The organism is Chengkuizengella sediminis (assembly GCF_010078385.1).
GTDB classification, from domain to species: domain Bacteria; phylum Bacillota; class Bacilli; order Paenibacillales; family KCTC-33759; genus Chengkuizengella; species Chengkuizengella sediminis.
The window spans coordinates 1-57,671 of sequence record NZ_SIJC01000011.1 but is presented as its reverse complement, the minus strand read 5'-3'; the positions used below and the strand labels follow the sequence as shown (position 1 = coordinate 57,671).

Genomic DNA, 57,671 nt, shown 5'->3' with positions numbered 1-57,671 from the left:
TAGATGAATGGTTCGAAGCACCTTTTGAAAATTTGAGTGTATGTAATCTAAAAAGTCATTACTTTAAAGAGATAAAATTTAATTATCATATCTTTGATAAAGAAGTCCCTTTTAGATTACTAATTACAATGCACGAGAATCTTACCTTTTCGATTACAATGATGTTTGACTATACAGAACATGTTGAGTATGAGAGAGATATAGTTAAACTTAAACGTAAAAATGAGGAGATTGAAAAATTATATACTAAATTTTATTCATCAGGATTATATTTATATGGAACCTATGGTGTCGAAATATTTCCTGTTTCTCTAATATCTATAAAATTTGAAGAAGAATCTATTTGTATGTATGGTGATGGTAATTACTTTAGTCATCAGATAATAAATAAGGATAGAATATTAGAATTACAAAAAATAGGTTCAATCAAATTTAATATTTTAGAGAATGGATATCTTGTTCTTAAAGATGATATGGATAATAGATATGAAATATATGAAGAGTGGGTAGGGAAAATTGTAAATGATTTAAGAAATTCTGTCTAGAATCACTATGTATTTTAAAGAACTACAAGTAAGGATATTATTGTACTTGTGGTTCTTTTTAATTAGATAAGAATAGGTGGTAATTATGTTTGAGATAAAATCATATATTCTCATTCCTGGGAAAAAAATAACTAGCTTAGATTTAGTTAAAAATAATCCTTTTCATTATTTTGATGAGATAACGAATATTGAGAAATACAATGTTGAAGACTTTGATTTTAACTATCTTGATGGTTCGATTAATTTGAAATATTATGATGAAATATTAATGGATTTTGTATTATGGGATTTAGTAGATCAAGTATGGGCTTATTTTCTTAATATTTTTCAAGATGTTGTAAGTACAGGGTATGGAAAATCATATTTTCCAGATATGCCTCTTCTTATTGAAATTAAAACAATATCTGATAAATTAATATTGTTTGAAATTGAGAAGCACACTAAATATGCTTTACCGACTTATGAGTTTATGAAAGAAATGTTGTCAGCAGGAGAGTATTTCTTTAAAATACTTTCTAAATATAATAAACTTGATTATAACCATGAATTTAATCAAATAAGTAATTTGAAAGGTGTTATAGAAAAATTAAAGTAGAGTAGGTCTTTCATGTTTAAAAAAATTAATTTCCATAGTGGAAACATTGTTTATGATGATTTTCAAATTGATCCAGAATTATCATTTGAAAAACAGATGTACAATTTTAAACAAGATATGTTTCAAGTAGATTTCTTAAATAAATATTTAATTGATATAGGATGGTATCCTGATTTCGATAAAAATGGAATGTTTAAAATTGTGATTATTAAAGAGTATAACTGGGAAAAGCCGTTTTATATTGAAAGGTGTAGAACTATTGACGAATTGAAGGAACATTTAGTTAAATGTATAAATATTATAAATAATCAATTAGATATATGAATAATTCATGATACTCCAATAACAAAAAAGAACTACAAATAATGTACTAATCATGGCTTGTAGTTCTTTTTCTATGACAAAGAAAAAAATAGTAATAATAGCCTATAGATTATGTCGAAAATAGTAGAAAAATCATATAAAACATCGTAAAAAAGTCCCGAAAAAAGTATTAAATTGTAAAAATATTTCTTGACGAATTAGTACATTTTGTAATAGAGTGGAAATCAAAGGAAGGAAGTGACTCATGCTAGGTCAACGTATAGCTGATCTTAGACAAATAAATCAAATGTCTCAAGAAGAATTAGGAAAAAAGGTAGGATTACCTCAAGCTTTAATCAGTCGAATAGAACTTGACAATAGAAAGGTATCAGCAACCGAATTAATTAAATTTGCAAAAGCCCTTAATGTATCCATTGAAGATATTTTAATAGATATTGATTGAACCTCTCATCACTGGAAGTGACGAGATTCTTGCGAACACCAGCGTAACCGCCAGTTATCTTAGCAAGCTCTGCGGGTAGTTCCTACCCTGAAAAAAAGATTCTGTACGTTGGACTCTTCTCTCTGACGTACTGCTTGGTTTTCGCTTTTCCGTCAGAGAGGGCGATTAGACGGTTGAAGATTTTACGTTGCAGACCTTTTCCTGCAACAACCTCATATCTTCAGTTTTCAAAGAGCAATCTGTATTATAGCGCTTTTTGTAAGTTATTCATAGAAGAAAGTCGGATGTTCAACGTGCCAAAAGACACGTCACACCCGAAGCCGATTCATCTCATGATTAAAATCACGAGTGTTCTCGGCTAATTCATAAAGAGGGGGAGGGTAGCTTGAGTGAGTTGTTTAATATTGTAATGGAAGCCGAAACTACCAAGAAGCAATTTAGCTCTCGGAAAAGAGAACTCGAAAAAGTGAGAAGATTTGCAAAAGACAAAGATGATGTTGAATTATTGGATAAAACTGAAATGGTTCTAAAAGGACTAAATCGATTCATCAATAATCTTTCTGCTCAAATTGAGCTGGTAAACTTATCACATAGATCTCAAATTATACCTGAAAAGTTTATAAAAGCAGCAAAATTAACAGAATTACAACAACGAGTGATACATAAAAGATCTAGAGAAAAGAAGAAATTTAGAGAAATTGAATTGGAAATTGCAATTGAGTTTAATCAAGGCGAACATCGTATGAATTCTAGAGATTGTCATACAAAAGCATTAAAAAAAATTATAAAGATTGCAAAAGGATATCAAGAAGCAATTAATCTTGGTCTTTTTGAAGAAGATGCACTTATATATGCTGAAATGACAAGAAAAACCAGAATCATTTGGTTAATGTATCTTAGAGGCAGAAAAATGTCAGAGATTGCTTTAGAATTAGGTAACAGTAAAGCATACATTAGTAAAGTATTAAAACCATATAAAAAAAGAGATAAATAGCAGCTTTGTATCAATTTTATCTTTTTCCCACATATAGATTGGTTTATTAAATTATTTTTTAGTAAAAGAATCTATGTGTAACAACTTATCATTAACACATAATTTAAAAGGCCCTTTGTTGATAATATGATCTACCCAATCATAAAATCAACAACTAGTTTACCCGAACTAGAAAATAAGCATAAATCATGGCACAACACAAAAAGAAGTTCCAATACTACAGTCTAATTCCCACCCAAAACTAGACTGTAGAATAATGGATTGCATGATCACCCAATCATGCGGTTCTCGACTATAAACTATAGATAATTAAATATTTAAAAGGAGGATATTGACATGTGGTATGTTTTACACGTGTGGAAAAACGAGGAAAGAACTGTAGCTGAACTCGTAACCCCATATGTTCAAAAAGTCATGAAATTGACTAAGATTGATTGGGTTTATACGGCTAAAGGTGCTAAGAGACAATCAGTCTCAATGATGCCAGGATATATTTTAATTAAAGAAGAGAATATGAGCGTAGATCTATGTTCTTCCATACGTAAACTACCATGTGTTTCTTCTATTCTTTCAGATTCTGAGCATACTCCTATAGGCATTACTGATGAGGTTATCCAAGCATTTGTAAATAAGCTAGAAAATAAAAAAACGCTTGCTTCATTATCAGATCTTATTATTGAAACAGAAGCTCAAAGAGAATCAGAAACTACTCATACTGGAGAACATACTATTCTAAAAAAAGTTGCTAGATAACTTTACAAAATGAATAATTTTGTATATTATATGTGTGTAACAAAAAATGCGACAAATAAATAGGTTCTATAAGTATGTCTATTTTTAAAAAATAAATATGAAACTTAAAACTCTCCCTAGAAATGGAGAGTTTTTTTATGCCCTTTTAACAACTCTTTATTAGTATTGGAATTTCCTTATTTATAAAGGGGGGGAATACATAATATGTCACCACTTCAACAGTTTTTTACAATTTATATGCCATTAACGGTTGGATTTATTGTAATTTTTTGGGCTTTTGCTAGAGGCACAATATTTTAAAAGAATAGGAGATGAAGAAAATAGTCGTGTCAAATAACCTTATACAGGAGGATAGTAACGTAGAACAACTGTCTAATTCACTTAAAGAAATTAGAGATGATTTTAAAAGAATGTCAATTATAACGAAGAAACTAGCTAAACGAAATAATGAATTATGCAAAAAATTAAAAAATTATAGTTCACCCAAACTATAGTCATTGTCCCATATTTACAAGAAGGTAAAAAGCTTCGTTTTAATTAGCGAGGCTTTTTTGTTTCTATATTGAAGGGAAACAAGACTATTTCCACCTGATATAAAAGGAGTTTTGGATAAAAAGATGTTATCTATATTTTCAACCCCAATTATAGATATATCACCCTTCACAATAAGAACTTCGTTACCATGCGAAGTTCTTTTTTTAATTATGAAAGGAGGGTTTGATATTAAAATCTTTAGTTACCCCAACTATAAGATAACTAGAAAAAAACGAAGGGAGGATCACTTGAGATCATAGATCGATAATCTACCCAATTATTAATTTATGATCAATACTAATTGCCAAAAAGACTATAAACTCAGCTTAATAAAAAGGAAAGACTGTCATTGTTCGGATGAAAGCTCATCTGTAGTTCTACCCAAACTATGGATACCATTTAAGAAACTTATTTAAAAACAAAACTATAGTCAACCCAACTATAGGAAATTGCTCGACATATTTAATTAAAGTTAAACATGAGGAGGCGCTTCATATGACCGGACCTACTCATTTGGTAGTTGCGACTACTACTGCTGTTTATGTAGGATATAGCTCAGCCACGGAACTATTAGTGGTTGGAATAGCATCACTAATTTGTGATATAGACAGAAAAAACAGTTTATTAGGTAGACTGATTCCTATACTACCTTCCTTTATCGAAGGTTTATTAGGAAAAAGGACTTTAACACACTCGATCCCGTTTTTATTATTACTAATGGTCATCATTCAATCAATAAATTCAAATTGGTTACCATTATTATTGATTGGGTTTATTACACATGTTATTCTCGATCTTTTTACGGGATCAGTTGCATTACTATATCCATATCCTAAAATGTTTTCTATTCGTTTATTAGTACCACCCGTCTTCATTGAGACAGCTGTTTTGATAGGATTAGGTGTGTTTTATGCTTTTAACTGGTTTGAAATATACTCACGCATTCAAATTTAGAAACGAGGTTATAAACATGAAAAAATTAATTATACTTGTTATATTATTTAGTTCAATATTCGGTGGAACGATTGCATTTGCAGAGGATGGAGACAAAGATGATAAAGCACCTGATAATCCTCCTGAGACCATACTAGATATGATAGACGGGAACAATTTACAAACGCTTGAAAATGAGGTCAATGCAGGAGCAGAAAATGCAATAAGAACCATTCGCAGAATAGGTCTAACTGTTTTTATAATCATATTTATTTTAGCAGCATATGGATTTATGACAGGAGGGAGGAACCCTCAAGCCTTACAAGAGAATAAAGGGAAAATATTGTGGATGTTTGCTGCATTAATTATAGCGTTTGGAGCTGAGCTGATCGTAGGTGCGTTCTTTTCTCTTACTGGATTTGATCCAAATGGAGGTTATGGATAATGTGGGGACAATATCACCCAATTCCTTATCAGAGTAAGTTGAAAGAAAAGTTTCTCGGTCCTTTAAGTTTTGGGGAAACGATTTGGATGGGAATAGGCGCAGTTTTATCATATCAGATGACTAAGTTTATCCCGCCGATAGGTTCAGATATCATATTTTCACGAATTCATTACTTCATTCCTCTAGCATTGACTTGGTATTTAGCATATGGAAAACATCCAACAGGATTTACCATCGGGAAATATCTTATTATGATGATTCTCATACGTTTACGTAATAGAAAATATTTATATCGTAGAGTCAATATCAAAACGGGGGGAGATCATTAATTTTATGTTATTTCAAATGATTGGATTGGTTGTCACAATTGTGTCAGCCATTTTTGTATTTATATATCTGAAAAAAACAGGAGACAAAAAAGAACTAACAACACAAGATGTAATAGGTAGAAGTGTAGAGATCAGTGAAGATGGGATTGCTAAGAGAGGAAATATGTATAGAGCAGTCATTGAGGTTAAACCCATTAATACAATTACTTCTTCGAATCAAGAAAAAGATTCCATTTGGATCAAAAACAGAGGATTTATTAATATGTTGGCCATCCCACATACCTTTATTGTTCAATCGCAATATTTAGATATGAAGGATTATACAAATTGGTACCAGGAACAATCTCGAAATAATGAATATTTAACACCAGAATTACAAGAGTCAGCAAACGACGTAGCAAAGTACTATCAGAAATTCGATGAGAAAAAGAAAAGTAGAGACTTTACTGGATACATTGTCATTCATTTCAATCCAGTTTCAGATAGCATAGATTCAGGAGTTGAAACAGGAAATGCTTTTTTTGATGGTATTTTTGAAAAGTTAAAAGTGAATACAAAAAAAATCAGTGAAGAAGAGAAAGAAGATTTAGCACATCAAGTCATTGATGAAGCAATAACTCATGTTATGGGGGTATGTCAAAGCCTTGGAATGCAATTCCGCAAACTTGATAAAGCAGGGATATACAATATGATCTACACAACGCTCCAAAGAGAGTTGTCATATCAAGTGCGATTAAATGATGCTTTACAATCGCAAAGTTTTACTGCACAAGTTGATTCTATTACATCTCGTCTTCTGGCCTATGAATATACTGAGAAAGGGGCTTAATTCATTGGGATTTGTGAGTAACAAAAACAAGAAACAAAACAAGCCAACACCACTAAAATTCTTTAAAAAACAACCCTCATTTAGCGATGCAAAACCTGAAGGAATTGATTTTGCAGCACCCTCAATGATTAAAGAGACGTTGCCTAAAGAAGTTAGTAATGACGGTGTAAAATTATCAGATTATGCAGTTGAAGTAGGGGGTACTGCAGTACCTGTTAGATATTTCAGATCGTTTTTTGCAGAAATTATGTCTGGAAATACGTGGGCAGGAATGCTTGACTCTTTAGTCTTAGGAGAGTTTGGCGAAGGAGATGTAGATATTGCAGTGCATGTTCGCCCTGCTAGTAACAATAAAGAACTCGATGAAATTGGTAGAAGGATTGCAGGACTCTTATCGGACCGAGCAGAAGAGAAAAATGTTTCAAAACTTGATGCCATGGAAGATGAAATAAAAGATTTAAAATTAAGGCAGCAGCGTATTCGAATGAATATAGAGAGATCATTCAGAGTATCCATTCAAGCCGTAGCTAGCGGTAATGATTGGAGTAATTTGAAAAAGTATTGTAATGCGCTAGTGAATCTTTTTGGTGGTAAATCAATTGTTTTAAGATCTGCCGATGGGTATCAACTTGATGCTCTAAAATCCATATTACCAACAAGCAAAGAAAACCTAGTTCATAAAGAACATTTCTTTAGTCTCGAAACATCTAATGTAGCTGATTTATTTCTTTTTGGACTAGGAGGAATTTCACATCGTACTGGAATTATTATTGGGAAAGATTTGATTGGACGACCTACCTGGTTGGATGGTTGGCATCCTTCACTTATGAATCAACATATGGTGATAATGGGACGCTCAGGAGCTGGAAAAACATATACTATTTTCACAATTATACATAGATCAGTTCATACAGGAATTCATCACTGTATTATTGACTGGAAAGGTGAGTATGGTGATTTCTTAATACTAATGGGATGTCCTTATATTGAGTTCAGCGAAACTTCAACAGATAGAATCAATCCGTATGATGTGGATATAACAGAAGAAAAAAATGGAGATCGGTTTGTGGATATTGAAGACGCTGTGAATAATGTACAAGCTATTGCATTTAAAATGATAACTACCTATGAACGGTCTGATTTAACAGGTGAGGTTAAGGTTTTTATCAATCAAGCCATAAGGGAGCAGTATAAAGAGTTGGGAATAACAAGAGATCCAACAAGTCTCTATAGTTCTGGTGAAATTAATAACCGAGATAAATTTTCAACTGGAAAATTAAAAAGGATGCCGGAACTGAATGGTTTATATAGCAAAATGAAGGAGAGTAATATTGGAGACGTCTTGAAAGCCAGTAAAATCTTAAAAATGTTTACTAAATTGGGGGGAGCACCTTCATATTCAATATTTGATGGACAATCTACAGTGAAATTAAAAAGGTCTCCTTTATTTGGATTTGCTATTAATAAGTTAGATCCAGAAATCATGCGTCCTCTTGGACTTGCCGTTATAACACGATGGACTACTGAAAAATGGGCAAAGAAATATCCAGATCTTAAAAAACGACTCGTAATAGAAGAATGTCAAAACATCTTTAATGATGAAGATATTGGAGAAGTTTGGGCTGAGAGTGCATATCGGGAACATCGATCCACAAACACATCGATTTGCGCTATATCCCAAGGTTTAGAAGTATACACTCGGTCAAAAGCAGGTATTGCTGCAGTTAAAAACTCACCTATTAAATTAATAGGAATTCAAGAACCCATTGACATAGAATCAGTACGAGGAAAGCTAGATTTAAGTGAAGGAGAAGCAGATTTTCTTATTAATGAAGCTGGAAAAGGAGATTTAATTGTTAAACTAGATCACGAATCGACTGCAGTTCATGTTGATACTACAGATTATGAACATATACTCTTTACATCAGATCCAAATGATCCTAAATACTGGGAGAGAAAAGAGTTAGTGAAAAACAAGTTAAAACAGGAAGAATTACAAGGAGTGAGGTGATGAAAAGTGAGAAAACTCATTAGTTCCTTAATTCTTTTTGTTATGTTATTTCAACTAACAATTAGTTCGGTAAGCGCAGTAAATGTTATAGAGGATGGTGAAAGTGAAAGTAATCCATATGATTTAAAAGAAAATTTAAATAATTTAGAGGCTATAACTGAAATTGCATATGCGATAGATAAGTTATTTAACCTAAATGGGGCCAACCATGGGACTGGAGGAGAAGAATCACAGTATAAGAAAATTGCTGAGCCCCTATTTAAATATGGCATTACAGTGGATTTAGAAGGCATACAAAGAATTGATGAAACATTAATCCATTTCCCATATGGTTTAACCGTGAATCCTTTTCGCAGAATTAAAGAAGGACTGGATAAAATTGATGATTTAGAGGACACCATCGATGATTTGGATACTATTACTGAGCTTTTTGAAACAACTTATGAAGATGTCGATGAGGTTGTTAAAGAACTCGAGTTATTTCAGATCTATATTGATCTACCTAGTAACTATGAAGATTTTAATAGAGAAGAACATGTTACTTTAGAAATTAAAGAATTGCTATTTCCAAATGGTGCTGATAATTACGATCCTGATAACCGTTTCTTACTAGATCATGGTATACTCGCTAGCACGGTTCTCTATTATCAAGGAAATGAACCTTCATATGGTGAACGATTTACAGCATCCATTATTATAGATTTTGCAGATTGGGCCTTAAAAACATTAGGAATGAAAGATGTAGTGTTACTTGTGTTCAATAAGAACCCTAGAGAAGATCAAGACGATTCTTTTTTAAAAGGTGACTGGGATCAGGATTCCTATATCATGGGAATATTCCCCGAATCACTTTATAGGGGGATTACTTATTTCTATGGTTTGTTTGAACGTTTCCTACCTATTCCACTTGTACTTATTGTTTGTATATTGGGATTTTCACTTGCATTTACAGGAAAAAATGCCGAAAAAAAATCTCAAGCGAAAGATTATACCAATGCTTTTGTCATAGCGTTACTTTCGCTAAGGTTTGGTGGGTATCTTTGGTACTTTATTTTTGCAATCAACAACTATATTTTAGATATCATATGGTACGGGTTAGAGAGTTATGGTATTAAAATGAATTTCTTTTTGGATATGATATGGGGAAATGGAGCTGCCGGATATGATTCTTTTTCAGGTTATGCTAATGGCTTAGGGGTTGCATTCATTGTTTTTATGGCTGCGATGATGACAGGTCTACTGAACTATCAATATTCTTTAAGAATCATTTTTTTATCTGTACTCATCTTCGTATTTCCTGCCGTGGCTATTTTATCTATACATCCTAAATTCCGTCATTCAATGCAAATATGGTATCAAGAATTCATTGCTAATGTCTTTTTACCGATTGCCCATGCAGTTGCATTAGCTTTATTTTTTATCACACTACAAGCATTTAACAATGGAGGCATAAGTTTTTGGCTCGTTATAGCATATTTCTTTGGACTACCCGTTATAGTTAATTTGTTTAGGAAACTTATGAATTTAGAAAATGGTAATGGTGCAATGGGGAATATGGGTGCGATGATGGGAGTTATGGCTATAGGAAATATGGCCAGAATGTTTAAATCAAACCCTTCGCAAGGTGGATCAACAAAAGGGGATGGGGGTAATGGAAAATCAATATTAGATAATCCATTAACTCAAGGTAACAACACACAAAGTAAACTCCCTGGAACGCAAGGGATTGAAAGAAAAGGTGCTTTAGCATCTATATTTAATTCAGGTAGGAAAGCACTGGGCTCTAATTGGGTCAAAGCACCTGCTACTATGGCCAGTGGTGCTCTTGGTGCAACTGTGTCCACAATGGCTACAGGAAATCCATCTATCGGGATGGTGGCAGGTATTGGAGCTGCAAAAGCTGCAAGCAATGTATTAGGAAAAGTAGGTAATACAATCCAAGGCGGTTTAGATGCGACGGATCAATATCGTAATAGAGATAAGTCTATAACACCTGGAATCAAACAGCATATGGAATCGAGTTATATGAATGGTACTGGTGGTAAGTTAAATAATTCTGCAGTTAAATTAGGTTGGGGAGCTCAAAGATTATTTAATGCAGGTACTGGTGGGCAGAAATTAGATTATGTGAAGAATAATAAGGAGCAACTTAAAGTATCCACTCAAAATATGAATCAATTACAACCCCACTTAAATTTAGCAAAAGAAAAGCTTACAGCATTGCAATCTCAATACGGTCCAGGATCAAAATCCTATAACTCAAATAGAGATCCACAAATTGGAAAATTTGTAAAACCAGAACCTCTAGTGAAAGCTGAGCAAGAGTACCATAAATTAAATGCTGAATACACAGTTAACAAATATGATGCAATGGAATCTCAATATAAATTAACAAATTATCAAAATATGACTAGAGAACTAAGTTCATCCGGCAGGGGGACGAAGACTTGAATCCATATGAAGATAACACAACGAATGAAATTGCAAAGAGTATAGCTAATCGAGGAGGTAAACTTGCCTCACGGTTAGCTTTAAAATTAGGTAAATTTATTACTAAGAAATTATTTAAATTATTACTTGGAATTTTGGCCAAAACAGCCGTTGTGTGGGTTCCTTTGGTAGCTATCCTCCTCATTTGTTACATTTCATTCTTAATGGTATACGCTATTCCTAGACAAGCTGCAGAAGATCTATTTGCTAGTGATAAGGATAAAGTATCAGCTTTTATGGGGTTTTCAAAGGACGAAGAGTACTATGAAGAGAATAGTGATGTTTTTGAAAAATATAAAGAAATTGCTTCAGAGTGGGATAATGGTCTTTCTACAAATCAAAAACAACAAGCAATGGTTCATGAGTTATCATGGGCTATATTAGCATCTGTTGATCGTTTAATACATGATCCTCTAATGATGGAAAATGGAGAAAGTGAGATTAACATTGATCCAGAAAATGTATTTAATGACATAAAACCTGAGTTTGAATTTAAAGATTCAGTGATTTACATCGAAGAAGAAGTATGGAAACAAAAAGAGAAGACAATTAAAGTCGAAGTCAGTTCAGTAGATGAAGATGGAAATGAAGTCACTGAAACTATAGAAAAAACAGTAAAAGAATGGGTGCTAGAGGTTAAAAGCAAGACAGAAGAAATAAAACTCTTAACTAGAGCTGAAACTATTGAAGGCGTATTTATATATGAATATAAAGAGATAGAAGAAATCACTAGAGTACCTAGTTTAAACCCGAATGTTGATACTCAAAAGAAAACGATAAAAAAAGAGATTCTAAATAAAGTTCAGTATCCAACTAAATACTATGAGCCTTTTATTCATTATTTAAATAAGAATGGAATTACACGTGAGTCTGATATTGAATTAGTTTTGGAACTATCTACTGCATATGATCCTAACTATGATTTGAATTTGTCATACCTTAAGAATTTTGATTATAGTAGTTATCCTAGATTAGTAGGTGCAAATGATTGGCTATGGGTAACACCTTCTACAAGGGGTACTTCACCTTATGGTCCAAGAAATGGTGAATTTCATCTAGGTATTGATATAGGTGCTGAAAATCAGGGTGTAGATGGTGAACCTATTTGGGCTATGGAGGATGGGACTGTTACTCGAGCAGAAAGATCAACAGGTGGTTACGGTACTATTGTGTATATTCGACACTATGATGATCAAATTGAAACTAGGTATGCACATTTAGAAACTTTAGGCGTAAGCAAAGGTGATAAAGTCAAAAAAGGAGATTTGGTTGGCACAATGGGGAACACTGGGAACTCTACTGGTACTCATCTACATTTTGAAATACGACAAGATGGGAAAGCATTAGATCCAGCCTACTTCTTTCCTATCGAATTTTAGAAATGAAGAACTAAATTTAAATAGAAAAAGGGGGGAAATCAAATAATTAATTTAATCTCACAAAAAATTATTGAAATAGAAACGGAAAAACCCTTTATGAATGAATTATTATGTCGTCCTGATAATGTGAGCGTTGCTGAATACTTTAATGTTAGTGACACCATTGAACTTTGGCACCGTGAAGAAATAATATTTAAAAAAGCCACTGAATACCAGAGTGAAATCCCCATAAATGTGAATATTACAATATCTTCATTACCTTTTTTCATGAACATGAATTATTCGTGGAATGGTGGATTAGAACTTGTAGAATGGGCTCAAAATTCTGAATATGTACAAGATATTAAAGAATATATACATCAACTAAAAAGGCGTGGGTTCATGGTTTGGATTGATGATTTGGTAGAAGATGAGTGGTGGAGATGGAAGGATATTGATGTCACTGGATTTAAAGTAAAATATCAAGATATTCAAAACAATAAACCATTTCTAAATGAATTAAAAAAATGTAATAAACCGATTATTGTTGAACAAATTGAAAAGTTAAGTGAAAAAGAAACTGTTCAACGTTTTGGGATACCTCTAGCCCAAGGCTTTCTTTTTGACTCTATTTATCAGTGAATTTGCACTTATAAAAGTAGTTAAGATTTTAGTGCAGAATCAAAAATCAACACAATCGATGGAGGTGCAGTTGAGATTTCTGATGGAGTAAAATCAAATAATAGATTTACTGTGATAGATAACAAGGATATTGAAACTTTATCGCGGACTCATCCAGTAATAAGAGAAGAATTTAATCGATTAATTGAAACAATCAATATTGTAAACTCTATAAACAAAAAAAATAACAAATATCTAGTGATCAATACCAATGAAAAATATGCAGATGAAATAGTATCAATTTTGAAGAAAAATGGTCATTTTTGACCATACAAATTAAAAAAAATGCCAAAAGACCTGAAAAATAATGTATATAGGAGTGTTCCTTCATAATTTATATTGTTTTATGATGAGGAAGGTATTTTATTTAAAAAGGGGATGTAAGACAATATGAAGAAAAAATTTTTTCCAACAATGGCAGTTGTATTACTAATACTTACAATCATTGTAAGTGGATGTGGACAGAAACCAGGACCTAAAGAATTGTTGAATGGTGCATACGATAAATCATTTGAAATGGAATCCTATTCATTTGATGGAAACTTAAATTTTAGTTTGAACGTACCAACAGAAGTGATTGAATCTGAACTAGAGACGGCTATGATTGCAGGTATGCTCCAAAATATTAATATGAATATTTCTGGAGTGTATCAACATAACCCAGTGAAAATTGAAATGATCTTAGATTTAGAAATACCTGGAGACATGAGTTTTAATGTGAATCTACCTGTGGTTATTGAAGAAGAAAGAACTTTGGTTAAAGTACCCAATATTCCTTTTATACCTTTACCTGAAGAAGTAAAAGGTAAATTCATGGAATTTAATTATAATGAGTTAGCAGAAATGTCTGACGAGGAAGAATTCAATTTCGAAGTTCTGCAGAAACAAAATGAGCTTATAAAGGAAATGTCTAGAATTATATTTAATCATTATGATGAGGAAGAATATTTCACATTACTGGAAGAATCTCAGTTTCCAGATGGAGCAGATGTAACTGAAGTTGTTGAAATTAAAATCACCGATGAAAATTTTGAGAAAGTGGTTTTAACTTTTGTTGATAATGTTTTTCCTGAACTAGTAGATTTACTATCTAGTCCCAAATGGGCTGAATATAAACATATGGAGCCAGGAGAGCCAGAAAAACTTAAAGAGGATTTGGTAAATAAAAGAAGTGACATCGTTTCATTTTTACAAGATGATAGGAATACTTTTAAAGTAAATGATCTTACAATTCAAAATGGTATTAACAAGGACAACTATATTTCCTATCAATCTGTACAACTTGATGCAGATGCTATTATCGAGGGGCTTGTTGGTAATTTTTTAATTGATCTTTCTTTATCAACGAATCATATTAATGAAGATCCGAACTTCACAGTCGAAGTTCCCATTGAGAATATAATCAATGTTATAGAGTATGAGGAAATTATAAATTCAACATATGGAGATTTTGAATTTGAAGATTAAAATAAGAAAAATTATTTACAGGAAATAATTTGTATGATATTATTGTTTTACATTTAGAAGAACTTGTAACCAAAAAAGTGACATTTTCTAAATGTTATCGCTCTGTATTTTTTTATATTTATAAGTATAAAAACCAAGTCCCTTTAAGGGGCTTTTTTTTATGCCTTTTTATAGGTTCATAAAAAATAGAAATCCATATATAAGAGGAACAATTTATAGGAGGTCTTGTTATGAGAAAAATATTATCTATCGTTTTTATCTTTGTAACTCTCTTTATATTACCTATGACAATATATGCTGAGGGAGAATTAAAAACTGACAACAAAGAGATTGAAGTACCAGATCCTAAAACGATTGAAAGTCCACCCTCTATTGTAGATACTATAGAGCCAATAGAGTTAGAAAGAGTAACAGCTGCTGTTGAGAAAAAAGGTCAAGAACTTTACAACTTATTACAGGCAGGAAGTATACCATACATAGTTGGGGGATTAGCAGTATCAGTTGGTCTCCTATTTCTAGGTATATTTTTTAAAAAATTAAGAACTTTAGGAATCATATCAATAGTTATTACTGCAACTGGTTATATTCTTATTAACTTCTTCCCTGAGATAATAAACTTTTTGCTAGGTCAATTTCAAGCATTTAAGAATTCAATTTAAAGTGAAAGGTGGATCGTAATGAGGATACACTTAGTTTATGACAGCGAATATGAAGGGCTTAAAGATGCTCTTGAGGTAGATGGATACGAAATTGTTGAACGTGATTATACACTAGAACAATTTAAGGATTTTTCAATGAATGGTAACACGAATACAGATGTCGCACTAATAAACGGTTATAATGGGTCACTCGATAAACAAGGAATTTATGATACATTAAAACAAACCCGAGTTAATCTACCAAGACTACGTTTGATTGTTCAATTTCCAGAAAGTTTTAGTGAAGATCGCAAATGGGTATTGGATATTATTGGGCTCGGAATTTATGATATTCATTTTATTGATGAGTTTGATCTTCATGATGTAGAAAATTGGTTACACAATGAAATGACTATTGCAAGTCATAGTGGAAATACATCAGAAGAAAACACAATGAATCAAAGTCCTATACAACGTCCTATTAAAAAGCAAGAGAAAAAGGATTTAAACGATAAGAAGTCTTATGTAGAATCGGATTTAACAATAGAACAGCAACCTATCATTACACAATCTCAAACAATAGAGCATTTATCTGTTGACAACGATATAAACCCAGTAGTCACCAAAGAGACTAGATGGAAAGACTTTTTTAATATATTCAAAATAAAAAAAATCAAACTAAAAAGCAGGTCAAAAGTACATTCAAAAATAAAAAAGAGTAATAAAGATGTAAATAATAAACCAGAGAAAGAGCAATTGGTTCAAAGATCACTTGATGTTATTTTTGAATTAACACCCGTACCTAATCCCAATATCAAAATAACTGGGAGTCAAACCGTATCAGAAGAAATACCACAAAACACACAAGATATTAAAAAGAACAAGAGAGAACCTCAAAATGCAGGTAAAGTCATCGGATTCTTCTCCGGTACAAAAGGTTCAGTAGGTAAAACAACGATATCTAGTAATACAGCTGCATTCCTTCAGTATCAAGGGTTTAAAGTGGCATTAGTCGATGCAGACGAGCATTCTAGAGGCGCTACAATGATGTCATTCCAAGATGATGTTTCATTACCTAAAAAATCAGCTATTTTAGGTGGTGTTACTATCTATTCTTTATCATCTATACAGTTAGAAGACATACAATCAAAATATGATTTTATTATTATAGATTTTGGAAACTTAATATCTTTTTCTACTATGAGCGTATTACGTCAGTGTAATACGTTATTTTTAATTGCAATTCCTGAATCTCTTTCTGTATCCATCATTAGAAGGTTCCTAGATAAAGAAGGAAAAGAACTAATTAATCGTATTCATTTAATTATTAATAGATATGAAGCTGGCAGAGGAACGCTTGAACCTTGGGATGTTGCGAAGAGAATGGGAATTGAATGCTCTTTTATCATCCCAGATGATATACAAAATATTGAATTAGCATCGAGTAAGAAAACAGCAGCAATTTTTGTAAAAAAGAATCAACTCAAAGAGCCAATCGACAAAGGGTTTAAAAAATTAAATATTATCTAAAAGAGAGGTTGTTGTGGATGAAATTATTTATACAGTCAGATGAAATGGTGAAGAGGATGTTCGATTCAAGATATGAGATGATCGACACCTTACATGATACAGAAGTAAAAATTATAGTTGTTGTGCGTTCAAATGAACAAGATCCTCTAACTATAAACTATCTGATAAGAGAGACAGAAGGGATGATTCCATTTGTCGTTTTGACAGGTGAAGAAGATGAAATAGGTTCCAGATATTTAGAAGTTTCAAAATTAGCAGGTGTCCCCGAAGAGTATATTTTAACAGGAACTGAATGGAGAATGTCCAAGATTAAAGAAGTTATAGAAAAACTCATAAAAGAACCTGCTTTACCAGATCCAAAAGTGTTCATGGATTATGAACAACCAATAACTCAAATTACAAGTGAAGTACATCAAGAGATTGCTATAACAAGTGAACAAAACGAAATTCAAAAATCAGAATTAAATGTTGTTTCTGATAATCAAATCATATCCGTATTAGGATTTAATGGAGGGGTTGGATTATCTACTGTATCAGCTTCTTTATCTGCTTTTTATAATGCTCGTGGATTAATTAGTAGATTAATAGATATGTCCATGAGTGGTGAAGTATCTCTTCATTTTAATGCAGATAAAACCGAAGGTATTCACTCTACTGAATATGGTGATATTGCTCTAACTAAACAAAATACAGGAGTCTTAAATGAAGCTTTAAATACACCTGCTAATGTTATTGTTGTAGACCTACCAAATCAAAATCCATACTTTAAACAATTTATTGAATTGTCAGCAAAAATTATAGTGGTGTTAAATCCTTCAGAATCAGACTATATGAAATTTAAAGAGAACATTGATCAATTGGATATGTCCAAAGTTGTGATTGTAATGAATAAAGCAGATGCATCTAAACCATTAAGACATTCATTTATCACATTAGTAGAACAAGATTTTAATCCTATCATTGTTATTGAAGACTCGGACGAAGTTGCATCCTCATATGCAGAGAGAAAACCTGCTCATTATAGATATCCTTTTGATGTAAGTATCGCTGAATTAGCATCTCAACTTGGAATCGATTGAAAGAAAGGAGGCAATTAATTTTGAAAAAACGAGTGACTCTAATCATTTTCGGATTAGTATTAGGTTTACTGGCTTTTGGAGCAAGCTATGTATCTATCTTTCAACAAAATGAAACAGTGGAAACATATGTTTTTAAGGAAAATGTAAATACAAGCAATGCTCTTGGTCCGGATATGTTTGAGAAAAAAGAATTACCCAAAGCAGTTGTGCCATCTGATTTAATAACAGATCCAAAGGTCGTTGAAGGAAAAATACTAAAAGGTTTTACTTTAAGAGGATCAGTCCTTCGATTAGGAATGCTAGTAGAAGCATCAGAAACTAAAATGTCTGGAAAGCTGTTGAAATTTGAAGATGCGAATACAAGAGCTATAGCAATACCTCTTTCCACTAACAATACAGTCGGCGGAACTGTTCAAACAGGAGATAAAATCGATTTGTATATCATAGACAACAACATTAAGACAGGAATTAGATTTGCAGAACGAGTTGAAGTATTAGAAGGTACACCGAAAGATGATGATAAAGGTCTAGAAAATAAATCAATAAAAGTTGCATTATCCACTGATTTAGTAGAAGAATATGTTGATTATATGGCAGGTGGGGCTGATACTTTTGTAAGTTTAATTCCACTGGGATATGAATCAGATGAAGAGGCATTTGACTCTTTCTTCGATTCTTTTTTTAGTGAAACAGAGGAAATAGAAATATTCGATACCACTGATGTAATTGAGACAACAATAATTGAAGATACTGAAAATGAAGGTGATGAGCAGTGAACATATTATTATGTGGGGAGTCAGTATTTGTAGAAGAGCAAACGTTTCATATTACTGAAAAAAATCACAACGTAGTAGCTATAGCAACTTCCGTAGCTCAATCAGCAGATTTTCTCAAAACAACAGGTTATGACGCGGTATTAATAGGTTTTAACGAAGAAGATTCTTACGCCCTTCTACAAGATTTTAAACCAGGAATCAATATTAGAGTGTGGGTATCCATTATAGATTTCAATTTAAATATATGGAAAAAGTTCGCTACATTAGGTGCAATTGCAATTTGTAGAGGAACAGAAACCGAGAGCATTAGTAAATATAAACCAATTCAAATCAATGCTGTGAATTCAAATGTTACTTTAGATCCAGATATGCAAGAAATCAAAAAAACAGATAATAAAGTAAGAAAAGAAAGACTTGAAACGAAAACAGCGAAAGTAGGAGTTTTAAAAAACAGGATTTTCTCAGTTTACTCTCCAAAAGGGGGGGCAGGAAAAACAACCGTTACAACTTACTTATCAAACATCATAGGAAAACAATCCGGACTAAGGGTTTGCATCATTGATTTAGATCACACAAGAGAAGGCAGCGACATAGCTAGAAAATTTGGTTATTTCCTAGTAAATGATAGTCCACCAAATAACGTCATTACGAATTGGGAAACATTTCAGGATCGGGATTATCGTTCTTGGGATAAAGTATCTCAATACGTGACTGAAACATCTTTAAAGAATTTGTACTTTTTATCTTCACCTTGGAACGTTGAAGATGAAAAATATATGACAGGACAGTTAATAGAAAAAGTTACCCATATTTTAAAGCAACATTTTGATATTATCATATTTGATATGTCTGATGATTTGAGAGAGAACAACACAAAAGCCTTAGAACTTAGTGACAATATATTATTCGTAACGGGTGCTGATCTTGATCAGATTGATATCTCGTCTGGATTCACTCAAAGAACTGTTCGAAAACTAAATCTGCCAATTGAAAAATTTCGATTAGTTTTTAATAAAATTCCTAACAAAATGCCTTACAGCTTAGAGGAATCAGCACAAAAAATAGGTTTACCACTATTTGCTAGTATTCCATACGATCCTGAAGTAGAAAAGTACAGAACAACCAAATTAGGGATCAATGAAGACTTATCAAAAACACCATTCGGATTCGCTATATATAGACTAGCTCAAGAAATTTTACCTGAAGGAGCAATCACAAAAAGACATACCAAACTTCCTTGGTTTAGACGAATCTTTAAAGGAAAAGGAGTGGTTTAAATCATCATTGCAATTCCAATACTATTTTTTCTTTCTGTCTTTTTAATCACAATTAGTTTTATTCCTGGTTCAAAATTTAAAGCTTTTGATAAAACAGAAGAAAAAAAGAAGTTCACATTTGAAGATATTCCACCTTGGACTCTAGATTTATTTGGAGCTGTTTTTGTTTTTCTAATCTTCAACTTAGTACTTTCATTTATAGTTGGAATTATTGCTGCTCCATTTGGTGTTTTACTAGCCAGAAAAGTCCCTGTACTCGTTCATAAATGGAAGTTTTACTTTTTAAGAAAAAAAGTATTAGAAGAATTAGAAGGAGCGTGCATGGTGATTTCTTCCACTGTTCGTGGAGGACTTACTTTATTAGATGCTTACAAATCAACAATAAATTATGTTAGTTCTCCTTTAAAAGAAGAATTTGAAACCATTGTGAATCAAGTACAATATGGTGGAAAGACATTAAGCCAAGCATTAAAAGCATTCTCACAAAAGTATGAATCACCTGAAATTGAAATGCTCTATCATGCAACATATTTAGCAACAACTGTTGGAGGTAAAGAAGTTCCGACGGTTATGAAATCATTGTCTAATAGCATCAGAGAAAGAAAACAAATTGATAAAAAGATCAAAGCAAAAACAACTTATCAAAGAATCAGTGCTGTTACAATTAGCATCATACCTATTATGATATTGTTTACATTTAAATTTATGGCACCTGAGCTGTATCAATCTTTGCTACATGAAGCAAGGATATTTTTTGTGATTGGAATACTATTAACTGCTTTTGCATGGTATTTTATCTTTAAAATAATGAATTTTGACGATATTTAATTTAAAGGAGAAACTTATGATTTATTCAATCATGATAGGTGCATCCGTATTTCTAATCATTGCTGCTCTTATCCCTGAAGCTATTTTGGACAAAAGTTTTTCAATTCCAAACAACGAGAAAAAAAATACGCTTAAGCAAGAGATAATCCATACAATAGGAGATATTGGTGCTAAATTTTATGAACATGTTTTATCAAACAATAGTTTATTTAAGAAAAGACATGATAAAATTGAAAATTTGCTTGAAAAAAATTGGTATCCAAAAGATAAGGCAAAACATGTGATTGGGACTCAATGGCTATTAGTTTTTTGTAGTTTATTTATAGGGATCATTTTATTCCAACCTTTGATTATACTGCTTAGTTTTATTTTGATTTTCGTTGTACAATCACAACTTGAAAGTAAATGGAAAAAGAGAAAGGCTTTGATGGCCAGACAAGTGCTTTCACTTGCTGAACTCACTGCAGTTGGAGTTTCGGCAGGGCTTCCCCCTATCGAGGCACTTCAAAAAGCAATAGATGGCCGCGATAATTTTCTGTTTGATGAAATACAAGACGCCATAAATAAAGTTCGTCTTGGTGTTCCAGCAAATAAAGCCTTCATGGCATGTTCGAAAAAAGTAGATCTGCAAGAAATGTTTGCATTTATGGATCAACTTATACAAGCTATAGAAACAGGTTCTAGTGGGTTTTCAGAATCAGTAGTAGAAATTGTAAAACATCTAAGAGAATTACGACAAGCAAAAATTGAAGAAATTGCAGGGAAAACGGAAGCAAAATTGCTCGTACCGTTGATGATGATATTTGGTTCTATCGTTTCATTTTTGCTCGGTCCACTTACAATAACATTTAGAGATATTTTCTAACACAAGTCGTTCTTTCTAGTAAAGAACGACTTTTTCTATTTATGAAAAGAAAAATAGGAGGTTTTTACTAATGAAAGATGTTTCAATTAAAACTTATGTAAAAGTAAAACATATTTTTGGGGGGAAGAGAGGAGATTTTGTTCAACAAGGACTTCTTTGGACACTAATCGCTATAGCAGGAATCGCTGCCCTAACTCTAATGGGAGATGCTATCAATACAAAATTTGGAGAATTAAAGGATACGTTCTTAAATACTACAGTAGATGACGGTTAGTACACACAATGTTATGTTAAAAAAGTTGTCATCAATATTGGCAACTTTTTTAACCCCTTTTGGATTTGGAGGAGAAAAAAATGAATAATACATCGGTCTTTAAAAACACTCAACAAACAGATATGAAACACAACCACAACAAGGAATCATTAATCATTGCAACTAGAGAATACTTATCCAATGAAATACGACAAAAGAAGTTAGATTTTTCTCAAGAAGAAAATGTTTTACGTAGGTTGCAAGATTTTCTCCAAAATAAGGGGTGTAATTACCAAGAATCATCTGATATTATCGATGAGATCATCGTTGACATTAGAGGATACGGTGTCATTGATTCTTTAACAAAAGACCCAGCTGTATCGGATATTATTATTCATAAACATGATGATATTACCTATGAAAAAGGGGGAGAAAAATTTAATTTTGAAGGCAAATTTAGAGATCAAAATCAATTAATGATGTTTATTGAAAAACTAGCATTGTTATCTCGTTCTCGTGTAGATATATCAAACCCTTTAGCTACATTCACATTACCAGAAGGATGGCGAACAGCAGTATCTATTCCTCCTGTTTCACTACATCCTAGTGTCGCAATCAGAAAGTTTGCAAGCGTACCTACTGTACAAGATTTAATCAATAATGGATATTTTTCTAAACAAGCAGGAGAATTTTTTAAAGCCCTAATTGAAAGCAAACGAAATATTCTTTTTATCGGTGGTATGGGTACAGGGAAAACAACCATGATCGCCATTGCAAGTAGTATGTTTAAGAATGATGAGCATCCTTTGTTAATAGAAGAAGTAATGGAGTGTCCAATAGATGTACCTCATTTAAGAAGACTTGTAGCCAGACCTCCTTCTGTTGAGGGCACAGGAGCCATTCCATTAGGATTATTATTAAAACAAGGACTTATGATGAAGCCAACTCGCGTTATCGTGTCTGAGGTGCGCGATGGTGCCATTTTCTATATGCTTCAAGCCATGCTAGTAGGTCATGAAGGATCTATGTCTACCATTCATGCTAGTTCGGCACAGGAAGCATTACACAAAAGAATACCTTCAATGTTATCCATGAGTCAGGAAGCTTCTTTATTGTCTCAAGAAGAGAAAATAGGGTATGCTGCATCTGCATTACACTTTATTGTGCATTTAGAGCAAGATCCAAAGACAGGAAGGCGATACTGTAAATCTATTAGTGAAATTGTAGAAGATCCAAAGCCAAAAGCAATCGACGTATTTGTACAAGAGGGAGATACGATGAAAGCAACAGGGCACATTCCATATCGTGCCATTGAAGGAGCAGCACATTATAACTATGAGTATGATTTAAACTGGTTTCAAACATAACCTCAAGTGGAGGAGGCAAGTCGTGTTAGAGATTTTAGGGATGTTCCTACAATTTGTTGGGATCTCTGCACTTATTTTTTTTATAGCTTTTTATATTATATTCTTGATATTTTAAGCGAATGAGGAGCTAATACATGAAAAAATACTACTTTATTATAGTATCGATTTTAATTTTAGTAGGATTGTGGTATTCAATGACAAAATATAAATATGAAGAATCGTCAAAGGAAATAAGCATTGAACAAGTCATTGGGAAAACATCATCACCAGAAGAAATGATTGAACATACCTACTCTGGAAATGTAGTAGAGATATCTGATAAAAAAATCGTCATTACAAATGGTGATCAAGAAGAATCTTATCGAATTACAAGTAACACTAAAGTTCAAAATGGTGTGGCTTATACTAGTTTAGATTTAATTAAACCTGGCATTACAGCAAATGTTTTGAGTTATAATGGAGTGGCTAAGATCATTCATGTTAAAATTGAATAATCAAGTTATGGGGGATTTTGTAATTGAAAATTTTTTTTATAATACTAATAGTAATTATAGCTCTAGTTGGGTGTAGCGATAATTCAAAAGAAGAAGGGCATTCAGGAATAACAGAAGGAAAAAATGAAGATATTGAAATGGATAAGGAGAAAAAATTAGAAACAATAACACAATATGAAGAATCAGCTCAATTTGTTTATGAGTTATTAAAAACAGGTCAGTTTAACGCAGATTATCTAGAAGAACAAACAGTTCCTCCAGAAAATATTAATCTAACACTAGAAGAGATAGATATACTTGCTGATACAATTCTAACGAATATGCAAGAAGACATGGATTGGTATAATAGTGAAATAAATAAATTAGAGGTTGGAGAAAAACTACCATATGATCCAAGATTTGGAGTTACTGAAGACGAATATAATTTAGTAATGGATATGTCGGAACAAATTGAATTAGTCAAAACAAGAGAAGGACAATTGAAAATAAAGAAAGTGGATGGAAAAATCGCTATAGTAGGGAAAGACACAGGAAATGTACTGACAAAAGTAGGAATTGACCTTGTAAATAATAAGATACTAACTGAATTTGGTACTGCGAAATATGACAGAAAAATTGAGGCAAATGAAAATCAAATCTTAACTGGGATGTGGAATGGACACTGTTGGAAAATAGAAGAATCAACACATGATTTTCAATATATTTTTACAGATCTAAATATTTGCATTGGTAAACTAGTAGAAACAGGAGAAACACTTATATACAACCATGCAGGTGTAGTTGACGATACTGGGGCAGTTATAGAAAGCAGTGAGATAATTAAATTTGAAGGTAACCAAAAATAGAGATTTTTACATTTATATATTTCAAAAATAAAGATAGATAAAAAATCTAACTTCTTTTAATAGAAATGTATGGTAAACTATAAAGTACAATAGTTGGCAAGGGCGGTAGGCAAATCCTCCATAAAGGAGGTGATGCCATGACAGTTTATCAAGCTATTTCTCTAATGTTAACCTTCGGGTTATTAATAGTAGCTTTAATATCTGTTAGGAACAAAAAATAGACCGCCCAACTTTGCCTAGGGTGCGATCTATTTTCCAATAGAAATGTATGCCTACCGTTTGTTAACGGCTATTGTATAAAACCGTATGGTGTAACAGCACCTGCGGTTTCTTTAATAGTATATGAATCTTTAAGTTTATTATACACTATATTTACAAATTATTCACTTAAAAATAGAATCGAAAAGAAAAAGGACGGCACCCACCTACCAAAGTGATTACCAATCCTTTTTCTTAAAAGGGCGTTACTCCCGTCCCTTCTATATTATTCTTATAAAGAATATACCTGCAAGTTGAGTGATTTATCAACCCCATTCTTTGAATGGGTTATTTTTTATCTATAATAAAAAGAAAGGAGAAAGTATACTAATCTAGAAGTACATGGAAGGAGTGATAGAAAAGGAAAGATTGGTGAAATATTTGGAGACTTTTTTCTATCTTCATAGGAAATTAAATTAGTACATTTTGTAATAAATGTTGTATTTATCCAACTTTTATGCTATAATGATTATATAGAGTAATAGTATCTATTATAAGGAGAGTGATTAATCATGAAAAAATTTGTTAAATATATTTTGATACTTACATTAGTATTTTCAGTTATATCTACGAATGCCATAGCTGGCACTTCAAGTTTTTCAGATACAAAAGGGCATTGGGCTGAGTCATCTATTGAGAGGATGGCAGGTAAAGGTCATATTGGCGGTTATCCAAACGGTACTTTCAAACCAGAGGGTCAAATTACAAGAGCTGAGTTTACTGCTATATTAACTAGAATCGTAGGAATTGATGAAGTTGAGAATCCTTTCAACGATGCAAACGATGCAAAATGGGCAAACGGAATCATTGGTGGGGCAGAGAAAGTAGGAATCATAGACAAATCAGAATACGGAAGTAACTTTCAACCAAATACACCGATTACCCGTTTAGAAATAACGAAAATGATTGCTAGAGCGTTTATTTTGGAAGATGAATATAAAGAAAAATTTGATACATATGATTCTTATGATCAAGGTGATTTAATTTTTAAAGATGCAAAAAACGTGACTAATGAAGATGCACCGTATGTAGCATTCGTTACAGATTTAGGCATTCTTGCTGGGTATCCAGATAAAACGTTCAAACCTTTAAATCAAGCTTCAAGATCAGAAGCAGTCGTAATGTTATTAAGATATATAGACCATGATATAAACAGTGGTTCAACCGGTGGTGGGGATATAAACCCAAATCCAGATGATAGTGTAAGCGAAAATCCTGCGTATGATCCAGATTATGCAAATGTGGATCAATGGATAAATACAACCAGAATTAGTCCTAACTATATTAGTTTTATGAATAAGAAAGCACAAAAAATAAAAGATGGGACGGCTACAGAAACAGATATACATAAAGCTAGATTCCATGTAGAAGAATTACTTTGGAACTATTACAATGGCGTAATTCCTATAAGTGACTATGAAGAAGAAACATTAGATCGTATTGCCAGTAGATACGATAAAGGTCATTGGGATGATGTTTCAGAATATGACAAAGCATTTTATAGCACATATTCAGGAAGCATTGAAGAAGCCATGCTCCTCAGCTTTAGTTTTGATAAAAATGAAAACCTAGAATGGCTAGTTGCTCGACCTGCGGGCATGAGACATGCGTTTAAACTCTCAGTGGATGATCCATTAGGAAGTGTAGTATTAAACCGAGGTTGGGCAGGAGTGAATGATGCTAAATTTGACGCTGTGTTTGCAGAAATTGCAACTCCTGAGTTATTAAATCAGATTATAGAATCAGGAGTACCAATTAGTGTGAGATATAATTCAAACAATGGAGATGAATTTGATGAAACAGGATTTCCATCCACTCATTCTGAATGGGAGATTAGAGCAAGAGAAATTCAACGAAGAAACTCCGATAATGTAGTAAAAATATTGTATGGTGGAGATTTCGCCATTGAAATTGGTGGAATTAGTAATCTAACCAATTCAGATATTGTTTCAGGTAGCCCTATTATTCCAGAGGAATTTCTAGAAATCAAACCATACACCAAAGGACAAGCAAAATATATTGTAACAGATGTATACTAATAACAAACTAAACAGTCGACTATTTAATAGTCGGCTTTTTTTCATTTATATGAATGAAAGGAGTTGTTTTATAGTTGAAAATGAACCGATGGAAATCATTTATGATGATGGGATTAACATTACTTTTAGTCTTAATGGTTATAGAACCGATTATTTTTGCAAATGAACCATTTGATATTGATCTAGTAAATAATTATAGCTCGTTATATGAACAAGAACCTCCACTTGATTTCAAGGACAAGGTAGGAAAAATCATTTATGCTATTACTATTCCAGATATTTTAGCCACAACGGTAACTACAGCAGAAGGTTCAAAAATCATGTTGAATTACGAACAACTACATATAAATAGAGAACAAATCAATTCTTCATGGGATGCAAATGGAAGTTACGTCACTCCGAATGTTAAACAAGCATCTGACTTACAAACCAATATGCTGACATCATGGAAATGGTGGGTAGATAATGTCTCAAACATTAATAAAAAAGAAATTCAACTAGAAGAATACGTTTTATTTGAAGATTTAGAACAATTTGTTGGACAAGTAGCAGTACCCGATACATTCTATTATCAAGGTATTACCTATATAGCCGATGGAATGGTCATTGGTGCTTTTCAAGGACAGAAAGCAACTATCGAAGTAGATCAATATTTAAGAGCAGATGTAGAAGAAAATGCAAACGGTACTTTTAAAGTGGATTTACGTATCACTGTAATTGCAGAATACGACATGTTAGCCCCAGTAAAAGAATATAAGACCTATTGGTTTAATCATTTTACAGAAGTGTCACTAAAACAATTTGCATTTTCAGCCACCAAAACAGCTTTAGATGGTACACCTAAAAGTAGTTCAGATGTGGCAGGGGATTTGGATGTATTAGTTGTAGACGATACCTTAAACATAACGTTGTTAAGTACCTTTAACGGAGCTTCAGCAACAGATAACTATAATGATGATATATGGGTCAAAGAACGAAAAAATCCAGGTGCTCACGGTCCGATGTATGTACCTACTTATTTGATGTCTATTTATCTTGATTATGATCCTGAAACAAATCAAATAAGTTTATATCCTGAAGCCAAAGTGGATGAAAGTAAATTATGGTCCACTTTAGAATCTTCGCAAGCTCCGAAGATAAGTACAAATATACTTCGAGATCACGGAGATTATGTGATGATCGTCCCAATTTTGAATGTCTTTAGATTTTACGATGATATTGGGAATCCCGACAATAAAACGAATGTGGGCCCAGTACAATGGAGTGAAGTCACTCAAAAATTAGAGGCAGAGTTCATCAAAATCCTCAAAGGCGAAACGGAAAATAGTGGGTTCCAAAAGATCGTAAACGATATTAATGTTAAACACACTCAAAATTTTGATACAGCAGCGACAGCGGAAAATATAGCCAATCAAGCCTTTGATCTAATTATGGCTAAATTGAAATTAGGGTTTGATTCCATTGAATTATCAGATTATCATGATGTACCCTATGGCGTTGATAGAGTCCAATCTCTCATGCATGATCGATTACTTCCTGCAACAGCTGAAGGGAGAGAAGAAATTATCTCTTTTGTAAAAGATAATTTAGTCGAGGACAATCCTACAATACAGTCCAATAATGACCAAGATTTAAAAGAACTTTATAAGAAACACTATACACCTGAAGATATCGTGGATGCTTGGTTTTCAGATACCCAAGAACTCATGACTCGAAACATTCTTGTGTTCCCGTTTAAAGTCAAAGAATTTGATGATCTAGAAATTGTCATTACCGATACAGGGATTACACCTAAAGTAGCCAACCTTGGTGCAGCACAAGGACTGGATGAATACGAGAACCAAGCACAGTTTAGTCAAGAAGCGAATCAATCCAGTTATGGTATTCCTGGAAAGCAATATACAGCCACGCTAACCATTACAAACAATGCAGATTACCCTGTAACCAATGTTGTGCTAAGAAATTATGTGGTGAGTTCTCAACCAGGGGGAGGAAATACACCAAAAATCTATAACACGACAGATGAACAAAACATTGGGATGTTTTTTGGAACGCAATATACATTTATGGGAAATAATGGTCTAGATAAACGGGTTCCTACCTTCCCTGCGAATGCACAAGTTGATTCATCCCTTACTAATGTACAGCAGTTTCAAACGACAGGTGAAAATCCAGGATTCTTAGATCCAGGAGAAACCTTTGAAACTACCTTTCAATGGAGAATGCCAGCGGAAACACAAAATCCGAACAAAGATCCAATTTACTTATATGTCACCGTTGCAGAAGAAATAGAAAAGAACAGTGCTATGATCCAAGCAGGGGCAAATGGAAACGTGAACTGGGAACCGGCATTTAAAAATACGCTACTCCAATACATCCCTGGGGAAGAGAAAGCCACGCTGATTTCATTTACACCAAATCAGATCGTACCCAGTAATGAAAGTAAAGAAATTCCAGATCGGGACAATCATACCGTAGCAATCCAATTAGATGTAGCTGATCCAAACTCTGATCCAGACATTATTTCAAAACAAGATTTAAGAGATGAAATGGACTTCCTACGTTTTGCTGAGATCACAACAGAAACAGAACGAGAGGTCGAAGTTTGGGTGGATGATGGATATTGGGCCAACATTGGAAGTGGGACCGTAAACTATAAAAGAACACAATGGATTGTGGATTAGGAGGGTGGAGCATATGAAAAAATCAACCATTCTTTTCATCTTTCTATTTTGTTTAGTCACAACAAGCATTGGCTATGCAGGAACATATGTGACAGAGGAATTAAAAGATGAACATGGAAACACATGGGTGTTAAATGGTCTGTGGGAAGAGGTAGATGGACAACGTGTTTTTTATCCATCCCCACCGACTGGTCAAGTATGGGTAGATACTTCTCGATTTGAAACTGGGACCCAAATTATCGAGAAAACAGAATACATTACCGTCAGGGATACAATCTATACACCGACTGCAACGCTTAGACAGGCTGCGGTAGGCAATCATGAAATGATTATGACGTTGAACAATCCAAATTATTTTAACATTAAAGTAAATGTCTACATTAAAAGTCTCAGTCCAGATTCTGAAGTAAGAAATGAATATATGGAACAAGAAGTCAATGATTTAGTGTTAAGTCCAGGAACAATGGAATTAACCTTTGATAGTGTCAAAAGACATGAAGGTTTTACAAACTATGAAATTATTTTACGAGTGACTGAGAATCTACATCCCGATGTGCATCCAGATTACGAACAAGTTCGTGAACTTGGATCGTGGTATCCTGATGTACCGTTATATATAGAATTTTTGTATCCTGAAGTGACACTCAATACAAATAATTCAAGTTCTGAAGGTTCATTTGGAACCGACTGGACATTTCGAAATCCAAACACTATCGATTTTGAATATAAGCTAGAGATTGACGATGCGAGGGGAAGGAAAACACTCGAAACAGGAACGATTGCACCTGGACAAACGATAAGTGGCTCTGAAATTGCAATCCCTTCTAAGGATAGTACCAATACACAATTTTTTATTGGTACTTTTGATCATACAAAATCTGCACCGTCGATCAAAGAAAGCCAGGACTCATTTACATTCATCATTGCATCAGCAGGGATATCTTTATCCAGTAATAAATCAGATGTAGGAATGCAAACGAGAACAGAATCTGAATCCACAGGATGTAGGTATGGCCCAGATAATCATAGTGTGACGTATACATGGTTCGGAGCTAGTTATACCGTTTCATCGAGTGTATCCAATAATAGTAATATTCCAATTTCAGTGACCGTGAATGTAGGTCCTAGTAGTGCAAGTTATAATCTAGCACCGAATGGTTCGACAACTGGACCTTCCACAAGTGATACAACGGAAAACGATGTAACAATTGATGGAGATACAAGGTGGCATACACATACAGACAGTGATAGCGAAACAATATCTGTTACAGGTTGGAAGAAAACTGCAGAAGAGAGTTTTTCATGTAACCCACCTCCACCTGATCCAGATGATAATTAAGAAATAACAAATATTTAGTATGAAGAGATGCCAGATGAGCATCTCTTTTTTTATGTTCTATAGTTGAAAACAACTTTATGTACAAAGGGTTGATTATATTTGAAAAAAATATTTGGAAATGATAGAGGATTTCTACTCATGGCTGCCTATATGGTACCCGTATTAATTGGTTTAGCTGCTCTAGTCCTAGAATTTAATCAGTTGAGAGTCATACATAATGAATTGCAAGCAGCTGTAGATGCAGCATCGATGGCTGGAGTATTAAGAGCTGAAATTGATACAGAAATCATTTATGAAAATGAGTATGATAGCGACGGAAATCTAGTCAATATTACCCCTACGGTAGAGAATTACACGATTATTAATAGCCAACAAGAAGCTTTTAACTATGCTTATAAGGCGTTTAAAAAGAATATGGATGCACTCGGTTGGGATGACGACGGAAGCACTAGAATCACCGTTTATGCAAGTGATTTATACGGAGAAATCCTTGCCAGTGGCATGACAGATGCCATAACAGGAAATGGTGTTTCGGATGATCGAAGAGATTTTAGTGATGTAGATCAATACTATTTCAAAGCAGAAATTCGTGTAAAAACAGCTTTAATAGCACCAGCAATGAGAGTTTTAGCATTTATAGCTGGTGAAGAAGCACCAGTAGATAATTTTGGGGAAATTATCATGGAAGCCGATTCGGTGTCTAGAACCAAAATACAGATAGAGTAGGAGGGATAAAAGATGAAAATTTTTAGAAATAAAAAAGGATCATTAATGGATGCTGCACTTGTCCTACCACTACTAGTCTTAATAATTGCCTTTGTTTTTGATATGGCTATACGAATGATTGTTTTACAAGGAACATCTGCTGCAAGTCGTGAAGCAGCTAGAGATTACGCAAGGTTTCAAGACGAAACACAGGCAATACAAATTGCGAATGGATCTTTTAATAGTCTTGCAAGCTCACTCGCAGATGTGAGAGATGTAGATATTGATGTTTCATCTGATGGCGTGAATGATTACGCAACCGTAACTGTCACAACCGAGTTAACAGCAGATGCATTTTCTTTCGTCTGGTCCATGATGGGGTCAGATATAGAAAACGAGATGGAAAGAAGCATCGTTTATCCTATCGAGATTAAAGACGGCTCACAAAATTACTAAAGGAGAGAGGCAAAATGATGATTATGCTAAACATTATATTCTGGTCTGTGTTTCTATTTGTAGCCGTATATGATGCAAAATATAAAATCATTCCGGATACCGTACCGATTGTTTTAGGTATTACAGGTTTCTTTTTATTAGGACAGCCAATGAATTCACTATTTGGTGCTCTAGTAGGTGGAGGAATTCTTCTTCTAATGGCTCTATTAAATCAAAATTGGGTTGGTGGAGGAGATGTGAAAATCATGATTGGTTTAGGAATCGCATTTGGTTTAAGTGTAATGTGGGTACTCTGGATTGCTTGTTTCTTGGCGCTTCTAATTACCCTGTTTATGAATAAAAAGTCGATGGCCTTTGCTCCATTTTTATTTATATCTGCATTGGGGGTGCAAATGAGTGTTGTATACATCCTTTAAAAAACGATTAAAAAACAAACGAGGGGATTTCATTCAGTATGCTCTAGCCCTACCTCTTATTTTAGGTCTAGTTTACGGTGGAATCATCCTTTTTGGTGTAGTTAATGCAAAGCAAACAGTTGGTGAAGCAGCATGGGCAGCTGTTAGGGAATATGCTGTATCTCAAAGCAGTGGTAAAACCAAACAAGTTGCTGCAGAAATTGTTGAAGCTCAGTTACCCGTAAATAGTGTAAGCTCAGTCGGTCAAGACTCCAACCTTCCAGATGGATATGTACAAGGGATTTTATTTAAAGATGAAGATCGCTATCGCTTAAACTCACTAAATAATCTTGATTTGTTTGTGCTTGATGAAGCACTAAAAACACAATTAGATAATTACATTAATAAGAATGTGGCGCTACAAGTGAAAGAAGTCACCATTGACACGGAACTAGATCATGATGCTACTACAGAAGGAACGATACAAGAATCAGATGCAGAGGGTTCTAATACAGGAGAAGTAGAAATGGTCAGTGGTGTAATTTTAGATAATCAATAGATAAGGAAAGGAGAAAAACATGTTTAAAAAAATCACGGTCTATTTCTTAATATTTTTTCTTACAATCTTTCCTCTTACGATAAGCATAGCCGAAACGGTAGGAACGAATTCAGATGGTCAAACGACTTATACTTTTAGTAATACATCCACAGGTAGCACAGGCAGTATTCAATCCTGGACGGTTCCAAGATCAGGAGAATATCAAATCGAATCATGGGGAGCAGAAGGAGGACGTTATGGCGGGAAAGGTGCTTATGTATCTGGAACCTTTGACTTAAATCAAGGAGAGAGTTTACGAATTCTAGTTGGACAAGAAGGTGGTTATTCGTCCAGTGCCCCAAGTGGTGGGGGTGGTACTTTTGTAGTAACAAATTCAAATTCACCATTAATCGTTGCTGGAGGTGGGGGTGGTGCTTGTTACAGAACCAGTTCAAGTGACGGTAAAGGAACGTATTCTTCTTCCACTTCTGGGGGAAATGATGGTAGTAATGGTGCTCCTGCTGGTGGAGGTTATAGTGGAGATGGAGAAGATGGAGATGCTACACATGGTGGGTACAGTTTCTTGAATGGAGGGAATGGTGGACCCGGTGATGATGGAGGTGCATCTGGTGGCTTCGGAGGTGGAGGCGGAGGAGATAGTGATAGTGGAGATTGTACAGGACCCGGAGGTGGGGGTGGATACAAAGGAGGGAATGGAGGTTCTAATGATTCTTACGGAACTGGAGGCTATTCTTACAACGTAGGATCAAATAAATCCAGTACTTCAGGAGTTAAGTCAGGACACGGTCAAGTCGTGATTACGGAGATAAGCGAAATTCCTTTAAAAGTACTATGGGACAATAGCATTGAAGTTGGAAATAATGAGGACGTATATCAGGTGTTTAATGGAGGTTATTTTTCTTCATGGACAGTCCCAGCTACAGGAAATTATAGAATTAAAACTTACGGAGCTGAAGGTGGTTATAGAGGGGGTGGCGGTGCTTATGTCGCTGGAACATTTTACTTACGAGAAGGTGAGGAATTAGTCATCATGGTGGGCACAGATGGTGAAACAGGAGATGATGCCCCAAGTGGGGGTGGTGGTACTTTTGTCACTAAAAAAACGACCAGCACTCGATATTATCAACAAACGTATGGTTATGTAGAACCTCTCATTGTAGCTGGTGGTGGCGGTGGGGCTTGTGAGTATGATTCATATAGTGACGGGAATGCTGCTCAATCTAGTTCTACTAGTGGAGGAAGAGACGATGAATCTGGAGGGGGCGGTGGATTTGTAGGAGATGGAGATGATGGTACAGCAGATGGAGGACAAAGCTTCCTAAACGGTGGAAGAGGTGGAGATGATGCTCAAGATGGTGGTCGTGGTGGCTTCGGTGGCGGTGGTGGTGGTGATCATGATAGTGGTGGCTGCCGAAACCCTGCTGGTGGTGGGGGTTACCACGGTGGGGATGCAGATGGAGATGATGAGGCTGGTCAAGGTGGATTCTCATACAATGCCGGATCGGATCAAGAAGGCATCGATGGTTATCAAAGTGGGAATGGAAAAGTCATCATTGAAAAAAACGCACCAGATATTCCATTAGAAGAAAATCTTTTCCCTACACCAACAACTGTAGGAGAACCAATTGGACTACAAATTCATCTATCACATCCTGAAGACAGTAGAACTTGGGATAGTGTAAGAATCCAGGTTCGTTTTGTTAACAACGATACGGGTCAATCACTAAATTTTTATTCGAGTAATTTTGATGGTATACCGAATGAAAGCTATGAGAAAAACTTGAATATCTCGACCAATACAATGCCTCACGGTGTATATACGGTATATTACCGTCTTATAGATCAAGAAAATGAATATGCCGATAAAATGCAACGGTTTTCAGATATTGTGATCATAAAACCAGGTATTCAGGTTGCTTTTAGTGATGAAAATGAATTTCCTAGTGAATGGGAAGTATCTGAACGAAGAGAAGTAGAGTTTGCTTTCAAAAATGAAGACAATAAAACCTTTGATAAAAATGAGACAACATTTAAAATTCAATGGCTTAATAATGCAGGAATCGTGAAACATGAGCAAACTTTAGATATGACAACGAACCTAAGTACAGGGAGTACGATGAGATTTACAGCACGTATTACAGCTCCTCCAACTAGTAGCACTTATACAGTCGTTTATCGTGTCATAAACAATGGAATAGAAAGCAATATACAACAAGAGTTTAATAATATAAAAGTACTCGATTCAAATACAGAATGGAGAATATTTGATTTTTCATTGGTAGATGAAAATTTACTCTATTGGACAGGAAGAAGATTTGATTCAGACTATGATATCTCCATTGATTCATCTAGTAACCCTGTAACTGTAACAGTTGAATATAGAGTACCTCTCATATTTCCTATACCAAACTTGTTTAATGGAGGTTCATGGGAACCGGTTGTCACAGTGAGTTCCACTGCTGAAATGAAGATTGAAGAACCTGAATTCTAATTAAACATCACCTATATAATATAAAGAAGCATAATACATTAAAAGCGAACACATTATAATACAAAATGTTATAAAAAAATATATTACATACTTTTGTGGCATAAAATACTAAATTATGTTATAAAATAATAGATTTATATACAGGAATATGATAAACTTTCCTTAGAAAAAATTACTAGGGAGTGAACTGTTAATGAATATCAAATATGAATTTTTTGTAGCTAATGATAATGGAAACTCTGAACATGACATCATAATTAACAAGGAATTAATTCAACAACCGAACGTATTAGTTAAACATGCAGAACTAACATACAATGCAGATGTAGATGAAGCTACGTTTGTAAAGAACATACATAATGAACTCATAGTAACCGTAAATTCACCAAGTGCAGAAGTAGGCATGTATAAAATCGGTAACTATGCTCTAAAAAGTGCAGGAGACGAAATTGATAACATTAATGTAGATCACGATAGAAAATATGATATTGATCTACCTATCATCAATACATTAGCAAGAATCGCTGCATGTGGAGTTGAAAAAGCATTTGAGGAAAACCAAACGGTTCCTGAAGATATTGAAATTATTGTAGATATGTCAACGGCATTGCCAATCAAACAACATAATGAAGAAACTGCTGCGAAGTTTGAAAAGAAATTTACAAAGGACAAGCATATGGTAACAGTACATATGGGACAAAAGAGAGTCAACACAACCATAAAATTCGACTTTGTAAAATGTGTACCTGAAGGTTTCACCGTCCCTTTTGCTTTACAAGCTGACTATGAAACTGGTAAATGGAGAACTGGAGAGATTTTTAAAGAATTTGCAGATGAATACAAGCTAGAAATTGTGGATGGTCAATATTTCAAGAATAAAATTATATTAGGAACAGATATCGGAGATGGAACCACAGAGTATCCTGTAACACGTGGAAATAGACCTGATCGTGATTTTAAACACGGGAGTAATCATGGGATTGGTAGAGCCATTGAAAAAGCTTTAGATGCATTTAATGATGCAATTAACATTCCTGATAGCCCAAGACAATACTTTGCAGAAGTCTTGAAAAATCCAAAACATAAATTTCATATTCTAGCTAAAAAGAAACTGCAAAATCATGTAGATAAACAAGCTGAAAGAATATTAGATAACCTAAAGTCTCAACTAATAAAGTTAAGGTATGAGATTGACATGATTTGTGTCTATGGTGGTGGTAGTATTCTTATGAAAGAATATTTATATCCTAAATTAAAAGAACTTTGTGATGAATATCAAATTCAACTATTTTACGTTCCAACTAAATATGCAATTACACTCAACGCAGAAGGATTAGACATTTTTGTTAACGGTAATATCTTCAAAACACTAAAAGATAAAGCGAAAACAACAGCCTAATCCTCGTAAGGAGTGTTAAAAATGAGTAAAAAAAATAAATTAAAAACACAGGGAAGTACAATCACAGGTAGATTTACCAATGACGAATCTGCGTTAATCATAGATTGGTGGAATCATCAATCGAATGCATTCCAAAGCGTGAAGTATCTTATTGAAAAAGAGATCCTTCAAAATGGAATTAAAAATCTAAATCAATTGGTTCCATCAGACCGAGATATAGATCGACTATTTGCTTTAAAACAAAGTGGTCATCCAGATGCAATACAATTAATCGAACAAGTTTATGGTCTGACAAACAAGCAAATTGCTGTTACTGAATTAACAAATGACTATCAGCAAGAGGTCATTACAGGTAATATAGGTCAAACCAAAATCACTGAACCTATTAGACCTAAAAATGAAGAAAATCAAGTAGAGATAAAAGCAAATGAAGCAGAAGAAATTTCAAAAAAAAGTACACACACACCTGTATTGAAACCAATTGTTGATAATGATAAAAAGAATTCAGGAGAAAAAGCTGATCTAGGTATGTCCGCCGAAGATGCAGATAATTGGTAGAAGATACATTATGTTATAACATAACTCAATATAATATAAAATGTTATGGAGGGGTTTAATGATGCAATTCTCAACACCGTATTTTCCACCTCCAGTTGATAGAAAGAATGGGGAATTAAAACATAGATATAGAATGAAATGGTTGAATAGTATACGTGAGCAATTAAAAGATCATCGTCATTCATATGAAGCAGTTAATGTTGAAATCACATATTTTTTTGATACACTTTCTGTCCAAGATCTAGATAATATCGAGTTTAAATACATCATAGATGCATTTCGACAACTCAAAATTATTCCAGATGATACATGGAGAAGAGTTTCCATACGGTTAGAAGGAGAATATGATCCTACTAATCCTAGAACAGAGATTAATGTAATTCCAAGAAAAATAAAAACATATCAAAAGTCTCAATATACATGTAATACAAACGAAGAAGGATGGTGAAAATTCACCATTCTTTTTTTTATATTAATGAAAGGTATTATATCCAATCAGAACCGATATACCAAAAGATTTTAATATCCAAACAGAAATGAAAGCCTTTCACCAGATTGGATACTAGGGGTTCAGTTTAATGATTATGTTATATCCCTCCAAAACCTTTTACTTTATATGTTTATGAATATGAATACATTTAATTTCATAGCAACCAAATTGGTCCAAGGTAGGGTGTTGGTTGAAACAGGCTGCCTTGTTTGTTGGTTTGCGAGAAAAAGTATTTTTAATATGTATTAGTAGCTATATGGCTGCTTATCAAGCAAACAAATATAAATCGTATAGGAGGTGTTCAAGGTGGGTTTAGCAAGGCCAAATGAGCAGGACTTTAATATTCTATTAGATATTTATAATTACAGAGTTTTAAGTGTCCAACAGTTGAAACAGATGCACTTTCTGAATACATCAGATTACCATTATCGGAAACTGAGAAACCTTTATCAAGATGGCTTACTCATCAAAGACAGAATGACAGATCCTAAAAGTGGTAGAAAAACAGGGACTTGCTATTATATTTCTCACAAAGGAATCGAGTTTTTAATAAAAAACGGATTTTTAAATGAAAAAGATAAACCATTTAATGCAGCTCGTTCTCACAACACGAAAATGCAACGCCATGTTTTAACGTTAAATGAACTGAAAGTTCAATTAACCAACTGGGAGTGGATCGATGGACGAGTTATTAAAAGAGATCTTCCAATGGAGAACAATACTAAAATTGGAGGTGCTTTAAAAAGAGGAAATGAAACAAGATATGTGTATTTAGTTGGGGAAATATTCAATCGAAAAAATCCATTTAAAGTTGAACAAATGATTGTTACACATGAAAAAAGAATCTCTTTAATCGATAAAGAAATTGAAAAATATCAACTAAAAAAAGTCATCATATTGGTACGTACTGAAGAACTGTATTCATATTTCTATCATAGTTACTCTGGATTCGCTTCTGAATGTTGGTTGCTTCCCTATAGGTGGGGAATACACCTTCTTAGAAATCCTGAATCACCCATTGAAAAATATGCATCAAAAAAAGAGGGTGTTTTCTATAAGATCAAGGAGAAAAACTACATTGATCTGTATCAAGGAGATATACAAATTTTAAAAACAGCACAATCACAAGATCAACCATTCTCTATATTTACAAACAGCTTACTAGAACAAACCATAAGAGGGCTGGTTGGACCGAATGTAAACATATATTCAGTCCAAATACAAAAAGATAGAATTCCATTAACAGTTAAATAAGTAATGGAAAGTGGAAATTACTATGCTAAATAAAAATCACAATTACAATCCACTTCAAAGAACAAAAGGGGATTGATTACCTTGAAATTAACACCATCTATAACATTGATGATTATTATTTTGATTTTGCAATATCGAATAAGACGTTACTAGAATCCGTTACAATACCTCATATTATCATTTTGATAATATGGATATTTCTAATTCTTATCAAAAGAAGAAAAAGCAATAAATCGACTGTTAAAACTGGCACTATCAAAGAATTAAAGTAGAAAGGAGTAACGAATATGATCTCAGGCATTATATTATTGGTCATCAGTATTGTTCTTCTTTTATATAGCACTTTGAATCTACCAGATGTTTTTATATTACCTCATATCATTATTTTGCTAATATGTATCCTTACTATTGTTTTGATGATTATTAATCGTAAAGGGTATAGAATACTCCTTTACGCAACATCTTTATTCTTTTTTCTTGGGACATATGCTATTCAACAATCACAAAGGTTATATCCGTATATACCTGAAGCTATAGGTGTGATCACATTAAAAGTATTCGCTTTTATCATTATCGGAATCATTCTTATGATTCAGTTAACGGTATACAGAAACTACGATGCTTATATTAGATCCAAACCCTATATTAACAAGAGTAAAGGAAATAAAGAAGAATTAGCCAAAGTTTTAAATGCAATTCCCGTATTGAAAGAAAAAGAATGGTATAACAATCTATTACAAAAAATGGGACTTAAAAAATATAACATAGATTACGTTGAGTTTGTCATTGGTGAAGAAGTGGGGGTGGAAAACGGAATTGATTGATACATCCGTTAAAATAAATGGTTTAGATGCATTTTTACACACACTTGTTGTCGGTCCTACAGGATGCGGTAAGACTTCAAGAGTATTAAAACCAAAAATAGCAGCCATTTTAAAAGCAATCAAACAAGGTAAAAAGGTTGGCTTAACTGTTTTAGAACCAAAAGGGGATTTGGCAGCAGATATTGCACATTGGTGTAACCTATTAGAAATACCATGTATCTACATTGACCCATTAAATCCAAATACCCATAGATTTAACCCACTCCAAGGTGATCCATTGACAGCTGCCGAAGTGACCAGGAGTGTACTTAAAAGTCTCTTTGGAAAACAAGAAGCCTTTTTTGCACTTGTACAAGAAACTGCAAGTAGAAATACAGTATTACTTTTAAAAATTTTAGAACAACATGGGATGCTAAATAATACAGGAAATCCGTTGGAACTTATGGACGTTGTAAGAACACTCAGAAGTACAGATAATATTAAAAAATATGTAAATCAACTGAAACAATTAAACAATCCTGAATATGATGACCTAATCGATTTCTTTCAAATTGAAATTTTAGGATCACTTAAAGATAAATATCAACAATTTGCAATGGGTTTAAGGGCTCAATTAGAAGACATTGCCGGTAACACCCACCTCAAACATATCTTAAGTGGGAAAAGTGACATAGATTTAGATCAACACCTTGATCAAGGGGGTGTTTTTTTAATAAACAGCGAATTAAAACTAGGAGCGATTGGAGATAGTTTTGGTAAATTCATTGTACAACATATGATGAGTGCAGTATTCCGTCGTCCTGGTACAGAATGGAACAGGACACCACATTATTTTATCATGGACGAGTTCCCTAGATATTGTGATCCAGACGTAGAAAGATTGCTTGCCATTGGACGTTCATTTCGATGCGCAACTACTTTAGCACTCCAAGACTTAGCTCAATTAGATAAACAATATCAAGGTTTTAGTAAAATTGTTCTTACAAATACAAGAAATCGTGTGATATTTGGTGGTTTATCAGCTGATAATGCGATGCTCTTTGCTAAAGAAGCTGGAAAGTCAGAAACATTCATGCGTCAAAGCACATATAAACATAAAATACTCATTCCGTCTATCTTTCCTTCAACCTACCGTGATACGAAAACGGATGAAGATAGAATCACCTATACCAAGATTATGGAAATAAAGAAATTCCATTTCATGCATATCATCATGAAAAATGATCAAAGACAGAAACCTGGTATTGCAAAAGGTCTGCTTGTAGATGAAAAAGATTTACTTAAAACTCCCGATGGAAGAAAGAAAGTGAACATTAAACAGAAGAAAATTAAAGCTGAATTAGAGGAAATTAAAGAAGAGCCATTATATAAAGAAGTCGATATACACAAAGTACAAAAACCTAAATTTAAGACCATTAAGAAACCTTCTACGAATGAAGTTAAAGAAAAAATGAAAGAGAAAAATGTATTTAATAAAAATCAAAACCCTCAAGAGGAGAAGCTTCCTGTAAACGATAATAAAGAAGTGAAGACACAACAAAAAAAGCAACAATCAGAACCTAAAAATGAATCATTAAATCAAAATAACCTTAAACAAGAAAAGCAAAAGAAAAAATCTACAAAAGAACAATCTATATCAGGTTGGTAAAAATAAAAAATAAAATGACATGAGGTCAAATGAAATAGTAAAATAATTATATAATTGGAGGAATTTATTATGAGTAATGATAATGTTTTACAGTTTGCACAACCTGAAGGTTTTACTGGCATCAAAAAAGAGTTTGTACAAGATCCTTGGCAAGATTTATATGCTGCTAGACAAAATAGAACAGTATTGCAGGGTATTCCCACTCAAATAGAAGAACACACGTTAAGCGAGAAAAAAATACTAACTGTCGTGATTATGATGCATGGAGTTAAACTTCTACTACCTTTCAGTGAAACTTGCTTAAAAGACACAAAACTGAATGAAAACCGTAATAGACTTAGAAAATTGATTGGCCGTAATATTGCATACGTAGTCATTGGAATTGATCGTGAAAATAACTTAGCTATCATTTCTAGAAAGGCTGCAAAAGATAAAATGGCGAAAACATTTTGGAAGAATGCAAAATTAAATAAAATTATTCCAGCTGTTGCCCAGGAAGTCCATTACAACAATGTTTTAGTTGATTTAGGTGGGGTTGAAGTGATGATCCCTGCACCAGAGATTAGTCATGGATGGGTACATGATGCTAGACAAATCATAGAGGTTGGCGATGCTTTTGATGTAAAAATAACATATGTAAACAAAGAAGAAAATGATATTCAAGTGAGCATAAAAGAACTCCTTCCTAGTCCATATCCTGATTGTCTAAAACGATATAACAAAGGTAATGAGTACTTAGGAACAGTAAGTGGTATAGCTGAATTTGGAATATTCATCAATTTAGAACCAGGAGTTGATGCTATTATTCCACATTTATCAAAAAGAAAAGTTAAATTAGGAGATAACATCCTTATTAAAATTAGAGAGATAAAAGCTAATGAAAAGAAGATTTATGGTACTGGTATTAGGGTGATTTAAATCTCTTTTTTCCATGCCCTCGCTACCTACGAGGGCTCTACTTAACAATAGATGAAGAAAAGGAAGGAAAGAATATGCTTTTTAAGGATACACCAATACCAATCCAACTCAATCATAGAGAAGAAACAGCTTTGCTATATTTGAGCTTTTGCGGTGTTATGCAATTTAGACAACTCAGTCGTTTTTTTAAGCCATTTGAGGCAAAAATGAAGGTCAATAAAATGATAGAAAAAGGCATTATTCAAAAAAATACAATCTACAAAAAAAGCAAAGATAATAAACCGAAAGTCATATACCAACTCACAGCTGAAGGAATGAAGATAATTAATAAAATCCCTAGTTCCATTCGATCAAATGAGTATCTAGGTTTACTTTGCATAGCTGAATTAATTACAAAATTGTATGAAAGCATTCCTATTCAACTAAAACGATTTAAAATGCCGTATCGAGTCATTGAAGTAGCAAATATGGAACTCTATATCTCATATATTCGAGAGGATTTGCGATTACTTAAGAATCAAAAGCATATAATCATCGGTCAATCGTTCTATGACCTCAAATCTCATACTCAATCAAAAGAATTTGTTCGATATGCATTACAAAATGAACTCTTTTTAGAACCTACAGACCGTTTGTTTTACAAATATGAAAATGATGAATGGATCAAAGAGATCAATGCAATGTTTGCCCCACAACAACAATAATTAAAGGTGTTGAAACGTTTGAAACCATACACAGCAGCTGGTTTAATGAGTTTAATTTTTCCTGGTATAGGTCAGATGTATAATCGCCAATTCTATAAAGCAATATTATTCTTTGTTATTCACTATATTAATTTTCAGCTACTCTTTACGATCAAACTCGGTTATGTTTTTTATTTAATAGCGACTGTTTGGTCAGTATATGATGCTTATCACGTATCAAAAGCAAAATATAATGTGGAGTAAAAATGTGAGGTGTTTGTTTGAAAAAATTATGGCTAGCTAATAAAATACCCTTCATTATATCTGTAATTATGTCAGTTTTATTCGTTATTTACATTTTAGTTATGAGAACGATAGAAACAAATGAAATTTATTCTAATTTCATCTTTTTTATCTTTGGTATTATTTCACTCGCCCCATTCTATATTCCATATTTAATTACTTACTTGTTTAATATAGAAGAAACATCATTTTTTGCTCAAGCAATAAGTACTTTTATCTTTTATTTCATTTTTAGTCATCTTGTAATACGCATACTTAAATTTGTAAAGCGTAAATGGATTGCTCTCCTGATTATATTGTTATCATATCTAATACTAGTTGGTCTCTTTCTGTTTGTCGCTATTGTATCTGGTTTTGATTGATCTTTTAAAAGACGAGATCATAATAAAACCCTGTTATAATGTAGTCTAACGGAGTAAAATGTATAATTTAAACACAATATAATACATTCAAATACATTATATTATATTTAATTATAGTACAATGTATTATACTATAACACATTAAAATGAAAGTCTTCATTTTGTAGATTTTTTATCACTTAGTAAACCATTTTTCTTTCCTAATTTTTTTGCTATTTTTGTGATTTGTTTGGCTTCACTTTTAGTTAAAATAGACATAGTTACTCATGTCTCCTTTCATCTTTAAAAAAATATAATATTAGGTATGTCCCTCTCCCCTCTCTCATACAATCTAGTAAGTGGAATTTTGGAATTCTGACTCTAGGGTAATCCTAAAATAGATCCAAAAGGAGAGATGTATAGTGAGTGAAATCATATTACCTATTACTAGTACTAGTATTAACCAAAACAATAAAAGTATAAACTTGCCAAATAAAACAAAAAGTGAAGTGAAAAATAGAAAATCAAGAAGTGATAAACTATTCCCACGAAAGTTTCCTGTTAGTGATGAAATGAGAAAAGAAATTAGGAAGTGGTTTATCGTATACAAGAAAGTATGTAGAACTGAATCCATTACTGAGTTTAATACGATGTTATTAAGATTTGGCTTCAGAAATTTAGACATATTACGAAATGATTTTAAATATGTAGATTCAGGAATCTATAAAACGGTAAAACCAAACAAACTTGAGAAATCTTATATTACTGATATTGGTGGATTAGTTGACGAATGGGGCGTTTCAGAACGTAAAGCTATACATCAAATCATTTGTTCAGTCCTGGTCTATCTTCAAAATGGAGGAGGATTGACTTATGAAGAAATTCAGCCAATTAAACTTCATAAATAAAGCCATTATAGGGGACTCAGGAGAGGTTCTAAATGGGCTTTTTAGTAGCAAATATGCAAAGTTAGATATTAGACTCCCTGAATATGATTTTAAACGCGGAAAAGTACTTGTGGGAGACATTAATAAATTATTAGATCCAGAAGATGAAAAATTAACGATCACAGAATTAATTAATTTGCTGTATGAAAACCTTCTTCGAGAAATTTTGACTAACAAGGAACATCATTTCATAGAAAGCATTGCTTATGCTTATATGGAGAAAAAGAGTAATTATAGAGTTTTCCAAAACACTGAAGTTGTATGGCCTGACAATCAATTCCCTACTACTAAAGCACTTAGGAAAAATTATTCAATTATTGATATCCCAATTAAAATATTAAAAGAAGCAACTCTACGAGGGGAGGTATTGCTACATGATATGTTTGAAGCATACTCTGAATTTAATGTAACCTTGGAAGAGATCATTGCTATACATTACATAGATGTTATGTCAGAAATAAAAAAAGGCAACAATGCTGTGGTTAGAAACATCATTAAAAACTTAAGTTAACCTCAAATGAATAAGGAGTGAGACCCATTAAAGATAATGATTTAAATTTACCTAATCAACTTTTTCATTATCATATGTCTAATACAGAAAATGCAAAATTTGAAGATTTTAAAATTACAATAATTGATATCTGTAATAAATTAAACATTTCTAATGAATATTTCGACTATGTTAGAAAAGCGATAAATAGTGATTGGGAATATAGAGTTGGATATAAGGATGATTGCGGTTTTTTTTCTGTTTTTGGTGAAAGAGGAAATCACATGATCCAAGAGGGATTTCCAGAAAGCTACTGGCATAAAGCAACTTTCTTATTCTTAAAGGATATATTCTGGGGTATTGGTCAAAGTATGGAACTTTCAAACCGTAAGGAATTAGAAAAACGATGGAGTAATAGCTTCAGTGCAAGTTACGACTCTCGTAAATTTTCTTTTGAATACATGATACAAATGCTTTCCAAAGTATTCGATAAATCTTTTTTACAAGATACTATTGAACAATATACTAGTTATTTAAACAGATGGTTTTATATTGACCATTGGGCATTTAATAAAGATACTATGACGTTCATTGAAATAAGTGATTCTTTAAAACATAGTAGTAAAAATTCTATTTGGGTTGAAAACGATATAGAAAATAATAAATCGATATTACATATAGAGAAAAACACAGTATCATTTGATGGAATAATAAATAATCTCATTGAATTTGAGAATATAGTCTGTATTCAATTAGACTATGACACTAATCGCAAATATCATAATAACAACCATGCAACGGTTTTAGATCTAATATTGAATAATATATATGGTGTAGGACTAGATGCAAAAGTGCGCTGGAATATCAAAGATATCTTGAAACAACACTTAGGACAGCAACATGATGAGTGGTATACTGAAATGCATTGCCAAGCTGAAAACGTCCTTCGTGTCTTTACTTTTCGAAGTATTACATTTGATATTGATATGAAAACATTAAAGGTAATGAATAAGATATTTGCAAAATGAGAATAGTCATCAATTATTAGAAATATGTTTTGATTATGTTTACGTTTACGTATACATAATCATCTGTATAAACAAAAACATATGTGTATGTAAAAATTTTTTTGATTTTTCATATAACCTGCAATCTATTTTTTTAAATAACGTGTCTTTAGTTTTTCATTTCTTAAATTATTATGTTTTACCTTTGATCTTTCCTTATTTTCAATTACAAAATCTAATACCCCTATTACTCGACTAAGTTTCCCCACATAGCTAAAGAGTAAATATATTAAAATACTTATTGCTAGAGTGCATTTCATTATAAAATCAAAACTATTTCCATCCTTAACTATATTACTACTTAACCAAATACTTACTGCGAATAATAAAAACGAAAATACAATAGGCATTCTATTAAATAGTTCTAATTCTCGTTTTACTCCAATTCTAACTTTCTTTAAATATTCTAAATCATAAAGTTTATATACATCTATATCCTTATTGATCTTCTTATTCATTCTTTTTGTAATACCATAAATACCTTTTAACTTCATTATCTAGCCTCCCTCTTGTAATTGTGTTCGACAAAAATTAGAATATAAACCTTGATACTATTGATGTGGGTATACGTACATATTTACACAAACGTATACGTGTATAATCTTTATTATGGTTATTGAATTATGGTTTAATTCAATAACCGTTAAAGAAAGGTAGGCTTTGGTTCTTATTACAAATGGACCTCAACCATTTGCTGAAGGACCGTCCATTTCTTGTTCTTAACATATAGTAAAGCTATAATTAATAACCCGAAGGTTTGCATTAAAGAAATAGCTTGATAAACTGTCAATGGACATCACCCCCTATCTTTAAAAAGTGAGGGATCAGCCTACCGCCCTTCCAACTACTCTATTATATAACTTTACTCCATGCAAAGTTATATATATATTAATCAATGAATAGAATAGATACATACAGGCAAAGTTTCCTATGCAATACGACAATACAGAAGATAGACCGAATCCTTTTAATTTGGACGGTCTATTTAAAATGATGCGCCTAAGTAAACAAATTTGTATAGGTTTACGTAAAGATTTATGTATGTGTTTCTGTTTATGTTTACGTGTACATATTTGTGTTTAATTATGTAAATATTTTTGTATATGTTTTAGTTTATGTATAGGTTGAGGTATGCGTTTAAGTTTTAATGTACGTATATATTTACGTTAAGGTATATGTAAGTTTGAGATATAAGAATAAGAGTAAGAGTACATATAGAATTTCCTAATGTGCTCTTTTTTATTATTCCTACAGGTTCAACCTCAAACAATGTGAAATCCCTTTCTAAACTTTATTCAGTTTCTTGTGGTGTTGCAGCAGCTTTACCATGTACAGATCTCGAATATAAAAATAACTTCTAAGTGAAACTAGACATATTGTTAAAACTTGGATATAATCATAAATAAGGTTTACATTTAATGTTTAACTTTTATGTTTTCATTATTGTATTAATTAAGGAGAGGTCTAGGATGAAAGACAAAAAATATAATAAAGAAGAATTTCTAACTAATCTAAATAAGAAGAAAAGTAAGTTGAAAGTGGAGGATACTCATACACGTGCTACATATTTAATAGAGAATGACATTTTAAAAAAGATAAATGCGCTATCTGAAAAAAAAGAAAAAGGATTTAAAACAGAGTTTGTTAATTTTGCACTTATGAAAATGCTGCATGAATGGAATGAGAATGACACTTTTGCAATTAGTGAAAATGAAACTTTGCTTAGTCGTTTAGATAAGTATGTAGTGGATTCAGAAAATCAAGAACAAATGGAAAAGTTAGAACATATTCTCCAGGTGGTCTTTGAAAAAAAAGATTGATAAATATTTATGGAATGATAAAACAAGAATTTTACTGGACGAAAGGAGAGTGAGATTATTGGATGGAATGGATGGGAGTGCAGGTTTGGACGAAAAAATGTCAATAATCGAAACAAATATCTGCTTATATTGCAAATCTAGATTCATTCCAAAGAGAAATACAAAAGGCTTATTTTGCAAAAGAGACTGTTTTAATTTTCATTGGAGTAAAAATAAAATCAACAAATATGAATGTAATCATTGCAATAAAGTTTTTACTCGTTATAAAACTCATTATCCTGATCGTAAAAATAAATATTGTTCTAAAGAATGTAGTGATAAAGCAAAGATTCAAGAATTTGATCCAACTGTATTTCGTTTTGATATAAAAAAATACAGTTACTTTAAACCTAAAAATTCTTTAGGTGATTATAGTAAGTTTAGAAAAGTAAGAAAATCAAAATATGAAGTAGATCATGAGTTTTTTAAACAGGGAGTGATAAATGAGGAGACAGCTTATCTATTAGGGGTACTGATAACAGATGGATATGTATTTTATGACTATAAGTCACATGTTTTGCTAAAACAAATGGATAAAACAATCTTAGAAATAATGAAAAAAATATTAAAAAGTAGTCACCCTATCCAAACTTATAAAAATGATGCACCTAGAGTGTGTATTAGTGGGCGAAGATTAGCACATGATTTGGATGCTTTAGGATGTGGTCAGAATAAATCGTACACTGTTACATTTCCCCAAATAAAAAAAGAATTGCAAAAACACTTTATAAGAGGAATTTTTGATGGCGATGGTTCTTGGAATAAAAGAAAAAATAGAAGAGAAGTTAATCTCAAATTTCATGGTAACGATAGGTTATTATTTGGTATTTACGATACAATAAGAACCCATTTAAACATTCATCCACAAAGCCTTGAATATCCAATAGATACAAATAAAAATTATAAAATGAAAACTTATGCCGTTTTAAAATATAATACTAATTCATCAAGAGCCATTTCGGATTGGATTTATATAGATGCTAAATTTTTTGGAGAAAAAAAATATAGCTCTATATATGGCAGTATACTGCCATAATTACCTAACTAATAATAGAGGATTTGGATTGTATAGATATAATTTCTGAACTTGAACCTCTCATCACTAGAAGTAACGAGATTCTTAGAAACACCAGCGTAACCGCCAGTTATCTTAGCAAGCTCTGCCGGTAGACCTGCAGAATTTTAAATTTGATTGCTTGGTTGTAGTTTTAAAAGATATATTGATCAAAAATATCAGATGGACAATTAATGATTTTGGAAGTCATTAGGTACATTAATAATAAGTCTCATAGTAACATTTATACTATTTTTTGTACTCGTATTAATATTTACTAGTATTTTTTTATTATAGTTTAATTCATACAGCCTTTGCTACACATCTAAATAAGGGCTGTTTTTTTCAATCTTTAATATTTTTCTCTTTTTCATTTTTCCTTAAATCATATATTTGTATTGTGGAAATATCTTCATGATTTACAACAAATTTTAATACACTGGTCATATCTACTTCAGTGTTCAAATCAGTGTACGTATAGGTGTACATATATACAAAATTCAATTATACTTAAGAAAGATACGGAAGGAATAAGCGCATTTATCAGTTGTTTCTAGATGTGTATGTTTATGTGTACATTTTTGAATAGCTATAAAGGGATTTTTATTTGATTGTTGAATTATATATTATATATGGGGTGTGAAAAAATGGCGATTGTTATTAATTTTGGTAATCATAAGGGTGGCGTTGGGAAGACGACATCAGCAGCTATTACAAGTTATTTATTATCAAAAACAAATAAAGTATTGGCAGTAGATTTTGATTCTCAAGGGAATTTAACCTCTTTTTTATCACAACGTAATATTTATGATTTTGAAGGTAAAACGGTTCTTCAAGCGGTGAAAGAGAAGAATCCTAGACCTTACATTTATTCAGTATCAGATACATTGGATATTTTACCAGCTGAAGATTTTCTTTCTACACTTTCACAGTTTTTATATAAGGAATATAAAGGTGATCCGAATCTACTTTTAAAAGAAACATTAGATGTTGTGCACAATGATTATGATTATATTATTATCGATTGTCCTCCGAATCTTGGGGAGCAAACGATTAATGCTTTAAGTGCAGCTGATTATGCTGTAGTGTTACTTCAATCTGAGCCATTTTGTTTCGATGCTTTGGATCGTTATTTAGAATTTTTAGAAAGTATTCAAAATAAAACAAATCCAAAATTATTGTTGGCAGGTATATTAACATCGATGTTAGACGCAAGAACAATAATTGATACATCGATATTAGATCAAGCTAGAATTGATTATGAAGATATCGTTTTTAATACGGTTATTAAGAGAAGATCAAGAATCAAAGAGTTTACGATTACAGGGATTTCTGATCATACTAAGCAAGATAAAACTGCGTTACAACAATATATGGAATTTACAGAGGAGTTGAAACAACGTGTCCAAAAATAAAAAAGAAAAATTCTCTAATTTACTACAATCTAAATCTTCAGAAGGGTCCACAAATAAAGAAGCTCATAAACAATTATTAGAATCAGAAGAAAAGAAAAATGATAAAAAAAATGACAATGAAATTAAGAGTGTAAATGATATGGTGAGGGATTTATCACAAACAATAACTAGTAAACCTTTATTTGAGGATTTATATACTAGAAAAACATTTTATATCAATAATGATTTACTAGAGGCTCTTATTAGTTTAACGAGTGGTTCTAGGGGGGCTCAGACAGAGTTTGTAAATGATGCAATTAGACTTCATTTCAAGAAACTTCATGATGATTTAAATAGGTCTACTAGTTCTTAAATATGATCAATTTTTAACTATGATAAGAGGAGATATATGTACACGTATGTGTTTATGTATACACACGTTTATTTCTGATCAATGTTTTCAACATGATTTATATTTGTAATTATCATAATGGAGACATCTTTTAAAATGCGTTACAATGGAAATAGATATAATTGATAGGGAGGTAGGCTGATGGGTGTAAATATCCAGGAGATACCAAGATTTGTCTTCGATGAATTGCATATCCTCATCGGAGATAAGACTAAAGAAAAATTATTCAAGTTTGTACTTACAGAACATAGTACAGATCAAAAACTCTCTTTCGATACCTACATACAGGACACCATGAATAATATCTTTTTTAATAATGATGATGTTGTAGATTTATTAGAAATTAAAACAAATTATCATAGACGCAGACAAATGACCAAAAAAAATTGGTTTAAGCAGCTAATAAAAGAAGTAGATGGAAATAATTACACACCTATTCATGAGGAACGAGAAGTTTTATTAAAGTTTCTCGAAAGAAAGAGTGCAGATGATCGTCTAAAAGGTGCACTCAAAAATATTAAAGTACCACAAGAATTTATAACTTCCAGATTGATGGAAATAGAAGAGTGGGCAAAAGAACGTAATGAACGTTTAACGGACTTTCCTTATCTAGAAAAAAAACAAAAATACCAAATCGAAAAAGCATTTGAGAACGATTTTGTGTGTATCATTTGCGATTTCTTAAAAAATTCACCAAAAAATTGGATCACACACAGATTTAAAGATTTAATTGAAAATCCAGTATTTGCTGATGGTAAAGCAAAATTAAAAGGAAATATCCTATTTGATGAAGAACAACAGTCCACAATTGTATATGATGACTATAAATTAAGTGATAATCGAGTCGTTCGATCCTTAGTAGCTGTGAATGATGATGAGGAAGTTCAACTAGACAAAATGTTTTTACTCGATGATACGGATTCAGAAATTATTGAACACGTTATGGAGAACAGAGACGAACGTTTTTATACAGAGAAAAAGATTATTTTTGATTTACGCCCTCTATTAACTAGAGTCTATGGAAATACTAGCAAAAAAGCATATGAACTAGCAACAAAGCGTTTAACTAAAATTGGGCGTTTCAGTATTGAAGGCAGAACTACAGGAGCTAATAAAGATACGAAAACAACCTTCCTATATAACTTGTTTCAAGAAGTGAAGGTTACAAAAGAAGAAGCGACCGGTCGTGTTTATGCTGAAGTCAAATTCTCAGATACACTTCACCAACAATTCATTACAAAACAGACTGTACAAATTTACAGTCATCTCATTCATAGATTAGAAAATAGATTGTCAAAAATCTTAATCTACGCTTTTCAAAAAGAGCGACTAGATGCTTTTTTGCAAGGCTGTGACATGAAAAGTAACTTTGAATATAACTTCTTTTCTGACCGGATTAGATTCCGTTCAAAAAGAATTGATAGCAATTTAAAGTTAATAGAATCTTCACTTCAAGAGTTTAAAGAAGCGAAAATATTGGTTGAGGATTATAAAAGAATAGGAAATGGATTTGAGATTATTCTGACTCCACTTACTGAATCAGAAAAAGCAGATTTCTTTATATCTCCTGCTAAATCTCTTATCCCATGATCTATATCTTTTTACAAAATACACGTACTTTATAATGTAAAAAGTGTGGATTTTTACACCTTACAGTGTAAAATTCACTCTTTTTTTATTATCCTTATATACTTTTTTACGAATTTCACGTACTCCATCACATCTTTTTACTATATACACGTACTTTATTAATGGTTTTTACGAATTTCACGTACTTTACTATTTTTTCAAAAGAAAATTACGTGATTACTATATTTCACTCAAAATTTCAAAGTGCGATTCTCCTTATATGAGGGTAAAATAGTGCTCCTTTTTACGAAACTCACGTACTTTCTATACATTTTTACGAAAATTGTGTACCTTAAACTAAGCTTTTTACATTTATCGCGTACCAAAATCAGGAAAGTTTTTTTCGTTTTTTTTAAATTATCAAATAATCCTTTAATGAGAGGGCTTCCAGAGGTTTTTACAAAAATAGCGTACCAAACTTATAGCTTATAAATATAGGCTTTTTACATAATACACGTACTTTGATAACACTTACACAATTTTGGTAAAGTTGCTATAATGTTCACAGGACAGATGTCGAAAACTAAATATTGATGACGAAAAGATATTTTCCTTTAAACAACAAAAAGCTTCCATTGGTAGTGGAAGCCGTCCATTGATAGAATGTAGGTAACATTCTACATATTTCAATTGGTAAATTAACCCGGAACCCATTGGCTGGTAACCAATGGATCAGACGTCCCTAGTTGTTAGTAGCAACAAGGAACACAATTAAAACATTTAAAACCTTGTTTTCAAAAAATGAAAAACTAAGGCTCTTTTTCTTATTGTCAAAATTAAGAGTAAGTCTATCTTTTTTATTATACAAAGATATAAAGATACATTCAACAATATTGGATAAAATTGTTACTAATTTTTGAATTAATTACTAAAGAGGTGAATTTTTGTATGGAAATTTTAAGATGGAAACAATTTATTTCATGGGAAGAACACTCTAAAGACACTATCGATGTTAAAAAATCATATATTGATATGGCTGATGATCTTATGGCAGGTATTTTATTATCGCAAATTATATACTGGTATTTACCCGATAGTAACGGTAATACCAAGCTAAGAGTAAAAAAAGAAGGACACTTTTGGATTGCAAAAGAAATAAAGGAGTGGTACGAAGAAATACGATTTACAAAAAAGCATTATATGACGGCAATAAAAAAATTAATAGAAAAAGAAATTATAATTAAAAAAATTTTTAAATTCAAAAATAAAACAACAACACATATCCGACTTAATATCCCTGTTTTTCTGCAAGAACTAAATAAAATTTTAAACAATTATGAAGAGAAACTAAGTCCTGAAATTGACGAATTTAATACGTATCTTGAAAAAGAAATGGACATAAAACCTATGTCAGACGTAGGAAGTACCAAATCGGAACTTCTAGAAATGCCAAATCGAAATTTTGAGAAGTACCAAATCGGAACTTCTAGAAATGCCGAATCGGGTCCTCCTATAACAAAGAGTACTACAGAGAGTACTGCAAAGAATATTACAAAAATAAAAAAAGAAGATGAAGAAGATAATAACGCGCATGCGCGCGAAGAATCAGCTATCCATTTTTTATATCAAAAACTAGAATCTAAATCATTAACCCAAAATGAAAAAGAGTTTTTTAAACAATGTAAAAGATATAAATATATGGACGAACATGTAGCCTTACTTTTTAATCTAGTAAAAGATATAATCAATGAGGTTGATTTTGAAGCAATTAGGCGATCTATTACCATATTTGAAATTAATATGATGAAAAAGAATATCAAAAAACCATTTAATAGCGATTGGTTAAAAACAACGCTTCAAAACGAATCTATGTACTTACAATATGATAAAAATAAAGAATATGCTGTAAACAGCTTTTAGTAAATTTTAATTATATTATTTATGCAGAAGTAAATAACGAGACTCAATACATATTTTAAAAGTTATATCCATTTCAAAATATTATGTTGCAGCTCAAATGAAAATGTATTAAAATAAACACATATATTCATTCCATTCTTTTCCTATATGCGGAATGAAATGAATACCTCTTTTAACAAAAGAGAAGAAATCTATTTTTTTAAATAGATAACCCAAGTAGCTTAATCAAAGATAACGGGTCAAGTTCAAAATAGAAATGTTTTGAAATAAGCAACGTTTCTCATGTATCAAAATAGGATGATACTCGCTGATAAAATTAGAGGAACAAAAAAATCATACTTGTCAGATTCTGTATTCAGAGATCTGAAAAAAAAGAAACAAAGTGTGTTCATTCAAAATTGAAGCATACTTTTTTTGTATTTAAATTTAAGGAGGGAGGGAGTCCCTTGTCGCATTTATTAGGACAAGGGGTCATCCCTATCCTTATAATAGATGTGATACTGGACGAAAAAATTGAATGTATATAAGCAACCAGTAGTGTTTGCTAGTCAAAAGGTCGTATGAACTCTTTTTAGAGTTTTGCGGTCTTTTTTTATTCAAAAAAAATTAGGAGGATAAAAAATTGAATGTAAAAGGGCGTATCATAGATCGTTATACTGAAGAGCAACGTATAGCGATCAGAATGATTAGTTTGCCAAGTGATTGCACGAAAGAAGACTCGTAATCAATATAAAGCCTTATGTCCGTTCCATAGCGATGTTGATTATCGTGTAGAAGAGAAGGCAAAATGGTTACAAAAAAAACTGAAAAAGAAAAAGATTATATCAGTATACGAAGTATTTCAAAAAATCTACCTTCCATTAAGCAAAAAATGAGGTGGGCACAAATCTGCGCCACTTTGGGCGGAGTTTGTGAAAATGAAAAATATAGTACTAGTTGAAATTTTTAATATACTTGAAAATGTCAATAAACAACTACAAAGAAGAAGGTCAGATATATATCCATTACCTATCAAAAGTGAGACTCATTAGTCCAATTGGTTATTAACCCGATATATGGATGGTTATGGTAGGGTATAAATGTGGACAAGCCTAAAAGGAGAGATTATAAATGGACAAAAATAATAAAAAAACATATATGAATAGAGTGCTTGAGTTGTCAAAGACATACGATAAGGCTATGAAGCAGTTTCGTGACCAGTACTTAGATAGTCAAGCTGGGAGACTACCAAATTGGAAATGGGTTTTACTTATGAAGCCTATTACTCAACTTGGTGCTATAAAGAAAATAAAAAATCAATTCATGGAATTAGTTACACGATCCCTTTCACTTCCAATAATAGGGGCAACTGTTTTGCCATTTGTACAAGCTGATGTTTTGTTTGATACAAAAATTTGGGCAACCTTGTTCTTGTTGATAGGCTATATTGTTGTGTTAGGAGTAAACTTCCGTGATATGGGTAAATTAAAGAATCCTAGTTTTCATATAGATGTATATAAATTAGTCAAAAAGGAAGAGTATGATTTATATGCGGAGTGTTTCCGTCATGATTTTTCTTTTTCTGAACTATATCAATATATGCATGGACAAATCACGACAAGGGAAATTAATGATGAAAGATTTGCAGATAAAATGAGTGATTCTCTTTCTAAGTTAAAAACTACTTTTGATGTTGAAAAAGATGGTTATATTCAAAGATATGATGAACTACTTAATGATTATGATCTGACATTCCAACATTACGAAGATAAATTATTTGAAAATGATTATCTAATTGATTTTTTAAAAAAGATAAAAATATTTTTAGCTAGATTAGAAAACGGTAATGGCCATTGGTATGATTTAGATATCCTTCCATTTACAATATATGAAATGGATACTAGAACACAACAGATAGTAAAACGAGAGGATGTAAAAACTTTAGATGAGATAAAGAATGGAACTACATTTCATTTGAAGGATGATAACTATAAAAATCACAGTTCGGTAAAAGCCTTAAAAAATCAAGAGAATAACATTATAACTTATGAGTACGATGATTTTGATGTTATTACAATTAAAAAAAATCAACAAGATAATAAAATATGGGTATTTAATTTTATTCTAGAAAATGATGAAGACTTCAAAAAATTGCCTGATGATCAGAAGGATGGTATACTTATATTAATTATAGAAATAGTTAGTAGATTCTCATTTCTATTGTACAATAAAAAAGGATGGAGTGATCAAGGTGTTATTAGTCGAGAAAAAAATCATTAGAGAAAGAAAAATTGATTTAAATCAAGACATAAACAAACTCCTTCAAAATGATTTAAAAGAAATGCAGAAAAAAAGATCTGATCTAAAAAAAAGAGCGCAATTATTACGACTACAAAACAAATAAGCAAAGCAAGTAATGCTTTGCAAAAAATATATTAAGAGACTTTGGGTTAATAATCCAAAGTCTCTTTTTATTTTTTCTTTCTTAATTCATCTGCCCTTTTTTTTAATTCGTTGCCTTTCTTCCTTATCCTTTCATTACTTTCTCTCATAGATTTAAAGCTTTCTTCCGGATTAATTACTCTTTCTCTAGGAAATTTCACTACTTTATTTTTTGTTTTTTTAAACAACATACATATTAACTCCTTTATCTATTCCTAGCAGAAGACCCCCAACTTCAAACTAAAAAAATGTGAAACGAGTGAAAATTAAGTGGGGGGATGAATGCATCTGAACACTCGAACAGATGTTTGTAATCACTCCCTCTTTGTTGTAAAATGAAACTAAGCGAGGTGAGGAAATGTTAGTCAATAAAGCCTATAAATTTCGCATATATCCTACAAAGAAACAAGAAATCCTAATCCATAAAACGATGGGTTGCAGTCGTTTTGTGTTTAATCGTTTCTTAGGTTTGTGGAATGATACATATAAAGAAACGGGAAAAGGCTTATCGT

61 protein-coding genes (1 of these 61 running past the window's edge) are annotated in these 57,671 nt (G+C 32.4%); 57 read left to right on the top strand and 4 right to left on the bottom strand.

The features are described 5' to 3' along the window. From EPK97_RS18140 to EPK97_RS18045, 20 genes are all read left to right on the top strand, one after another. Positions 1 to 545: the 3' portion of a hypothetical protein gene (locus EPK97_RS18140; protein ID WP_162038048.1), read on the top strand. Its footprint begins 160 nt before the window's first position; 545 of the gene's 705 nt are visible here — the last part of the coding sequence; its start codon lies beyond the left edge, outside the window; the stop codon is at positions 543 to 545. A gap of 85 nt (positions 546 to 630) precedes the next feature. Next, on the top strand, positions 631 to 1,140 hold the full coding sequence (locus tag EPK97_RS18135) for a hypothetical protein (protein WP_162038047.1): 510 nt from the start codon (positions 631 to 633) through the stop codon (positions 1,138 to 1,140). A gap of 12 nt (positions 1,141 to 1,152) precedes the next feature. Next, positions 1,153 to 1,464: a hypothetical protein gene (locus EPK97_RS18130; protein WP_162038046.1), complete on the top strand. Its 312-nt coding sequence runs from the start codon at positions 1,153 to 1,155 to the stop codon at positions 1,462 to 1,464. A gap of 244 nt (positions 1,465 to 1,708) precedes the next feature. After that, positions 1,709 to 1,906 carry a helix-turn-helix domain-containing protein gene (locus EPK97_RS18125; protein ID WP_162038045.1) on the top strand — a complete coding sequence of 66 codons (198 nt, stop codon included), beginning with the start codon at positions 1,709 to 1,711 and terminating at the stop codon, positions 1,904 to 1,906. Between the two features lie 385 nt (positions 1,907 to 2,291). Then, positions 2,292 to 2,900 carry a hypothetical protein gene (locus EPK97_RS18120; protein WP_162038044.1) on the top strand — a complete coding sequence of 203 codons (609 nt, stop codon included), beginning with the start codon at positions 2,292 to 2,294 and terminating at the stop codon, positions 2,898 to 2,900. Positions 2,901 to 3,236: 336 nt separating this feature from the next. Continuing rightward, on the top strand, positions 3,237 to 3,653 hold the full coding sequence (locus EPK97_RS18115) for a transcription termination/antitermination NusG family protein (protein ID WP_162038043.1): 417 nt from the start codon (positions 3,237 to 3,239) through the stop codon (positions 3,651 to 3,653). Positions 3,654 to 4,682: 1,029 nt separating this feature from the next. Next, a complete protein-coding gene (locus EPK97_RS18110; protein ID WP_162038042.1) occupies positions 4,683 to 5,141 on the top strand; it encodes a metal-dependent hydrolase in 459 nt (152 codons plus the stop codon). Positions 5,142 to 5,157: 16 nt separating this feature from the next. Further along, positions 5,158 to 5,565, top strand: coding sequence for a TrbC/VirB2 family protein (locus EPK97_RS18105; protein WP_162038041.1), 408 nt, complete (start codon positions 5,158 to 5,160; stop codon positions 5,563 to 5,565). Next, a complete protein-coding gene (locus EPK97_RS18100; protein WP_162038040.1) occupies positions 5,565 to 5,894 on the top strand; it encodes a hypothetical protein in 330 nt (109 codons plus the stop codon). Before EPK97_RS18105 ends, EPK97_RS18100 begins: the two co-directional genes overlap by 1 nt. 4 nt (positions 5,895 to 5,898) lie before the next feature. After that, positions 5,899 to 6,723 (top strand): hypothetical protein, encoded by an 825-nt coding sequence (locus tag EPK97_RS18095; RefSeq protein ID WP_162038039.1) that lies wholly within the window; start codon positions 5,899 to 5,901, stop codon positions 6,721 to 6,723. Between the two features lie 13 nt (positions 6,724 to 6,736). Next, entirely contained in the window at positions 6,737 to 8,734 is a 1,998-nt protein-coding gene (locus EPK97_RS18090) for a VirB4 family type IV secretion system protein (protein WP_338075733.1), read from the top strand. Positions 8,735 to 8,740: 6 nt separating this feature from the next. Continuing rightward, a complete protein-coding gene (locus EPK97_RS18085; RefSeq protein ID WP_162038037.1) occupies positions 8,741 to 11,185 on the top strand; it encodes a hypothetical protein in 2,445 nt (814 codons plus the stop codon). Beyond that, positions 11,182 to 12,603: a M23 family metallopeptidase gene (locus tag EPK97_RS18080; protein WP_162038036.1), complete on the top strand. Its 1,422-nt coding sequence runs from the start codon at positions 11,182 to 11,184 to the stop codon at positions 12,601 to 12,603. The genes EPK97_RS18085 and EPK97_RS18080 overlap by 4 nt, the downstream gene beginning before the upstream one ends. A 96-nt stretch (positions 12,604 to 12,699) precedes the next feature. Beyond that, complete coding sequence (locus EPK97_RS18075; protein ID WP_162038035.1) at positions 12,700 to 13,224, top strand: EAL domain-containing protein; 525 nt, start codon at positions 12,700 to 12,702, stop codon at positions 13,222 to 13,224. A 429-nt stretch (positions 13,225 to 13,653) separates the two neighbouring features. Then, on the top strand, positions 13,654 to 14,730 hold the full coding sequence (locus EPK97_RS18070; protein ID WP_162038034.1) for a hypothetical protein: 1,077 nt from the start codon (positions 13,654 to 13,656) through the stop codon (positions 14,728 to 14,730). Between the two features lie 230 nt (positions 14,731 to 14,960). Then, positions 14,961 to 15,389: a hypothetical protein gene (locus EPK97_RS18065; protein ID WP_162038033.1), complete on the top strand. Its 429-nt coding sequence runs from the start codon at positions 14,961 to 14,963 to the stop codon at positions 15,387 to 15,389. Positions 15,390 to 15,407: 18 nt separating this feature from the next. Further along, the gene (locus EPK97_RS18060) at positions 15,408 to 16,898 is read left to right on the top strand and encodes a CpaE/TadZ family protein (RefSeq protein WP_162038032.1); all 1,491 of its coding nucleotides are present in this window, start codon (positions 15,408 to 15,410) and stop codon (positions 16,896 to 16,898) included. A gap of 17 nt (positions 16,899 to 16,915) precedes the next feature. Next, positions 16,916 to 17,977: a MinD/ParA family ATP-binding protein gene (locus EPK97_RS18055; protein ID WP_162038031.1), complete on the top strand. Its 1,062-nt coding sequence runs from the start codon at positions 16,916 to 16,918 to the stop codon at positions 17,975 to 17,977. Positions 17,978 to 17,997: 20 nt separating this feature from the next. Further along, on the top strand, positions 17,998 to 18,753 hold the full coding sequence (locus tag EPK97_RS18050) for a CpaB family protein (RefSeq protein WP_162038030.1): 756 nt from the start codon (positions 17,998 to 18,000) through the stop codon (positions 18,751 to 18,753). Then, the gene (locus tag EPK97_RS18045) at positions 18,750 to 20,030 is read left to right on the top strand and encodes a nucleotide-binding protein (protein ID WP_162038029.1); all 1,281 of its coding nucleotides are present in this window, start codon (positions 18,750 to 18,752) and stop codon (positions 20,028 to 20,030) included. The genes EPK97_RS18050 and EPK97_RS18045 overlap by 4 nt, the downstream gene beginning before the upstream one ends. Here the strand turns inward: EPK97_RS18045 and EPK97_RS18040 are convergent. Further along, positions 20,027 to 20,212: a hypothetical protein gene (locus EPK97_RS18040; protein WP_162038028.1), complete on the bottom strand. Its 186-nt coding sequence runs from the start codon at positions 20,210 to 20,212 to the stop codon at positions 20,027 to 20,029. The two genes, EPK97_RS18045 and EPK97_RS18040, sit on opposite strands and share 4 nt — an antisense overlap. Before the next feature lie 142 nt (positions 20,213 to 20,354). On the opposite strand from EPK97_RS18040, the gene EPK97_RS18035 reads away from it, so the two are divergent. From EPK97_RS18035 to EPK97_RS17915, 27 genes are all read left to right on the top strand, one after another. Continuing rightward, positions 20,355 to 20,858 (top strand): type II secretion system F family protein, encoded by a 504-nt coding sequence (locus tag EPK97_RS18035; protein ID WP_162038027.1) that lies wholly within the window; start codon positions 20,355 to 20,357, stop codon positions 20,856 to 20,858. Positions 20,859 to 20,874: 16 nt separating this feature from the next. Next, positions 20,875 to 21,723, top strand: a complete 849-nt coding sequence (locus EPK97_RS18030; protein ID WP_162038026.1) for a type II secretion system F family protein — start codon at positions 20,875 to 20,877, stop codon at positions 21,721 to 21,723. A gap of 70 nt (positions 21,724 to 21,793) precedes the next feature. Further along, positions 21,794 to 21,997 carry a Flp family type IVb pilin gene (locus EPK97_RS18025; RefSeq protein ID WP_162038025.1) on the top strand — a complete coding sequence of 68 codons (204 nt, stop codon included), beginning with the start codon at positions 21,794 to 21,796 and terminating at the stop codon, positions 21,995 to 21,997. A gap of 80 nt (positions 21,998 to 22,077) precedes the next feature. After that, positions 22,078 to 23,343 carry a TadA family conjugal transfer-associated ATPase gene (locus EPK97_RS18020; protein ID WP_162038024.1) on the top strand — a complete coding sequence of 422 codons (1,266 nt, stop codon included), beginning with the start codon at positions 22,078 to 22,080 and terminating at the stop codon, positions 23,341 to 23,343. A gap of 134 nt (positions 23,344 to 23,477) precedes the next feature. Then, entirely contained in the window at positions 23,478 to 23,837 is a 360-nt protein-coding gene (locus tag EPK97_RS18015) for a hypothetical protein (protein ID WP_162038023.1), read from the top strand. A gap of 23 nt (positions 23,838 to 23,860) precedes the next feature. Next, entirely contained in the window at positions 23,861 to 24,682 is an 822-nt protein-coding gene (locus EPK97_RS18010) for a hypothetical protein (protein WP_162038022.1), read from the top strand. Positions 24,683 to 24,819: 137 nt separating this feature from the next. Continuing rightward, positions 24,820 to 24,903, top strand: coding sequence for a putative holin-like toxin (locus tag EPK97_RS22655; RefSeq protein ID WP_420826810.1), 84 nt, complete (start codon positions 24,820 to 24,822; stop codon positions 24,901 to 24,903). Positions 24,904 to 25,452: 549 nt separating this feature from the next. Further along, the gene (locus EPK97_RS18005; protein ID WP_162038021.1) at positions 25,453 to 26,979 is read left to right on the top strand and encodes an S-layer homology domain-containing protein; all 1,527 of its coding nucleotides are present in this window, start codon (positions 25,453 to 25,455) and stop codon (positions 26,977 to 26,979) included. Positions 26,980 to 27,053: 74 nt separating this feature from the next. Beyond that, positions 27,054 to 29,663 carry a hypothetical protein gene (locus EPK97_RS18000; RefSeq protein ID WP_162038020.1) on the top strand — a complete coding sequence of 870 codons (2,610 nt, stop codon included), beginning with the start codon at positions 27,054 to 27,056 and terminating at the stop codon, positions 29,661 to 29,663. A 13-nt stretch (positions 29,664 to 29,676) separates the two neighbouring features. Then, entirely contained in the window at positions 29,677 to 31,002 is a 1,326-nt protein-coding gene (locus tag EPK97_RS17995; protein WP_162038019.1) for a hypothetical protein, read from the top strand. Between the two features lie 99 nt (positions 31,003 to 31,101). After that, positions 31,102 to 31,728, top strand: coding sequence for a pilus assembly protein TadG-related protein (locus tag EPK97_RS17990; RefSeq protein WP_162038018.1), 627 nt, complete (start codon positions 31,102 to 31,104; stop codon positions 31,726 to 31,728). 12 nt (positions 31,729 to 31,740) lie between these two features. Then, positions 31,741 to 32,163, top strand: coding sequence for a TadE/TadG family type IV pilus assembly protein (locus EPK97_RS17985; RefSeq protein ID WP_162038017.1), 423 nt, complete (start codon positions 31,741 to 31,743; stop codon positions 32,161 to 32,163). A gap of 14 nt (positions 32,164 to 32,177) precedes the next feature. Then, positions 32,178 to 32,579: a prepilin peptidase gene (locus tag EPK97_RS17980; RefSeq protein WP_162038016.1), complete on the top strand. Its 402-nt coding sequence runs from the start codon at positions 32,178 to 32,180 to the stop codon at positions 32,577 to 32,579. Continuing rightward, entirely contained in the window at positions 32,560 to 33,117 is a 558-nt protein-coding gene (locus tag EPK97_RS17975; protein ID WP_162038015.1) for a TadE/TadG family type IV pilus assembly protein, read from the top strand. The genes EPK97_RS17980 and EPK97_RS17975 overlap by 20 nt, the downstream gene beginning before the upstream one ends. 19 nt (positions 33,118 to 33,136) lie before the next feature. Beyond that, positions 33,137 to 35,608, top strand: a complete 2,472-nt coding sequence (locus EPK97_RS17970; protein ID WP_162038014.1) for a glycine-rich protein — start codon at positions 33,137 to 33,139, stop codon at positions 35,606 to 35,608. Between the two features lie 193 nt (positions 35,609 to 35,801). Then, the gene (locus EPK97_RS17965; RefSeq protein ID WP_170295568.1) at positions 35,802 to 37,007 is read left to right on the top strand and encodes a ParM/StbA family protein; all 1,206 of its coding nucleotides are present in this window, start codon (positions 35,802 to 35,804) and stop codon (positions 37,005 to 37,007) included. A 21-nt stretch (positions 37,008 to 37,028) separates the two neighbouring features. Then, positions 37,029 to 37,565, top strand: coding sequence for a hypothetical protein (locus tag EPK97_RS17960; protein ID WP_162038013.1), 537 nt, complete (start codon positions 37,029 to 37,031; stop codon positions 37,563 to 37,565). Between the two features lie 58 nt (positions 37,566 to 37,623). Further along, a complete protein-coding gene (locus tag EPK97_RS17955; protein ID WP_162038012.1) occupies positions 37,624 to 38,013 on the top strand; it encodes a hypothetical protein in 390 nt (129 codons plus the stop codon). Positions 38,014 to 38,361: 348 nt separating this feature from the next. Then, positions 38,362 to 39,309, top strand: coding sequence for a replication-relaxation family protein (locus EPK97_RS17950; protein WP_162038011.1), 948 nt, complete (start codon positions 38,362 to 38,364; stop codon positions 39,307 to 39,309). 287 nt (positions 39,310 to 39,596) lie between these two features. Further along, the gene (locus tag EPK97_RS17945; RefSeq protein WP_162038010.1) at positions 39,597 to 40,133 is read left to right on the top strand and encodes a hypothetical protein; all 537 of its coding nucleotides are present in this window, start codon (positions 39,597 to 39,599) and stop codon (positions 40,131 to 40,133) included. Further along, on the top strand, positions 40,126 to 41,781 hold the full coding sequence (locus tag EPK97_RS17940) for a type IV secretory system conjugative DNA transfer family protein (RefSeq protein ID WP_162038009.1): 1,656 nt from the start codon (positions 40,126 to 40,128) through the stop codon (positions 41,779 to 41,781). The genes EPK97_RS17945 and EPK97_RS17940 overlap by 8 nt, the downstream gene beginning before the upstream one ends. A gap of 69 nt (positions 41,782 to 41,850) precedes the next feature. Next, positions 41,851 to 42,699, top strand: coding sequence for a S1 RNA-binding domain-containing protein (locus EPK97_RS17935; protein WP_162038008.1), 849 nt, complete (start codon positions 41,851 to 41,853; stop codon positions 42,697 to 42,699). Positions 42,700 to 42,773: 74 nt separating this feature from the next. Then, positions 42,774 to 43,403 (top strand): hypothetical protein, encoded by a 630-nt coding sequence (locus EPK97_RS17930; protein WP_162038007.1) that lies wholly within the window; start codon positions 42,774 to 42,776, stop codon positions 43,401 to 43,403. 6 nt (positions 43,404 to 43,409) lie between these two features. Further along, a complete protein-coding gene (locus EPK97_RS22650) occupies positions 43,410 to 43,646 on the top strand; it encodes a DUF5683 domain-containing protein (protein WP_420826809.1) in 237 nt (78 codons plus the stop codon). An 802-nt stretch (positions 43,647 to 44,448) separates the two neighbouring features. Continuing rightward, entirely contained in the window at positions 44,449 to 44,934 is a 486-nt protein-coding gene (locus EPK97_RS17925) for a hypothetical protein (RefSeq protein WP_162038006.1), read from the top strand. Continuing rightward, positions 44,900 to 45,484, top strand: a complete 585-nt coding sequence (locus EPK97_RS17920; protein WP_162038005.1) for a hypothetical protein — start codon at positions 44,900 to 44,902, stop codon at positions 45,482 to 45,484. Before EPK97_RS17925 ends, EPK97_RS17920 begins: the two co-directional genes overlap by 35 nt. A gap of 17 nt (positions 45,485 to 45,501) precedes the next feature. Continuing rightward, positions 45,502 to 46,491: a DUF7957 family protein gene (locus tag EPK97_RS17915; RefSeq protein WP_162038004.1), complete on the top strand. Its 990-nt coding sequence runs from the start codon at positions 45,502 to 45,504 to the stop codon at positions 46,489 to 46,491. 125 nt (positions 46,492 to 46,616) lie between these two features. Here EPK97_RS17915 and EPK97_RS17910 read toward each other — a convergent pair whose 3' ends face one another. Then, positions 46,617 to 47,024, bottom strand: coding sequence for a hypothetical protein (locus EPK97_RS17910; protein ID WP_162038003.1), 408 nt, complete (start codon positions 47,022 to 47,024; stop codon positions 46,617 to 46,619). A 176-nt stretch (positions 47,025 to 47,200) separates the two neighbouring features. Next, positions 47,201 to 47,320: a putative holin-like toxin gene (locus tag EPK97_RS22645; RefSeq protein WP_420826808.1), complete on the bottom strand. Its 120-nt coding sequence runs from the start codon at positions 47,318 to 47,320 to the stop codon at positions 47,201 to 47,203. A 679-nt stretch (positions 47,321 to 47,999) separates the two neighbouring features. Here EPK97_RS22645 and EPK97_RS17905 point away from each other — a divergent pair. The 9 genes from EPK97_RS17905 to EPK97_RS17865 all read left to right on the top strand — a co-directional run bounded on the left by EPK97_RS17905 (position 48,000) and on the right by EPK97_RS17865 (position 57,121). Then, positions 48,000 to 48,350, top strand: a complete 351-nt coding sequence (locus tag EPK97_RS17905; RefSeq protein WP_162038002.1) for a hypothetical protein — start codon at positions 48,000 to 48,002, stop codon at positions 48,348 to 48,350. 58 nt (positions 48,351 to 48,408) lie between these two features. After that, complete coding sequence (locus EPK97_RS17900) at positions 48,409 to 49,425, top strand: LAGLIDADG family homing endonuclease (protein ID WP_162038001.1); 1,017 nt, start codon at positions 48,409 to 48,411, stop codon at positions 49,423 to 49,425. A gap of 665 nt (positions 49,426 to 50,090) precedes the next feature. Continuing rightward, positions 50,091 to 50,858 (top strand): ParA family protein, encoded by a 768-nt coding sequence (locus tag EPK97_RS17895; protein ID WP_162038000.1) that lies wholly within the window; start codon positions 50,091 to 50,093, stop codon positions 50,856 to 50,858. Then, complete coding sequence (locus EPK97_RS17890; protein WP_162037999.1) at positions 50,845 to 51,210, top strand: hypothetical protein; 366 nt, start codon at positions 50,845 to 50,847, stop codon at positions 51,208 to 51,210. The genes EPK97_RS17895 and EPK97_RS17890 overlap by 14 nt, the downstream gene beginning before the upstream one ends. A gap of 180 nt (positions 51,211 to 51,390) precedes the next feature. Continuing rightward, positions 51,391 to 52,839, top strand: a complete 1,449-nt coding sequence (locus EPK97_RS17885; protein WP_162037998.1) for a hypothetical protein — start codon at positions 51,391 to 51,393, stop codon at positions 52,837 to 52,839. Positions 52,840 to 53,766: 927 nt separating this feature from the next. Beyond that, positions 53,767 to 54,738 (top strand): hypothetical protein, encoded by a 972-nt coding sequence (locus EPK97_RS17880; protein WP_162037997.1) that lies wholly within the window; start codon positions 53,767 to 53,769, stop codon positions 54,736 to 54,738. 787 nt (positions 54,739 to 55,525) lie between these two features. After that, positions 55,526 to 55,678 (top strand): hypothetical protein, encoded by a 153-nt coding sequence (locus tag EPK97_RS17875; RefSeq protein ID WP_162037996.1) that lies wholly within the window; start codon positions 55,526 to 55,528, stop codon positions 55,676 to 55,678. A 170-nt stretch (positions 55,679 to 55,848) separates the two neighbouring features. Beyond that, positions 55,849 to 56,997 (top strand): hypothetical protein, encoded by a 1,149-nt coding sequence (locus EPK97_RS17870; RefSeq protein ID WP_162037995.1) that lies wholly within the window; start codon positions 55,849 to 55,851, stop codon positions 56,995 to 56,997. Beyond that, on the top strand, positions 56,969 to 57,121 hold the full coding sequence (locus tag EPK97_RS17865) for a hypothetical protein (RefSeq protein ID WP_162037994.1): 153 nt from the start codon (positions 56,969 to 56,971) through the stop codon (positions 57,119 to 57,121). Before EPK97_RS17870 ends, EPK97_RS17865 begins: the two co-directional genes overlap by 29 nt. 67 nt (positions 57,122 to 57,188) lie before the next feature. On the opposite strand, the gene EPK97_RS17860 is transcribed toward EPK97_RS17865, so the two are convergent. After that, the gene (locus EPK97_RS17860) at positions 57,189 to 57,350 is read right to left on the bottom strand and encodes a hypothetical protein (RefSeq protein ID WP_162037993.1); all 162 of its coding nucleotides are present in this window, start codon (positions 57,348 to 57,350) and stop codon (positions 57,189 to 57,191) included. A gap of 167 nt (positions 57,351 to 57,517) precedes the next feature. Between EPK97_RS17860 and EPK97_RS17855 the strand changes: the two genes are divergently transcribed. After that, positions 57,518 to 57,671: helix-turn-helix domain-containing protein (locus EPK97_RS17855; RefSeq protein ID WP_162037992.1), on the top strand; the 154-nt coding region annotated here is incomplete at its 3' end.

What these genes read in the sequence shown, in the direction of transcription:
- EPK97_RS18110 (WP_162038042.1), top strand. Translation starts at nt 4,683, where the DNA reads ATGACCGGACCTACTCATTTGGTAGTTGCGACTACTACTGCTGTTTAT.
- EPK97_RS17935 (WP_162038008.1), top strand. Translation starts at nt 41,851, where the DNA reads ATGAGTAATGATAATGTTTTACAGTTTGCACAACCTGAAGGTTTTACT.
- EPK97_RS17930 (WP_162038007.1), top strand. Translation starts at nt 42,774, where the DNA reads ATGCTTTTTAAGGATACACCAATACCAATCCAACTCAATCATAGAGAA.
- EPK97_RS18005 (WP_162038021.1), top strand. Translation starts at nt 25,453, where the DNA reads ATGAAAAAATTTGTTAAATATATTTTGATACTTACATTAGTATTTTCA.
- EPK97_RS18105 (WP_162038041.1), top strand. Translation starts at nt 5,158, where the DNA reads ATGAAAAAATTAATTATACTTGTTATATTATTTAGTTCAATATTCGGT.
- EPK97_RS18125 (WP_162038045.1), top strand. Translation starts at nt 1,709, where the DNA reads ATGCTAGGTCAACGTATAGCTGATCTTAGACAAATAAATCAAATGTCT.
- EPK97_RS17905 (WP_162038002.1), top strand. Translation starts at nt 48,000, where the DNA reads ATGAAAGACAAAAAATATAATAAAGAAGAATTTCTAACTAATCTAAAT.
- EPK97_RS18030 (WP_162038026.1), top strand. Translation starts at nt 20,875, where the DNA reads ATGATTTATTCAATCATGATAGGTGCATCCGTATTTCTAATCATTGCT.
- EPK97_RS18135 (WP_162038047.1), top strand. Translation starts at nt 631, where the DNA reads ATGTTTGAGATAAAATCATATATTCTCATTCCTGGGAAAAAAATAACT.
- EPK97_RS17980 (WP_162038016.1), top strand. Translation starts at nt 32,178, where the DNA reads ATGATGATTATGCTAAACATTATATTCTGGTCTGTGTTTCTATTTGTA.
- EPK97_RS17985 (WP_162038017.1), top strand. Translation starts at nt 31,741, where the DNA reads ATGAAAATTTTTAGAAATAAAAAAGGATCATTAATGGATGCTGCACTT.
- EPK97_RS18075 (WP_162038035.1), top strand. Translation starts at nt 12,700, where the DNA reads ATGAATGAATTATTATGTCGTCCTGATAATGTGAGCGTTGCTGAATAC.
- EPK97_RS22655 (WP_420826810.1), top strand. Translation starts at nt 24,820, where the DNA reads ATGACAGTTTATCAAGCTATTTCTCTAATGTTAACCTTCGGGTTATTA.
- EPK97_RS18060 (WP_162038032.1), top strand. Translation starts at nt 15,408, where the DNA reads ATGAGGATACACTTAGTTTATGACAGCGAATATGAAGGGCTTAAAGAT.
- EPK97_RS17860 (WP_162037993.1), bottom strand. Translation starts at nt 57,350, where the DNA reads ATGTTGTTTAAAAAAACAAAAAATAAAGTAGTGAAATTTCCTAGAGAA.
- EPK97_RS17870 (WP_162037995.1), top strand. Translation starts at nt 55,849, where the DNA reads ATGGACAAAAATAATAAAAAAACATATATGAATAGAGTGCTTGAGTTG.
- EPK97_RS18015 (WP_162038023.1), top strand. Translation starts at nt 23,478, where the DNA reads ATGAAAAAATACTACTTTATTATAGTATCGATTTTAATTTTAGTAGGA.
- EPK97_RS17960 (WP_162038013.1), top strand. Translation starts at nt 37,029, where the DNA reads ATGAGTAAAAAAAATAAATTAAAAACACAGGGAAGTACAATCACAGGT.
- EPK97_RS17970 (WP_162038014.1), top strand. Translation starts at nt 33,137, where the DNA reads ATGTTTAAAAAAATCACGGTCTATTTCTTAATATTTTTTCTTACAATC.
- EPK97_RS18055 (WP_162038031.1), top strand. Translation starts at nt 16,916, where the DNA reads ATGAAATTATTTATACAGTCAGATGAAATGGTGAAGAGGATGTTCGAT.
- EPK97_RS18020 (WP_162038024.1), top strand. Translation starts at nt 22,078, where the DNA reads ATGAATAATACATCGGTCTTTAAAAACACTCAACAAACAGATATGAAA.
- EPK97_RS17895 (WP_162038000.1), top strand. Translation starts at nt 50,091, where the DNA reads ATGGCGATTGTTATTAATTTTGGTAATCATAAGGGTGGCGTTGGGAAG.
- EPK97_RS17875 (WP_162037996.1), top strand. Translation starts at nt 55,526, where the DNA reads ATGGTTACAAAAAAAACTGAAAAAGAAAAAGATTATATCAGTATACGA.
- EPK97_RS17995 (WP_162038019.1), top strand. Translation starts at nt 29,677, where the DNA reads ATGAAAAAATCAACCATTCTTTTCATCTTTCTATTTTGTTTAGTCACA.
- EPK97_RS17880 (WP_162037997.1), top strand. Translation starts at nt 53,767, where the DNA reads ATGGAAATTTTAAGATGGAAACAATTTATTTCATGGGAAGAACACTCT.
- EPK97_RS18130 (WP_162038046.1), top strand. Translation starts at nt 1,153, where the DNA reads ATGTTTAAAAAAATTAATTTCCATAGTGGAAACATTGTTTATGATGAT.
- EPK97_RS18065 (WP_162038033.1), top strand. Translation starts at nt 14,961, where the DNA reads ATGAGAAAAATATTATCTATCGTTTTTATCTTTGTAACTCTCTTTATA.
- EPK97_RS17910 (WP_162038003.1), bottom strand. Translation starts at nt 47,024, where the DNA reads ATGAAGTTAAAAGGTATTTATGGTATTACAAAAAGAATGAATAAGAAG.
- EPK97_RS18115 (WP_162038043.1), top strand. Translation starts at nt 3,237, where the DNA reads ATGTGGTATGTTTTACACGTGTGGAAAAACGAGGAAAGAACTGTAGCT.
- EPK97_RS18095 (WP_162038039.1), top strand. Translation starts at nt 5,899, where the DNA reads ATGTTATTTCAAATGATTGGATTGGTTGTCACAATTGTGTCAGCCATT.
- EPK97_RS17885 (WP_162037998.1), top strand. Translation starts at nt 51,391, where the DNA reads ATGGGTGTAAATATCCAGGAGATACCAAGATTTGTCTTCGATGAATTG.
- EPK97_RS17920 (WP_162038005.1), top strand. Translation starts at nt 44,900, where the DNA reads ATGAAGAAATTCAGCCAATTAAACTTCATAAATAAAGCCATTATAGGG.
- EPK97_RS17965 (WP_170295568.1), top strand. Translation starts at nt 35,802, where the DNA reads ATGAATATCAAATATGAATTTTTTGTAGCTAATGATAATGGAAACTCT.
- EPK97_RS18070 (WP_162038034.1), top strand. Translation starts at nt 13,654, where the DNA reads ATGAAGAAAAAATTTTTTCCAACAATGGCAGTTGTATTACTAATACTT.
- EPK97_RS17945 (WP_162038010.1), top strand. Translation starts at nt 39,597, where the DNA reads ATGATCTCAGGCATTATATTATTGGTCATCAGTATTGTTCTTCTTTTA.
- EPK97_RS18025 (WP_162038025.1), top strand. Translation starts at nt 21,794, where the DNA reads ATGAAAGATGTTTCAATTAAAACTTATGTAAAAGTAAAACATATTTTT.
- EPK97_RS18100 (WP_162038040.1), top strand. Translation starts at nt 5,565, where the DNA reads ATGTGGGGACAATATCACCCAATTCCTTATCAGAGTAAGTTGAAAGAA.
- EPK97_RS17955 (WP_162038012.1), top strand. Translation starts at nt 37,624, where the DNA reads ATGATGCAATTCTCAACACCGTATTTTCCACCTCCAGTTGATAGAAAG.